Consider the following 48,853-nt stretch of genomic DNA (forward strand, 5'->3'; position numbering starts at 1 on the left):
TAGCCTTTGGCATCCATACTCGACTCGTAAGCGGCCAGCCAACCCGTCTTGAGGGATTGAACTAACCGAGCGCAACCGTCGGCTGCCAGCGGTGAGGCAGCAATGTTGCAATGTCGCTGGCCCTATGGGTCGGCAGTCGGGTGAGAACGTCCTTCAGATAGGCGTGCGGTTCGTGGCCATTGAGTTGCGCTGAACGCAACAGGCTCATGATGGCGGCAGCTCGTTGGCCTGCTCGCAGCGAACCGGCAAACAACCAGTTGGACCTGCCGATAGCCCATGGCCGTATCTGGTTTTCGACCCAGTTGTTGTCTATGGGCACGTGGCCGTCATCGAGATAGCGCGTAAGCGCTTCCCAGCGTTTAAGACTGTATTCCAGCGCTTTCGCAATCGCAGAACCTTCCGAAACCAGCTTGCGCTGCGCCACCATCCATTCGTGAAGTGCGTCGCAGACCGGTTTGGCCCGGTTCTGTCGAAGCTTACGTCGCTCTTCGGCATCCAGCACTGCAGCGTCGCGCTCGATGTCGTAAAGCGCAGCGAAGAACGGCAGCGCCTGTACGGCGATCTGGCTGCTGTGGTTGGCATGCAGATCGAAGAACTTGCGTCTCGCGTGCGCCGCACATCCGATTTCAGTGATGCCCTGCTGGAAACCGGCCTTGTACCCACTGTAGTCGTCGCACACCAGTTTGCCCTGCCAGCCAGCGAGGAACGCGCGGGCATGTTCGCCTGCACGGCTGTCGGCGAAGTCGTAGACCACAGCGCGCAACTCACTGTAGTACGTGGGCGTATACGCCCACAGGTACGCGCGATGTGTTTTGCCTTTGCCGGGGCTGAGCATCTGTACCGGCGTCTCATCCGCATGCAGCACACTCTGCTGCAGGATTTCCTGATGCAGTGCGTCGACCAGCGGCTGTAGTTGCACGCCGCACGTACCGACCCACGCACCCAATGTCGATCGCGGTATCGCCAGACCCGCCCGCCCAAAGATCTGTTCCTGACGATACAGGGGAAGGTGGTCAGCGTATTTGGCAACCAGCACCGACGCCAGCAGTCCCGTGGTCGGGATACCCTTGTCGATGACGTGCGCGGGCACCGCCGCCTGAATCAGTGTTTCGCAGTTTCTGCACACCCACTTGCCACGGATATGCCGCTCTACCGTGAACACGCCTGGTGTGTAGTCCAGCTTCTCGCTGATGTCCTCGCCGATGCGCACGCGCTCGCAGCCACACTGACACACGGTGCAGTCCGGCTCGTGGTGGATCTCTGTGCGCGGCAGTTGCGCCGGCAGCGCTGCGCGCTTCGGTTGCTGGGGTGACAGCTCGGCTGTGGCTTGTGGTTGAAGCTGCTCGAGCTCCACTTCAATGGCGGCCAGATCCGTGTCGATCGCTTCATCCAGCAGGTTCATCTGATCGCTGCTGAGCTGTTCGCTGCGTCGGCCGAACTGCTGGCGCCTGAGGATCGATATCTCGTGGGTCAACTGGTCGATACGGGTCTGCCGGTAACGCAGTTCCCGTTCCTTCTCGCCGACTTCCCGGGTCTTCTCATCAATCTCCCGGTCTCTGTCCTCGACCTGGGCAATCAGCTGCGCGGCGAGCGCGCGCAACTGTTCCGGGCTGAGGGCGTTGAGATCGGCGGGCAGGTCCATGCGGACGAGTCTGCCAGAACCTCGGAGAGCGCGAAAGCGCAACCGTTTACGTCATTGCGGGCGTCATACGACACGGATCACGCCGTCAGGACCGATGCGTTGCCACGGCAAACCCACCACCAGACCGGCGAGTTGCTCCTGCGTCAGCGCGTGATGCTTCGGCTCGCTACCAGGGTAAGGCCAGACAAACTGTCCCTCGTTCAGCCGTCGCGCTGCCAGCCAGATTCCAATCCCGTCGTGAACCAGCACCTTCAGACGGTTGGCCCGCCGGTTGGCGAACAGATAAGCATGATGTGGATGCGCGGCGCCGAATACGGTTATCACCCGGCCCAGTGCCGTATCAAAGCCGGCCCGCATGTCCAGCGGCTCGACCGCCAGCCACACCTGATCAATGCGGATCACGCGAGCCACTCACGCAGCCAGGCGGCGCTCTGATGTCGGCCAGCAAACCGTGATCGACTGGTGCGCGCGACGCACCTCGACGCGGATCTCGGCCGGGCGAACGTTCATCGTGTCGAGCGGTACCGGCACGAATGCCGGCGCCTCTGCGGACTGCACAGCCACTTCGCTGGACGCGACCGCCACCCGGGCGCTCCCTTCGGCCTGTTCCACCCAACGTCGGAGCAGATTTGCGTTCAACTTGTGGTGCAGGGCGATGCCCGCGAGCGACACTCCCGGGCCCTGACAAGCCGCAACAACCTGAGCCTTAAACTCCACGCTGTAGCGGCGACGCCGCCGCCTTCCAATTGGCGCTTCTTCGATAGTGTTCACGTGTCCACCTATTTTAAGTGGATACGATGCTCCCAAGACCCTCAGCCCAACTCAAGACGGGATGACCGGGCGCTTACCTCGACTCCTCCCATCCCTTCACAACAGCCCAACCTGAAGCATAAAAATAGCTGTTTTCAACAGATATAAAGGCTGTCCTAAAAACAGCACTCATCACTTCCTCAAGCCCCTTCCTGCACACACCGGGCTGCATCCCTCCGTCTTAACATCCATCCCAAAATACTGTATAAATATACAGTGAAAAATCGTCACCTCATGCTTGCTCGATGCCGGGCAGGGCGGAGCATTCCCTATTCAAGAGCGTGTCTATGGCAGCAGCGATTCAGCTTGCGACGACCGCGCTGTCGTCTAAATTACGGCGTCAGGTGTGGCAGGGCAATGAGCTTGCCGAGGCGGACTCGCGTGTAATTTCCAGCGGCTATGCCACGCTGGATCAGTTGTTGCCGGGACAAGGCTGGTCGGCTGGCGGTCTGACAGAGTTGTTGGTTGAGCATGGTGGAGTGGGTGAAGTACGGCTGCTAGCTCATGCGCTGCGTCATCTGACGAAGCAAGCCGGGCGGCATGTCATGCTCGTGGCGCCTCCGTATCAGCCATGCGCTGCCGCATTGAGAGCTTGGGGTGTCGATGTCGAGCGAGTCTTATGGGTGCGCTCGAGTGAAGACCAGGCCCTGTGGGCCGCTGCTCAGGCCTTGAAGCAGGATGGCATCGGCGCGGTCCTGATTTGGCTGCCGAATGCGCGTGCCGACAAGGTCCGACGCCTGCAAGTAGCGGCTCAGGAGTCGGCATCGCTGGCATTTTTGATCCGGCCTGTCGAGGCAGCCACGCAATCTTCCCCAGCGCCATTGCGAATGATCTGCGAGCCGCTTTTGCCGGCCAATGCGCAGACGATCAACCGTCGTCAATGGCTGCAGGAGATTGGTTTGTCGATCGACATCTTCAAGCGTCGCGGGCCGCCGCTAGCCGAGCCTCTTCGTCTCGTTTTGCCTTTACAAAGCGTCTTGTTGCCGGAAGACGGAGCCGACCGTCATCAAGGGCCAGAGATCAAACATGCTGTGGATCGCAGTCACATTGCCACTCTTGTCGCTGGAAGCGGTGAAGCCTCTCGCGCCGCTCCAGGATGGTTCGCTCGCGAAGCCGAATCGGCGTGAGTCGCGCGACGAGACAAGCCAACTTCACGATGCCGAAGACATCGGTGGAGGGCGTTGTTACGCCCTAGCCGATCACGCGCACATCCTGATGCCAGATCTCGACGCGCTGCGTGCCGGCGTGCATGCGGGTCATTCGCGTTCGTACGCCTTGGCGTTGGCGCCGGGGCTTGAACTGCTTGCCGCCGATGCCGCCCGCGAAACTCAGGCATTCGAAGCCATAGCGCTTGCCTTGCTGACATACACGCCGAAAGTGTCGCTTGCCGACGCGCATACCCTGTTGCTGGAAGTCGGCTCGGGTTTGAGATTGTTCGGCGGCTTGCGCGCGTTGTTGTCGCGGGTGTCTGCCACGGTGGCGGAATTCGGCTATACGGCGCGCATCGCCTGTGCGCCGACCGCCTGGGGAGCGTGGCTGTTGGCGCAGGCGCGCGCCGTTCGGCAGGGCCATCGCTGGCACGTGGTCAAGGAGACGTCGCTTGCGCGCGTCCTCGATGGCTTATCCGTCTCACTGCTGCCGGTCACGCAGGCGCATCGCGATGCGTTTTCGCACGTCGGCTGTACGACGCTGGCCGATTTGCGTCAATTGCCACGTTCGGGTGTCGTGCGACGTTTTGGCAGCGGCATTCTGGATCTGCTGGCGCAGGCGTATGGCGCGCGCCCGGATCCACGCGAATCGTTTCGCGCGCCGGCGTCGTTTCATGCGCAACTGGAGTTGCCCTCGCGGGTCGATAACGCGGATGCATTGCTGTTCGCCGCGCGTCGGCTGATCGTGCAGTTGGCCGGCTGGCTGAGCGCGCATCATGCAGCGCTCAGCTGTTATACGTTGCTGCTCGAGCATGAATTGGCGTCCCGTCATGCACCGAAGACATCGAGCCTGAAGGTCGCATGGGCCATACCGTCGCGTGATGCCGAGCATCTGATCTGGTTGTTGCGGGAAAAGTTGAATCAGACCGTGCTGGCGGCACCGGTCATCGAATTGAAGCTGGTCGCTGAGCAGATCGGTGAATATGCCGGGCAGTCGGACACCTTGTTTCCCATGCCCGAATCGGATGGCGATTCGATTGCGCGTCTGCTGGAGCGCCTGAGCGCTCGATTAGGGCCGGAGAATGTGCTGCAGATGTCGGTGCAGGACGATCATCGTCCCGAGCGGGCAATGCGCGTCGAAGCCTACCAGGCGCAAGCGTTTTCGCGCAAGAAGCGTTCGCCTGCGAAGTCCCGGTCGAAGATCAAAGCGGACAAAACCTGGCTGACCGATGAGTTGCGGCACGCTGCCGCGGAGGAAGGGCGCGAAGACAGTGAGGCGCTCGCCTACGCGATCGAGGCGGCTGAGGCGACCCAGGCACCCCAACGCCCATCCAAAACAAACGACGCCAAAAACACCAGCACATCCGCACCGCAACCCGGCAACGCACAGGCATCCCTTGACCTACCTGACAGCGCATTACCTTCCCAGCCTCGCCCGGTCTGGATGCTCGACAAACCGCTGCGCCTGATGATGCGCGACCAGCGGCCGATCTATCGCCGGCCGCTGAAAATGCTCACGCGTACCGAACGGATCGAAGCAGGGTGGTGGGACGGCAACCGTGTCGAGCGGGATTACTACGTTGCAGCCGACGACCGCGGGCACATGTTCTGGGTATACCGCGAACGCCTCAGCGGCGAGTGGTATTTGCAGGGTTTGTTCGGCTGACCATCATGCCTCTAATCCAGCCATCATTCCTCGCGCAGCCGCCGCTCGCCACCCAGTTGCCGGCGTATGCGGAATTGCATTGCCTGACTAATTTCTCTTTTCTGCGTGGCGCGTCGCATCCTCATGAACTCGTCGAGCAGGCGATGTCGCGCGGCTACAGCGCGCTCGCCATCACCGATGAATGCTCATTGGCAGGCGTCGTGCGCGCCCACACGGCGTTGAGGGAAATCAAAGCGGAGCGGGACCGTCAGCAGAAAGAGCGCGAGGAAAAGGCCAAGGCTGCGCAACCGGAAGCGCCTTTGGAAGACGCGACAAAAACCGGAACGTTGCAACAGGAAACCGTGGGAGCCTCGGAAACCGAGGCACTAAAACCCCTCCCTCAACTGATCATCGGCAGCGAACTCAATCTGACCGACGAAACCGGCGAGCCTTTCTGCACCCTGGTCGCGCTAGCAACCAACCGCAACGGTTACGGCAACCTTTCCGAGCTGATTACGCTAGCCCGCTCGCGTGCGGACAAAGGCAGTTATCGCCTCGGTCCGTCCGACTTCACCGATTCCTTGCCCCATCTGGCACATCTGAAGACGTTGCCCGATTGCGTCCTGATGCTCGTGCCGCAGCGCGCGGCGACGCTCTCGCATACGCTGCGTTGCGCGCATTGGCTCGCATCGTTCGCTGCACAGCGGGCATGGATCGCGCTCGAACTCTGGCAAACGGGCAGCGATGATCTTCAGATCGACGCCCTGCGCATGATTTCAAAAGCGAGTGGTTTACCGCTGGTCGCGGCCGGCGGCGTTCTCATGCATGCCCGATCGCGCAAGCCTTTGCAGGACACGATGACAGCCATCGGCCTCGTCACGCCGCTATCGCAATGCGGCCACGCGCTCGAGGCGAATGCGGAGCGGCACATGCGTACGCGCGTGCGGCTCGGCAAACTGTATCCGCGCGATACGCTGGAAGAAACGCTGCGTATCGCCGCGCTATGCCGCTTCTCGCTCGACGAACTCAAGTACGAGTATCCCGAAGAACTGGTGCCCGCCGGCGAGTCACCATCGAGTTATTTGCGCAAGCTGGTCATGGCCGGTGCGATGGAGCGCTGGCCCAAAGGCATGGACCTGAAGCGAATCGGTCAGATCGAAAAGGAGTTGGGGCTGATCGCCGATCTGAAATACGAAAAGTATTTTCTGACGGTGCACGATATCGTGAGTTTCGCGCGCTCCAGAAACATTCTCTGCCAGGGGCGAGGTTCAGCGGCGAATTCGATCGTCTGTTATTGCCTGCACGTGACGGAAATCGATCCGGTGCATATGAACATGCTGATCGAGCGTTTCATCTCTCGCGCGCGCAACGAGCCGCCTGATATCGACGTCGACTTCGAGCATCAGCGGCGCGAAGAGGTCATTCAATATATCTACACGAAGTACGGCCGTCATCGGGCGGCCCTGACTGCATCGCTGATTACGTATCACGCGCGTAGTGCGCTGAAAGACGTCGGCAAGGCGCTGGGTCTCGAGGCGTCGTTGATCGAGCGGATCAGCAAGTCGCAACAATGGTGGGACGGCACGGATGCAGTCGCCAAATATCTGGCCGAAGCGGGCTTCGATGCCAACTCGCACATCACGCGGAACCTGATTCGTTTGACCCAGGAGTTGCGCAGCTTTCCGCGTCATCTGTCGCAACACGTCGGCGGTTTTGTGATCGCGAAAGACAAGCTGTCGCGACTCGTGCCGATCGAGAACGCGACGATGAAAGACCGCAGCGTGATCGAATGGGACAAGGACGATATCGACGCGCTCAAGCTGCTGAAAGTCGACGTGCTGGCGCTCGGCATGTTGTCGGCGATCAGACGCGCGCTGGAATTCGTCGCGTTGAGGCGCGGTTTTCCGACGTTCAGGGTGCAGGATATTCCGCGCGAGGATCGCGCCGTCTACGAAATGTGCGGCCATGCCGATACGATCGGCGTATTCCAGATCGAATCGCGTGCGCAGCAAAGCATGCTGCCGCGCCTGAAGCCCAACAAGTACTACGATCTCGTGATCGAAGTGGCGATCGTGCGGCCCGGGCCGATTCAGGGCGGCATGGTGCATCCCTATCTGCGCCGCAAGCAGGGGCTCGAACCGGTTGACTACGCGAAGGATGAGTTGCGTCCTGTACTCGAACGTACGCTCGGTGTGCCGATTTTCCAGGAACAGGTCATGCATCTGGCGATGGTTGCGGCGAAATATACCGGTGAGCAGGCCGATCAGTTGCGGCGCGCGATGGCCGCATGGCGGCGCAGCGGCAACCTGGCGAAGTATCAGAAGGATTTGAGCGACCGCATGTCGGCGCGCGGTTATGAACAGGAGTTCATCGACCGTATCTGCAAACAGATCGAAGGCTTCGGCGAGTATGGTTTTCCGGAGAGCCATGCGGCGAGTTTCGCGTTGCTCGTTTATCTCAGCGCGTGGTTGAAGCGCTATGAACCGGCTGCTTTTCTGGCAGGTTTGCTGAACAGTCAGCCGTTGGGGTTTTATTCGCCGTCGCAACTCGTTCAGGATGCGAAGCGTCACGGCGTCAAGGTATTGCCGCCCGACGTGACCCTGAGCGATTGGGAGTCGACATTCGAAAGACGCGGTCATGAAGGACAGCGGATCTCAGCGGACGAAACCTGTTTGCATCGTCAACAGGCCGTACTATCCGCGCAGCAATTGCGCGATCTTTCGCTGCGGCGCCTGACGGTGAGCAGGACGGTCCGGCGCGCGGCACAGCGGTTGACTGCCCGCGTGTTTCAATCGTCGGATACCTATGGCGCTCGCGGTCCCGCCGTGCGCATCGGCATGCATCTGATCAAGGGGCTGGCACAAGGGGCCGCCGAACGCATCATGGCGGCACGCGACGAGGCGCAGTTTACCGATGTCGACGATCTGGCACGCCGTGCGGCCTTGACGCGGCGCGATCTCGAAGCGCTTGCCGCGGCGAACGCGCTGGTCAGTATCGCGGGACATCGGCGCGAAGCATGGTGGGCCGTGACGGCGCAGCACACGGTGCCCAAACTGCTGCGCGACGCACCGATCGCCGAAGCGCCGCTGCTCTTGCCGCAGGCAGCCGAAAGCCGCGAAATCGTCGACGACTATGCGAGCCTCGGCCTCACGCTCAATCGCCATCCGCTCGCGTTGTTGCGCGCACGCCTTGCTCACCATCGTTTTCGCACGGCCGCCGAACTCGCCGCGTGCCAGCACGGCACGCTGGCGCGAGCGTGCGGCATCGTCACCGTGCGGCAGCGGCCGGGCACGGCAAACGGCACGGTGTTCGTTTCCATCGAAGACGAGACCGGGTCGATCAATGTGATCGTCTGGCCGTCGCTAGTGGAAAAGCAGCGCAAGGTTTTGCTGGGCTCGTCGTTGCTCGCGGTCTACGGCGTGTTGCAGCGCGACGACGGCGTGGCGACCGGCGGCGACAATGCCGGAAATGGCGTGAGCGCAAACCAGGCAGGCAAAGCGAAACGGAAAAACAAAGGCGAGGTGATCCATCTCGTCGCCCATCGCCTTGAGGACCACAGCGAATGGCTCGGTGAACTGGCCACGGCGAGCCGCGATTTTCATTGAGGGCGGCTTGCGGCTGTTAAACCCGCACGTCCGCCATCAGGCCGTCGTGCCGGCGCATCGCACTCATGGCGACACGGGGTGCCGCCGTGGCCAGCCCTATCTGCCAGACGAGGCGTTCTACGCCGACGCGTCACCTCGCCACGGAAACACGGCTAACACTTGCCGGATCGCCGCATCGAACGGTGTGCGGCGGCCGATCCCAAGCGCCTCGAGCCGGCTCGAAGCCAGGTGGCAGTTATGCGGGCGCGGCGTCGCATCGGTCGGCGTGTGTTGCGGCGTCAGATGCGCGCCGACTTGCAACGCTTCGGCAAGGCGCACGGCGATTTCGTACTTGTTCATCGGTTCGTCGCCGGACCATTGCATGATGCCGCGGATCGCGTCGCCCTGCGCATGCCGTTCGAGCATCTGCCGGATCACGAACGCGACGTCCGGCGTGAAGGTGGGATAACGGATCGCCCATGCATCCATGACGGCGGGTTTGCCATCGGGCGCGGCCGACGCGGCGATCGCCGGCACGAGACTCGTCACGGCAGACTCCGCCCAACTGACGATCGGCCCGTACAGCAACGGCAAACGCAGCACGCAGCCGAGGTCGGTCGATTCAGTCAACGCACGCTCGCCTTCGAGCTTGCTGCGCCCATAGGCATTGAGTGGCGCGGGCGCGGAATCGTGCTGGTAGGGCGGGTGCGTGCCGTCGAACACGTAATCGGTGGAGATCGACAGCGTCCATGCGCCGCGCCGGTTCGCCGCCGCGGCAAGGGTGCGCACCGCGTCGACGTTCAGCGCGCGGGCCAGTGCGGGATCATGCTCGCACACGTCCGGCCGACGCTCCGCCGCGGCAATCACGAGCGCGTCCGGCGCTTCGCGCTCGACGAACTGCTCGACTGCCTGCGCGTCGCGAATATCCAGCGCGACCGTGCCCGGCGCCAGCCGGCTGAAAGCTGTGGCGACGACTTGCCAGCCGGTCTGCTGCGCCAGTTCGTCGACGAGCGCGCGGCCAAGCAGCCCTGAGGCACCAATGACGGCAACTTTGAACATGACGTGAACTCGCTCACCGGGCGGCGCCGGACGCGCCGTTTGTCGTGTCGTTTGTCGCGCCATTCGCGATGCCCGTCACCGTGTATCCGGCCTCGTCGATGGCGGCCTTCAGCGTCTCAGCCGGTTGCACCGATTCGACCGCCACTCGCCCGGATGCCAGATCGACGTGGACTTTCGCGGCTTCATCGTGTTCGCGGATTGCGTTCGTAACCGCCGCCACACAGTGCTGGCAGCTCATGCCTTCTACCTGGAATTCGATTGTCATCGGGATTGCCTCGGAAAAATGGATAGTGCGATGGTTGAATTATGCCTGCCGATCCGCAATTGAGTGGTACACCTTCCCATCATGGGAAGGTGTACGATCGACGTACATAGACTGGGGGAAAGAGCCATGAATATCGGTGAAGCAGCCCGCGCGTCGGGCGTCACGGCGAAAATGATTCGCTACTACGAAAGCGTTGACTTGCTGGCGGCGAAATCGCGCACGAGCGCCGGTTACCGCGTATACGGCCCGCAAGAGGTGCATTCGTTGCGCTTCATTCGCCAGGCGCGCCGGCTCGGCTTTCTGGTCGAAGACATTCGACGGCTGCTGGCACTGTGGCACGACCGCTCGCGCGCCAGTGCCGAAGTGAAGACGATTGCGTTGGAACACGTTGCGGAACTGGATCGCCGCATCGCTGAACTGACCGACATGCGCGACACACTGGCGCACCTGGCCGACCATTGTCACGGCGACGACCGCCCCGATTGTCCGATCATCGAGCGACTCGCGGATACCGATCTGGTCTCAGGACAGGGTTGTCATCCAATTTGAGATGGTCTTTTTGGCGTTCGGCGCAACCTAGCAGCTGGGTTAGTTGCGACCTAATTGACATTTGCACCAATATCGTGCGTTAAAATATGGGGCGGTATTGATTGTCGCCAAAAATCCGTCTCAATTTAAGCCAAATCAACTAGTTACGTGCACCGTACTCGTGCACCATTCCAAAACGGAATGCACGTCATGCGGGCATTTCACTAGTCAGACTGCGCTATAAGGCTATAATCCGGGTTAACCCTTTTACGGGAAATCCCTGATGCCCAATCCACCGGGGATTCAATCTGATCCTTGGAGAACATCATGTTTGCATACGTACTTGAAAAGCTGAGCACCTGGTTTGAAACCGCTGAACGCACCCGCCGCGAAGCCTATCTGGCGTCGTCGTCGGATATCGTCCAGCTCGAACAGCGCATCCGCTCGCTCGAAACCAACGGCTACTCGCTGTAAGTTTCAACACCATCAAGTTTGACCCGGCAGCGCTTGTCGCGCAGCCACGGCAGCAAAAGCGTCAAGCCCCGTCCATGCGGGGCTTTGTCACATCTGCACGTCGAAAATTTCAATCCGACGGCGTCTGCGGGCTATTTGTGGCGAATATCGACTAGCCTCGCGGCGACCGTCGCGGTATGGTAAAGCGTTTTCTGCGAAATCCGGCTTTCCCACACTCAACCGGTCCGCCCATGTCACCTGTCCGCCCGCTCAAATCCCTCCTGGCCGTGACCATTGCAGCCTCGCTGACCACGGTTTTTGCCATGTCGAGCGCTTGTGCTGCGTCGACCAGTGCGCGCAAGCCGGTGATTCTCGACTCGCAGAACGGCATCAACGACGGCCAGAGCGGCACCGTGCTGCAGACCGCGCCGCTTTCGCATCAGCCGATCGTCGAAGCGCAGCCGATCGCGACGCCGGCCGAACTGGCGCCGAATTCGACAATCCCGATCGTCGTTGCGCCTTATATCCAGTTGCCTGCGGGCGGAGGCATGCCGCTGCCGCAACCGCAGCCTCGTCCAGTGCCTCGGCCGCAATAAGTGCTCGCGACGCGGCCGTTCCCGCCAGCTCTGTTCCATATCCGTTGATCCTTCGGGTGCGCGGCTAATCCCACCGCCTCGTGGACGCCTGCGCGAGCACGCCCGCGATGAACGCGGCCCGCCTTACACGCCGACGACGGCAGCGCGTGATTGCTGGGCGTGAGCACAGGCACGGGATCGGACATATGTGCCGACTCGCTGCGTGCGCCATTGGGGTTTGGGCGCATGGCGCGTGCGAAACCGTCCGACGACAATCATCGCGCGGTCTCTCGCTAGCGACGCGGGCCACACATCAAGCCCGGCGCCACCGTATCGAACGAAAAACAGAATAAGGAGACATCGAATGCCGACTCACTGGATGCGGCAAGCCGCCGGCGCCTGCGTCACGCTGCTTGCACTGGCCGCGCTGCCTAGCGCCGCGCTCGCCAAAGACACACCGGAAAAGCCCACGCTGACGATGGCAGTCGGTGGTCTGCCGGGCCTCTACTATCTGCCGGTGCTCGCTGCGCAACAGTTGGGCTACTTCAAGGACGAAGGCCTCGACGTCACGCTCGAGGATTTCGCGGGCGGATCGAAGGCGCTGGAAGCGGTGGTAGGCGGCAGCGCCGACGTGGGTGCCGGCGCATTCGAGCACACGCTGTTCATGCAGGAGAAAGGGCAGCACTACCGGGCGTTCGTGTTGATGGGACGCGCGCCGCAGATCGTCGTTGCCGTGTTGAAGTCGAAGGCGGACCAGCTCAAGACTTTGGCGGACTTCAAAGGCGCGAAAGTCGGCGTGAGCGCGCCGGGATCGTCGACGGATCTCGTGCTCACCGTGGCTTTGCGCAAAGCCGGCGTGCAGCGCAACGAGATTTCGGCGATCGGCGTGGGCAGCGGCGCCTCCGTGCTCGCCGCGGTAAGCGGCGGCCAGATCGACGCGCTCTCCAACGTCGATCCGATGATGACCAAACTGACGCGCAGTGGCGCGATCAAGGTGCTGGTCGATACGCGCACGGTAAAGGGCACGCAAGAGGTATTCGGCGGGACGATGCCGGCGGCGACGCTCTATGCCTCGGACAATTTCATCCAGAAGTATCCGAAGACGACGCAGGCGCTGGCCAATGCAATCGTGCGCGCGGATCACTGGCTGCAGACCGCAAGCGATGCCGATCTGCTGAAGATGGTGCCGCCGGCTTATCTGCTCAACGACTCGGCGCTGTATGTGGAGGCCTTCCACAACGTGCGCGACGCCTATTCTCCGGACGGCTTGATGCCCGCGGACGGTCCGGCGACGTCATTGCGCGCGTTGTCTTCGTTCGATAGCCGGCTCGATCCGAAAAAGATCGACCTGAACGCGACCTATACCAACGACTTCGCGCGGAAGGCTGACGCGCAACTCAAGTAGGCGGCGGCCCGGACTGACTGAGGAGCCGGACCGGCTGCGCGCGTCGTGCGCGCGTGGCCGGTGACAACGTTAGGACGGCTCGACGAACCGCGTAAGCTCGGAGGCCACAAAAACTCGTAGCCGACAAAAGCTCAGAGCCGAAAAAGCTCGCTTCCCACCACAAGAAGCTCAGTCGCCGCGATACTCCACCTTGAACTGCGCGGCCTTGTCCTCGCCAAGCGTCTTGACGAGCCAGGGCATCTGGTCCTTCAACGTTTTTGCCAGAGTATACGGCGGGTTCAGAATGAACATGCCGCTGCCGAAAAGTCCAAAACCATCTTCTGGCGGATTGCTGACAGTCAGACTCACGTGCAGCCAGTTCCGGTCCTGCAGCTTCTTCAGTTGATCGGGGAAGCGCTGCGACTCAGGGCGTCTCACCTGCGGATACCAGACCGCATACGTACCGGTCGGAAACCGCTTCAGGCTTTCTTCGACGCAGCGCAGTGTGCGCGTGTAGTCGCGCTTGTCCTCATACGACGGATCGAGCAGCACCAGCGCGCGGCGTGGGGCCGGCGGCAACAAGGCAAGAATGCCGTCGAAGCCGTCCCCCGCATAGAGCATGGCGCGGCGGCCCGCGTCGCGGAAATTGTGGCGCAGCACGTCGATTTCGGTGGTGTGCAGCTCGAACAGACGCATGCGGTCCTGTTCGCGCATCTGCCGCCACGCGATATACGGCGAGCCGGGATAGAAGCGCAGCTGGCCGTCCGGATTGAGCGCGCTCACTTCGTCGACGTAGTCGGCGAACATCGGCGGCAGATCGTTGCGTCCCCACAGTTTGCCGATGCCGGTCTGGAACTCGCCGGTTTTGGTCGCGTAACCTTCCTTCAGCGAGTAGACGCCGGCGCCCGCATGCGTGTCGATATACCAGTAGGACTTGTCCTTCTGACCGAGGTAGCGCAGGAGCTGCAACACGACGGCGTGTTTCAGAACGTCGGCGTGATTGCCTGCATGAAAGGCGTGGCGGTAGCTGAGCATGATGAGGAGACGCTGAAAGAGGGCGTGCCGCTCCAGGGCGGATTCGGCGATGCGGCTGCAATGTGGCTGCACAACGCGGACATATAGCGCCGGTGTGCAGCGCGGTCGCGTATTGTACGCGACGCCGCGTCGCGCCCCGCGCATTGCAGCGAGCTCCACGCGTAACACAGCCGCGCTACCGCCACGGCAATGTTACGCGGTCGCGCGAGTCCGGTCAGTCGTGGGCGTCGCCGATAATTTCCTCGATTCGGGTTTTGATCTCCGGTGTGATCCGCTCGGCCACCTCGGCGGACTTCATGTTCTCGCCGATCTGTTCAACCCGCGACGCACCTGTGATCACCGTACTCACATTGGGATTCTTCAGAATCCAGCCAATGGCGAGCTGACCGACGGTGCAGCCCAACTCATCCGCCACTTCGCCGAGCTTGCCGACCACGTTGTTCTTGCCGGCGTCGGTGACCTGCTTGCGCAGCCAGTCGTAGCCCTGCAATTGCGCGCGGCTGTCGGCCGGCACGCCGTCGCGGTATTTGCCGGTCAGCAGGCCGGATGCAAGCGGGCTCCAGGTGGTCAGCCCGAGGCCGATATCCTCGTAAAGCCGCTTGTATTCCTGCTCGACGCGGTTGCGATGGAACAGGTTGTACTGCGGCTGCTCCATGACCGGCTTGTGCAGATGATGCCGTTCCGCGATGTCGTAAGCAGCGCGGATTTCATCGGCGCTCCATTCGGACGTGCCCCAGTACAGCGCCTTGCCGCGAGTGATCATGTCGCTCATGGCCCAGACGGTTTCCTCCACCGGCGTGTTCGGGTCGGGACGATGACAGAACACCAGATCGACATAGTCGAGCTGCAGCCGTTTGAGCGACGCGTCGATCGCGTTCAGCAGATATTTGCGGTTCAGCGTGTGGTACTGGTTCGGCGCTTCCGCGAGTCCCCAGAAGAATTTCGTCGACACCACGTAGCTCACGCGCGGCCACGCCAGCTCCTTGAGCGCCTGGCCCATGATCTCTTCGGACTTGCCGCCGGCATAGACCTCGGCGTTGTCGAAGAAGTTGACTCCCGCGTCGCGCGCGGCCGCGAGCGATTCGCGCGCCGCGTGGGTGTCCACCTGATTGCCGTAGGTGACCCACGAGCCGATGGACAGCTCGCTGACTTGCAGGCCGGAACGGCCCAGACGTCGATAATTCATGCATTGCTCCTTGTTGGTGATGCCACCGGAATCCCGCCGAAAACGTCCAGTTTAAAGAGATACGCTTCGATGTGCTTTTAACCGATGGAGTTCACACGGTTCATGCACAATAGCAGCGTTGGCCGCAGTGCAGCATTCGGCCGAACGGCCTATGCCGTTTGGCTGACTTCACGCCGCCCGCGGCCCGTGGTCTCATTGCTCATCAACTGCATGGAGGTTCTAGATGTCGTCAACGAACACGAATCTGAATGGCAAGGTTGCGGTGGTTACTGGCGCCGCAAGCGGCATCGGCAAGCAGATTGCGCTGACTCTTTCCGCGGCGGGCGCGGCTGTCGCGATCGCCGACCTGAATCAGGACGGAGCGAACGCCGTTGCTGAAGAAATCAAGAAGGGCGGCGGCAAGGCAATCGGCGTGGCGATGGACGTCACGAACGAAGACGCCGTCAATCAAGGCATCGACAAAGTGGCCGCGGAACTCGGTTCGGTCGATATTCTCATTTCCAACGCCGGCATCCAGATCGTTAACCCGATCGAAAACTATTCGTTTTCAGACTGGAAAAAAATGCAGGCGATCCACGTGGACGGCGCCTTCCTGACCACCAAGGCCGCGCTCAAGCACATGTACAAGGACGATCGCGGCGGCATCGTGATCTACATGGGCTCGGTCCACTCGCACGAAGCGTCGCCGCTCAAATCGGCCTATGTGACGGCCAAGCACGCGCTGCTGGGTCTCGCGCGTGTGCTGGCTAAAGAAGGCGCAAAGCACAACGTGCGCTCGCATGTCGTGTGTCCTGGTTTCGTGCGCACGCCGCTCGTCGACAAGCAGATTCCCGAACAGGCCAAGGAACTGGGCATCAGCGAGGAAGACGTGGTGAAGCGCGTCATGCTGGGCGGCACGGTCGACGGTGTCTTCACCACGGTGGAAGACGTCGCGCAAACGGTGCTGTTCCTGTCCACCTTCCCGACGGCGGCGCTGACCGGCCAGTCCTTTATTGTGAGCCACGGCTGGTATATGCAATAAGGAGGTGCCTATGGCGCAACGCAATCTCAAGCGGGCGCGCGTCGGCGCGCCCGGCGACGGGGAAGGCGAGGGCGCCGGTCCGGCGCCCGCCGCGCATCCCGGCCGGCACCTCCATTTGCCCAACTACGAAACCGTTGCCTTGATGCTGCAAGGCGGCGGCGCATTGGGCGCCTATCAGGCTGGCGTCTTTCAGGGACTTTACGAAGCCGGCATCGAGCCGAACTGGCTGGCCGGCATTTCGATCGGCGCGTTGAATACGGCGATCATTGCCGGCAATCCGCCCGAAAAGCGGGTCGAACGGCTGTTGCAATTCTGGGAGACGATCTGCCAGCCGGCCTTCGGGCCGCCGTTGCCCGCGTTTATCGAACACGCCCTCTTCAATTCCAGCGATGCCGTGCGTAAGGCCTTTACGGCAACGCAGGCAATCGGCGCCATCGTCGAAGGGCAAAAGGGCTTTTTCGTACCGCGCTTTCCACCGCCGTTGCCCACCGTGTCCGGGCCGCCGCAACTGGCCAGCTACTACGACACCACGCCGTTGAAGGCCACGCTCGAAGCGTTCTGCGATTTCGATCGGATCAATTCGAAGGAAATGCGCGTCTCAGTGGGGGCGGTCAATTGCGGCACGGGGAATTTCGCGTACTTCGATAACACGCATACGACGCTCAGGCCCGAGCATTTCATGGCGTCAGGCGCGTTGCCGCCCGGCTTCGCGGCGGTCGAGATCGACGGCCAGTACTACTGGGATGGTGGCTTGATGTCGAACACGCCGCTCTACGAAGTGATCCAGTCCACGCCGCGTCGTGACACGCTCGCCTTCCAGGTCGATCTCTGGAGCGCGATCGGGCCGGTGCCGGACAACATCACCGACGTGCAAGGGCGCGTGAAGGACATCCAGTATTCGAGCCGCACGCGTCTCGTGACCGATATGCTGCAACGGTCGCAGCGGTTCCGGCACGTGTTGCGCGAGGTGCTGGATCGCGTGCCGTCCGATCAGCGTGACGATCCGTGGTGCAAGCTTGCCGAAGATCTGTCGTGTTCGAAGCGCTACAACGTGATCCATCTTATCTACCGGCACAAGGAGTACGAAGGGCACTACAAGGACTTCCAGTTCGGTCTGTCGACAATGCGAGAACATTGGCAAAGCGGTTTGGAAGATATCCGCCATTCGCTTGCGCAACCGGATTGGCTCGACATGCCGGATAACGATGCGGGTTTTGTTACGCACGATATCCATCGGGATTCGCGCTGAAAGAGCCACGGGTCCGAGTGGCGCATGACTGAATGAAGTGGGTCGCGGCAATTGTGGCAGTCCTTGCTTGTGTCGAAAGCGGCCTTGCTCGAGCAACAGGCAACAAGCAAGTTGCAAACGCAATCAGGCCGCAAACAAAAACGGCGCCCTAAAAAGGGCGCCGTTTTCACAAGCATTTCCAGCGGAGCGGGTGCAATGAATGCCCGCGCCCGCCAATACCTTACTTCAACACGTGAGCGACCGCGTTAGCCACTACGTCGAGGTTGCGCGTATTCAGCGCAGCCACGCAGATGCGACCGGTGCTCACGGCGTAGATGCCGAACTCTTCGCGCAGACGGTCCACTTGCGGTGCCGTCAGACCCGAGTACGAGAACATGCCGCGCTGCGCGTTCACGAAGCTGAAGTCGCGATCCACGCCGCTCGCCTTCAGACGCTCGACCAGACCGTTGCGCATGGCGCGGATACGGTCACGCATTTCGGCCAGTTCGGTTTCCCACGTGGCGCGCAGTTCCGGCGACGCGAGCACTGCCGCGACCACCGAGCCGCCATGCGTCGGCGGGTTCGAGTAGTTCGTGCGGATCACGCGCTTGAGTTGCGACAGCACGCGAGCGGCTTCTTCCTTGCTTGCCGTGATGATCGACAGCGCGCCGACGCGCTCGCCGTACAGCGAGAACGACTTCGAGAACGACGACGACACGAACACGTTCAGTTCCGATGCAGCGAAGAGACGCACTGCCGCAGCGTCCGCTTCGATGTTGTCGCCGAACCCTTGATACGCGATGTCGAGGAACGGCACCAGATTGCGCGCCTTGACCACTTCGACAACCTGCTTCCATTGCTCGACGCTCAGGTCCACGCCGGTCGGGTTGTGGCAGCACGCGTGCAGCACGACGACAGTGCCGGCGGCGTAGCTGTTCAGCGCGCTCAACATGGCGTCGAAATTCACGCCGTGCGTGTGCGCATCGTAGTACGGGTACGACACGACTTCGAAGCCTGCGCTTTCGAACAGCGCGCGGTGGTTTTCCCAGCTCGGATCGCTGATCGCGACCTTGGTGTTCGGGTTCAGGCGCTTCAGGAAGTCCGCGCCGATTTTCAGCGCGCCGGTGCCGCCCAATGCTTGCGCCGTCACGACGCGGCCCGCTGCGATCAGCGGCGAGTCGTTGCCGAGCAGCAGTTTCTGCACGGCGGCGTCGTAAGCGGCAATGCCTTCGATCGGCAGATACCCGCGCGGCAGCGCGGCTTCGACGCGAGCCTTTTCGGCGTCGCGCACGGCGCGCAGCAGCGGAATCTTGCCTTCTTCGTTGAAGTACACGCCGACGCCAAGGTTGACCTTGGTGGTGCGCGCATCGGCGTTGAAGGCTTCGTTCAGGCCCAGAATCGGGTCGCGGGGAGCAAGTTCGACGGCGGAGAACAGAGACATGATGGGTGGGCAGCAGTAGTGAGAAGAGGGCGGCTTCGATCGCGGACGGCCGGGCCAGCGGCGTCCGACGCACATCGCGGACGGGCGGCGGACAACGGCGAGCGAGCGCAACTTCGCATTGTAACGAATTCGCGACCGTTTTTCGGACGCCAACGCCGTTCGTAGAGATTTTTTTGCTTGAAAAACAGGCACTCCGACGCCACCTGGCAATAGCGGCGCTGCCTGGCAGACCGCGCGGAGAAGCCCAGCGAGCGGCGCGCAACCAAGCGTGGCCATGGCTTGTAGTGAGCGTCGGCTGCCATGACCAGAAGCCGCGAGAAGCCGCGCGGCTGCTCCAAAGGGCCGTACCATCGCGTCGGACCCTACCCACGCGAGCGGCCCCAAACCCTACGCAGACCCGCTCGGTCTTCGATTCCCGCAACCCGTTAGAATAGTTCTTTGCCCAAGGCCCGGTGCCGCCCCCCATGTCCGAACAACATCTGACTGAAGCCGAAGAAACGCTCGACGAATCCAAATTCGTCAGGTTCGAAGGCTCGCCGTTTCAGCTCTACCAGCCGTATCCGCCCGCCGGCGATCAGCCCACGGCGATCGACACGCTCGTCGAAGGCGTCGAGGACGGCCTCGCGTTCCAGACGCTGCTCGGCGTGACCGGTTCCGGCAAGACCTTCACGATGGCCAACACGATCGCGCGGCTCGGCCGCCCGGCCATCGTGTTCGCGCCGAACAAGACGCTCGCCGCGCAGCTCTATTCGGAGTTCCGCGAGTTTTTCCCGCGCAACGCGGTCGAGTACTTCGTCTCGTACTACGACTACTACCAGCCGGAAGCGTACGTGCCGCAACGCGATCTGTTCATCGAGAAGGACTCGTCGATCAATGAACATATCGAGCAGATGCGGCTGTCGGCCACCAAGAGCCTGATGGAGCGGCGCGACGTGGTGATCGTGGCGACGGTGTCGGCGATTTACGGTATCGGCAATCCATCCGAATACCACCAGATGATTCTGACGCTGCGCACCGGCGACAAGCTCGGTCAGCGCGACATCATCGCGCGGCTGATCGCCATGCAATACAACCGCAACGAAGCCGACTTCCAGCGCGGCTCGTTCCGCGTGCGTGGTGACACGATCGATATTTTCCCGGCGGAGCACGCCGAGATGGCGGTGCGCGTCGAACTGTTCGACGACGAAGTCGAAACGCTGCAACTGTTCGATCCGCTCACCGGCCGCGTGCGTCAGAAGATTCCGCGTTTCACGGTGTATCCGTCGTCGCACTATGTGACGCCGCGCGATACGGTGGTGCGCGCGGTCGAAACGATCAAGAACGAACTGCGCGAGCGGCTCGAATTCTTCTATAGCGGCGGAAAGCTGGTTGAAGCGCAGCGGCTCGAACAGCGCACGCGCTTCGATCTGGAAATGTTGCAGGAGTTGGGCTTCTGCAAAGGCATCGAAAACTATTCGCGGCACTTCTCGGGCGCCGCGCCCGGCGAGCCGCCGCCTACGCTGGTCGACTACCTGCCGTCGGACGCGATCATGATGCTCGACGAATCACACGTGCTGATCGGCCAGTTGAACGGCATGTACAACGGCGACCGTGCGCGTAAGGAGAATCTGGTCGATTACGGTTTCCGTCTGCCGTCGGCGCTCGACAACCGGCCGCTCAAGTTCAACGAGTTCGAACGCAAAATGCGCCAGGTGGTGTTCGTGTCGGCCACGCCGGCCGACTACGAGCAGAAGACGGCAGGGCAGGTGGCGGAGCAACTGGTGCGTCCGACTGGCCTCGTCGATCCGGAAATCGAGGTGCGGCCGGCGCGCAGCCAGGTCGACGACGTGCTCGGCGAGATCAACGAGCGCGTCAAGGTGGGCGACCGCGTGCTGGTCACGGTGCTGACCAAACGCATGGCCGAGCAGTTGACCGAGTTTCTGGCCGACCACGGCGTCAAGGTGCGCTATCTGCACAGCGACATCGACACGGTGGAGCGCGTCGAAATCATCCGCGATCTGCGTCTCGGCACCTTCGACGTTCTGGTGGGGATCAACCTGTTGCGCGAAGGGCTGGATATTCCGGAAGTGTCGCTGGTCGCGATTCTCGATGCGGACAAGGAAGGTTTTCTGCGCGCTGAGCGCTCGCTGATCCAGACCATCGGACGGGCGGCGCGGAATGTGAACGGCAAAGCGATTCTCTACGCGGACAAGGTCACCGACTCGATGCGTCGCGCGATCGACGAAACCGAGCGGCGGCGTAACAAGCAGATCGCCTTCAACCTCGAGAACGGCATTACGCCGCGCGGGGTGGTCAAGCGCATTCGCGACATTATCGACGGCGTGTACAACGTCGACGATGCTCGCGCCGAACTGAAGGAACAGCAGGCGCGCGCGAAATTCGAGGACATGTCCGAGAAGCAGCTTGCCAAGGAACTCAAGCGCCTCGAAAAGCAGATGATGGAGCACGCCAAGAACCTCGAGTTCGAGAAGGCCGCGCAGACCCGCGACCAACTCGCGTTGCTGCGCCAGCGCGTGTTCGGCGCGAACGTCGGCGACCACGTGTCGGGCGTCGACTAGTCGTCCTTCCGCCTCGGGGCGCGGCAACGTGCCGCGCCCTGTCGATCAATGCCGGGCACTCGCCCGGCCTCGCATCATTCCATTCCAGCACTTTCTTAAGACCGCCTTAAGACCCTGCTGCCACAAGGCTTTGCGTGCGTTCTGATTTGTTCTCCCTTGCGATCGATGATAAACTCGACCAATATTGAGAATGGTTCGCATTAACGTTCGTACTGCCGCCTGGCTGGCGATCGATCGCGGTGCTCAACGCCCGCGACCGCTGCATCGAGGTATGCGCGACGCACTGTTCCAATGGGTTCGATTCCAGTCTGATAAAAACAAGGAGTTTCAATGCGGATTTCTTCATTTTTGCGCGGTGGCGCAGCAGCGCTGGCCGCAGTGGCGGCTTTCTCGGCAGCGGCGGCGGAATATCCGATCGGCAAGCAGCAGATTCATGGCGGCATGGAAATCAACGCGGTCTATCTGCAGCCGATCACGATGGAACCCGAAGGCATGATGCGCAAAGCCTCGGATTCGGACATCCACCTCGAAGCGGACATTCACGCGGTCAAGAACAACCCGACCGGTTTCGCCGAAGGCGACTGGATGCCGTATCTGCAAGTGCACTATGAACTGACGAAAGCCGGTTCGACCCAGACGCAGAAGGGCGACCTGATGGCGATGGTCGCCAACGACGGTCCGCACTATGGTGACAACGTCAAGCTGCAAGGCCCGGGCAAGTATCACCTGAAGATGATCGTCGAGGCGCCGATGCAAACGGGCCATATGGCTTTCGGCCGCCACGTCGACAAGGAAACCGGCGTGGGTCCGTGGTTCAAGCCGATCACGCTCGAATACGACTTCACCTTCGCCGGAATCGGCAAGAAGGGCGGCTACTGATCGCCGCGCGTGAGTGAATGACCGAATGAGGCTGAACGAGCCAATGCAGCATGCGGCGCGTTGGCGGTTGAATGCCAACGCGCCGCGTTTTCCGGAAGGGCTAATGAGAATCAACCGAAAGATCGCGATCTTCGCCGCCACGGCTTTGCTGGCGGGCGCGGCCCATGCAGCCGACCTGCCGACCTTCAAGCTGGAAATGAACGACGGCAAGCTGAACCCGGCCCGCATCGAAGTGCCGGCGGGGCAGCGTATCAAGATCGAAGTGCGCAACACCGGCAAAGGCGCGGCCGAATTCGAAAGCGTGCAATTGCGCAAAGAAAAGGTGTTGGCGCCGGGCGCGGATTCGTTCGTCGTGATCGCGCCGCTCGAGCCGGGCGAATACAAGTTTTTCGACGATTTCCACCAGCAGGCGCAGGGCGTCATCGTCGCGAAGTAGTGGCTTGGGACTCGAGCGCCGGCCGTCATCAGGTCCGCGTTCGCTGGAAGCAGAAGCAGGTAGAGGGAGAGCTTGATGGGTCAGATTCTATTCATCGTATGGCGGGAAAGTGTCGAGGCGTTGCTGGTCGTCGGCATCCTGTACGCGTGGCTGAAAAATGGCGACGACGACGCGCGCCGCGGTTTGCCGTACCTGTGGGGCGGCGTGGCGGCTGGCGTGATAGCGGCGGTGGCGCTCGGCGCCGCGCTGGTCGGCTTCACCGAAGTGCTCTCCGGTGACGCGCAGGATTATTTCCAGACCGCGATGGTGCTGGTCGCCTGCGTGCTGATCGTGCAAATGGTGCTGTGGATGAAGCGGCACGGCCGCACGCTCAAGCGCGACATGGAACAGTCGCTGCAAAAGAGCCAGCGCGATTCGAACTGGTGGGGCGTCGCATTGCTGGTGGCGTTGGCCATTGCGCGTGAAGGCAGCGAGACGGTGATCTTTCTGTACGGGCTCGGCTTCGGCCAGTCGGGTCACGTGGACGCCAGCCAGACGCTCGCGGTCGTGATCGGCCTGGCGCTCGCATTCCTGACCTTCTACGTGCTGCAACTGGGCGGCAAGATCTTCTCGTGGCGGCTCTTTTTCCGCATCACGGAAATCATGCTGCTGTTTCTCGGCGCGGGTCTGTTCCAGACCGGTGTCGACAAGCTGATCGACAAGGAAATCCTGCCGACGATCGTCGACCAGATGTGGAATTCATCGGCGATCCTCGATGATTCGAGCACCTTCGGTTCGCTGGTCGCCACGCTCACCGGCTATCGCGCTCACCCGGCGCTGATGAATCTGATCGCCTATGTGGCGTATTGGGCGGTCGTCTATCTGCTGGTGCGCCGCGCGAATCGCAAGCCGGCGCCGCAAGCCGCCGGGCGCACGGCATGAGCACGGTCATGACCCGTCCGGGGCGCCTCGCGGCGGCCGGGCAGTGGATGCAACGTCACGGTGCCGCGATTCGCGGCATTCAGTGGGTCGTGGTGGCGGTGTACGCGTTTCTGATTCTGGTGCCGGCCGTGATGCCGCTGCCGGACGACACGGCGCACCTGTGGAACAACCTGACGCTCGCCGCGCAGTTCGTGTTCTGGGGTATCTGGTGGCCGTTCGTCTTGCTCTCGATGGTCATGCTCGGCCGCGTCTGGTGTGGCGTGCTGTGCCCCGAAGGCGCGCTCGCCGAATTCGCCAGCAAATACGGGCGAGGCTGGGCGATTCCACGCTGGATGCGCTGGGGCGGCTGGCCGTTCGTCGCGTTCGGCATCACCACCATCTACGGACAGATGGTGAGCGTCTACCAGTATCCGAAGGCCGTGCTGCTGGTGTTGGGCGGCTCGACTTTCGCGGCGATGATCATCGGCTTGCTATACGGACGTGAGAAGCGTGTCTGGTGCAAGTATCTGTGCCCCGTCAACGGGGTTTTTTCGCTTCTGGCGCGCCTCGCGCCGTTCCACTACAAAGTCGATGAAGATGCATGGCGCCGCTCCTACAAGAACGGCGAGCATGGGCATCGCGTGATTCCAATCAATTGCGCGCCGCTCGTGCCGTTGCGCAATATGAAGGGCGCGTCGGACTGCCATATGTGCGGACGATGCAGCGGCCACCGCGACGCGATTGCGTTGACGTGGCGCGCGCCGTCGTCGGAAGTGGTCCAGTTGGGCGACAAGCAGGCCAATGCGTGGGATACCGCGTTGATCCTCTATGGCCTGCTCGGCATCGCGATCGGCGCGTTCCACTGGACCGCGTCGCGCTGGTTCATCGATCTGAAGATGTTCTTCGCGAATTGGCTGGTCGATCACGACATCACCTGGCCGCTCGACACCAACGCGCCGTGGTTCCTGTTCACGCATTACCCTGAACAGAACGACGTGTTCTCGTGGCTCGACGGCACGATGGTGATCGGCTACATCCTCGCCACGGCACTGGTGTACGGCACCGCGCTGCTAGTGCTGCTGATGGGCGCGACGCGCATGCTGGGGCGCTTCAATATCGTGCGTCTGCATCATTTGACGCAAGGGCTGATTCCGATTGCCGGCGCGGGCGTGTTCCTCGGCCTGTCCGCTACTACGCTGTCGCTGTTGCGCGCGGAGCATGTGTCGTTGTGGTGGGCGTCGGATATGCGCATCGCGATTCTGGCAATTGCCAATCTGTGGAGCGCATGGCTCGCCTGGCTCGTCACGCGCCGCTATAGCGAGCGTTTCGTTCAACGCGGCCTCGCGATGGTGTGGTTTGCCGCGGCACTGGCCGTGGTCGATAGCGCGTGGTGGTTGATGTTCTGGGGCTGGGCTTCGAAGTAGCGCATTCAACGCTTACGGTCGCAGTAGTTAGCGCCGGCACAAAACAAAAAGCCGTGGAGATGACAACATCCCACGGCTTTTCCATTTTCCGCATGATCGGCACACGGCGTTGCGTGCTGCCGTATCGAGTGAGAACCAAAAAAAGCGGCCTGGCTTGCTGCGACGGCTGGCTTGGTGTCTGCACGAAGGGGTCTAGTTCTCACGTGCAAGCCGTCGTGGCTGGCTACTGCCCAACACCTCTCTGGGAGGTGGTCCCCACAATACCCGGTACTGACTGCTATTCGTTCCTACTTCGTCAGGATCAGCTTGCCTAAGCGCGTTGCCCGCAACTGATAGGTCTCGCCGTTATGCACGATGCTGACGTGGCTATGTCCTTGCAACAGAGCGTCGCTCCGTACGACTCGCTCCGACGTCTCACCCGAACCGTTAGTCCGATCCGCGCCAGGTTTCTGGCCGGTTGCCGATGCCGTTGCCGTCGACGTTTTCGGGCGGCTGGTCAGCGCGGCCGCCGGGCGGCGCAGGCTGAGTGTGGAAGGGCGCGTGGGATCGGTCATTCGTTTTAGCTGTTGGTCGATTCGATGGATTAATTCTAAATGATAACTATTCCCATTTACAAGGAAGAGAAATTGATCGGATTTGATTTTCGATAGTCTGTGGGGAGGAGAGGCGGAACGGCGGAGGAGTTTGCAGCAAGACCGCCAGCTCGTTCGGCGGTCTTGCGCTCAATGGCGAGCAGCGTGCCCGCGCGACATTCAATGCAGCGTGCCGGGCTCCTGTTTCGTTTGCACATACTGGCGAATCAGCCGAACGGTATCGATATCGTTCTCCCGATATGCCGACTTCACGATCTCCTGCGTCTGATGCGCGTCGGGATCGGTCGATTCGGGCAGCGTGGTCGCGTACTCGAAGCGCAGGAACAGTTGCAGTTCGTCCGGTTGCTCGATCGTCATGGTGAGCGAGCCGCCGACGTGATCGGCCGTCGGCAGAATGTCGTAGCGCACGCTCTGGCTCTCCTCCAGCGTGACGCGGTCGCGCACCGTGGCCTGGCCATAGTGCAACTCCCGTTCGAGGACGTTGCCTTCGCGCGAAAGAATCGTGCAACTATCGAGCCCCATCACGAACAGTTGCGGCTGTTCGGCACGCAGCACGAGACCCTCCCACAACTGCTCGCGGGTCATCGATTCGACAAACGGATTCAACGGGTCGTTGATCTGGATAAGGTGTTCGAAATTCAAAACGACGGCTTCCTATGAAAGCGTTTAAGCGACGGCGAGCCCCGAACGGATCGTGATCGAATGCGTGAGGATCTTGTGAACCGGGCACTGATTGGCGATTTGCAAGAGCCGTTCCCGCTGTTCGTCGGACAGATCGCCTTCGAGCACGATCCTGCGATCGATGGTCGTGCCCGCGTCGCCGGTTTCGAGCGAGAGCGTCACGCGCACGTCGGCGAGCGGCCAGTCCTTGCGCTGGGCGTACATCTTCAGCGTGATCGACGTGCAAGCACCGAGGCTCGACAGCAGCAGCGAGACGGGTGTCGGCCCGCGATCACCGCCGCCGAGCGACTCGGGTTCGTCGGCAAGCCATGTGTGCGTGCCGTCGTCGAAAAGAACCTGGAAATTCGTCGAACCGATGTGTGCGGTGACGGTGGACTCTGCCATGCGCGCTCCTGAACAGGGACGGAAATCGCCGCGCGCCACGGCCCGTTATCAGTGAACGGCGTGGCGCGCGGCCTGAATTGCTATTGTGAACGAATTTACCGGCCTTCGCGCCTCGGGTTGCGCCGCGGACGGGCCGTGCCGCGCCCGTCGACGACTCAATGCGTGATCGCGCCCATGCGCCCCGCCTGGTAATCAACGACAGCCTGGCGAATCTCGTCTTCCGTATTCATCACGAACGGGCCGTAGCGCACCACAGGCTCCTTCAGCGGCACGCCGCCTAGCAGCAGCACCTCGAGTGGCTCCGCGCCGGCCGTGAGCGTCACGGAGTCGCCATCGTTCTGAAACACGACCATTTTCTGCGCGTCGATTTCCTGACGCGCTTCGCCTTCACCGTAGAAGCCCTTGCCGGACAGGCTATAGGCAAACACGCGATAGTCGGCCGGTACCGGCTGCCGGATCGTCGCGCCCGGTTGCAGCGAGAAATGCTGGTACAGGATCGGCGTACGCGTTTCGATTGCCGCTTTGACGCCGAGCGCCTCGCCGGCGATCACCTTGACGCGCACTTTGCCGTCCGCGGAGGTCGCCACGGGAATGCTCGACGACGGAATTTCCTGGTAGCGCGGCTCGATCATCTTGTCGCGGCGCGGCAGATTCACCCACAGTTGCAGGCCGTGCACGCGTCCGCCGGTGCGGATGAACGACGGGTCCGGCATCTCGCTGTGCACGACGCCCGCGCCCGCGGTCATCCATTGGACGTCGCCGGCGTGCAGGGTGCCGGAATGGCCGGCCGAATCTTTGTGGCCGAACTGTCCCTCGAGCACATACGTGACCGTTTCGAAGCCGCGATGCGGATGGTCGGGCGCGCCTTTGGCCTCGCCCGGCGCGTAGTCGATCGGGCCCATTTCATCGAGCAGCAGGAACGGATCGAAGTCCATCAGCAGGCGGGTGGGAAACGGGCGGTGGACGATAAAGCCGCCACCCTCGGTCGTGCGAACGGCCGGGAACGTGCGTTCGATCGTGCGGGTCGTGCTCATCAAAGTCACCTCAAAAAATGGGGAATAGCGTTATTTTTGAAACATGGAGCTATTATAGGGACCGTTTTCCGGGGTGCCAGCCGCCCTCACGCAATGGATTGTTCTATTACTGGAACGATGAGATGAAGATCGATTCACATAATCTGAATGACCTGATGTATTTTTCGCAGGTTGTCGAACACGGCGGGTTTTCGGCCGCCGAACGCGTGCTGGGGATTTCCAAGTCGCGCCTGTCGCGCCGTCTGACCGAACTGGAAGCGTCGCTCGGCGTGCGGCTGTTGCAGCGATCCACGCGCAAGCTGGCGCTGACCGAAGCCGGGCAATTGTTCTACCAGCATTGCCAGGCGATGCTGAGCGAGGCGCAGGCGGCCGTGAACGTTGTCCAGCAGCTGCGCTCGTCGCCGCGCGGCACAGTGCGTGTCAGCGTGCCGGTCACGATCTCGCAGACCATTCTGTCGCAGATCCTGCCCGAATTCATGCATCGCTATCCGGAAGTGCGGGTGGTGATGCGCGTGACGAACCGCGTGGTCGATCTGTTCGAGGATTCGATCGACGTCGCGCTGCGGGTGCGCTCGGATCCGCCGGAAAACGCCAATATCGTGGTGCGGCCGCTGTGGCGCACGCAGCAGATGCTGGTCGGCGCGCCGAGCCTGTTGCAACAGAATGCGCCGCCATTGCTGCCAGCCGATCTGAACGGTTTCGAAACGCTCGACGTGCCGACCGGCGACGGACGCCACGTCTACAACCTGATCGCGCCCGACGGCACGCGTCATGCGCACGAACACGAGCCGCGCCTCGTGACCGCCGATCTGATGACGATTCGTGAAGCGGTGCTCGCCGGCGTCGGCATCGCCGCGCTGCCGGAGATGATGTATGGCGCCGCGCTGCGAGCCGGCCAATTGTCGCCGGTTATGCCGGGCTGGACGTTTCCGACGCCGCAGTTGTACGCCGTATTCGTGTCGCGGCAGGGGATGGTGCCGGCCGTGCGCGCCTTTGTCGATTATCTGGTCGAGATGCTCGATCCTGACGACGGTAAACACATCGCGGGCGAGTGTCCCGCGCGCGAGGTAAATGTCGTTGCCGCGCAGCCGATGTTCGCAATTGCGCCATAGCACTTGTTACGGACCGCAACATCGCTTTTAGCATTTAAGCGTGGCCTGTCATGAGTACTTTCAATGGCCGTTTGCTTGAATGCGCGCGCGGACGGGCCTATAGTGAAATCCCTTCGCTAAGGAGTCTCTTATGCGGAAACTCATGGCCGCTATCATAGCGGGCCTGATAGGGCTGACCGCGCTGTCCGTGTCGATCACGGCTGTCGCATGCGGTGATTCGACGAGCTATCAATCTTCGAACGATGGCAAATGATCCCGCCGCCCGAAGGCGCCGAGTGCGCACAAAAAAAGGCCTTCATCTGACGATGAAGGCCTTTTACTTTTTGGCCCTTGTTTCAAGGGCTTTTTACGGCGTCACCTGGCTTTCGGTTGCGTAACGAAGCCGATCTTCGTAAGGCCGCCGGCTTGTGCCGCCGACATCACTTCCGCCACTTTCTCGTACGGAACCTTGCGGTCCGCATCCAGATGCAGCTCGGGTTGCGGGTTCGCTTGCGCGGCCTCTGCAATCTTCGCGCGCAGTGCGGCGTCGTCGAGCTTCTTGTCGTCCCACATGACGTTGCCGTCCGCGTCGACCGTGACCGTCACCTGCGCGGGCTTGGTGTCTTCCTTCTGACTGCTTGCGTGCGGCAGATCGATTTTGACCGCATGACGAATCACCGGAATCGTCACCATGAAGACGATCAGGAGAACCAACATCACGTCGACGAGCGGCGTCATGTTGATTTCGTTCATCAGGCCGTCGTCATCGTCGCCGGCGAAGGGGCTCATTGCCATCGGAGTGCCTCGTCGATCAGTTCGTGCGCGCGGCAAGACGCAGGCCGTCGCCGCGCTTGGACGACGACAGGCGTGCGCCCGTCACGAAGAATGCATGCAGGCCGTGCGCAAAACGGCTCAGTTTGGCGACCACCGCCTTGTTGGCGCGCGTCAGTGCGTTGTAGCCGAGCACCGCCGGAATCGCGACGAAGAGGCCGAACGCGGTCATGATCAACGCTTCGCCGACCGGACCGGCCACCTGATCGATCGACGACTGGCCGCTCGCGCCGATGGCTAGCAGCGCGTGATAGATGCCCCACACCGTGCCGAACAGACCGACGAACGGCGCCGTGCTGCCGATCGACGCGAGAATCGCGAGCCCGCTCTGCATGCGCGCGACGCTTTCGTCCATCGTGTCCTTCAGGCAGCGCGTGACCCAGTCCGACACGTCCATGCGGTCGTGCAGATGCGGCTGCGTCTGATGATGATGGTCGGCCGCTTCCTGGCCCGACAGCGCCAGCGCGAGGAACGGATTGTCCTGCGGCGTCGACGACCCGGCGCCGAGCTTCTTCACGCCGTCGGCGAGGTCGTCCGAATGCCAGAACGCCTGCTCGGCATTCTTCGTGAGGCGGTTCAGGCGCATCACGTTCCAGCCCTTGATGACGATCACGCTCCACGACATCACCGACATGATCAACAGCGCGAGCGCGATCCCGCGCGTCACGAAATCCCCTTGCGCCCAGACGTGCGCCAGTCCGTAGTTTTGCATTGCAATTCCTTTTTTTAAAATCTGCCTCAATCGTTCAGATTGAAGTCGTAAGGCTGGGTGTAGGCGGCCCGAATCGGCTGGCCGTTCTCGAGATAAGGCTTGCAGGCGCTCCCGTGCACGGCGGCGAGCGCGGCGTCGTCGAGGCGGCTGAAGCCGCTGCTCTTCTTCAATTCGATGTTTTCGAGCTTGCCGGTCAGGCCGACCACGAACTTCACGTACGCGGTGCCGGTTTCGCCGCGGCGCTTCGAGAGCGACGGGTACTCGGGCTTGGCGATGTTGCAGTCGAGGTGCGAGACGTTCTTGGGCGCGCTGATCTCCATCGTCTGATGGCCGATCGCCGGCGCGGCAGGCGCGGGCGGCGCAACGGGTGCAGCCGGCGCGGGCGGCGTCGGATCGGGCGCCGCGACGGGCGTCGGCGACGGCGCGGCGGCCACCGGTAGAGGCGTTGGCTTGGGCGTCGGAGTCGGCTTCGGCTGGACCTTCGGCTTGGTATGAACCGGCGGCGTCGGCGTGGGTGGCGGCGGCGCGATCGACTGCATCGCGACCGGCGCGGCAACCGGCGCCGGCGGCAGCAACTGCGCGGTCATGACGTGCGATTCGAGGGCCGGCTGCACGGGGTCGTGACGCAAGGTCATCACGACGGCAAGCAACGCGACGTGAATCGCTGCAACCACGGCGGTTGCGGTCAGGACGCGGGAGTTCGTGCGAGTGGACGAAGCCGGCATGGCGCCGGCTGAAGCGGTATGCGAAGCCTGCATGTTAGCGTGGTGGCGCGCTGTCGATGCAGCGCGTCAGACAAGACATCGTCATGTTCGAAAAATCAGCAGCGAAATGAACAAAGTAGTCACGAAACCAATCAGCAATTCCATCTCGAACTCCTGTGACGGGTGAGCGGGTAGCTGGCTGGTACGAATACTGGCTTGCTGACGGCAGTGGGATAACGCTTGAACAGCGAAAACGGCAGGAGCGGTAAGAGCGCTCGAGGCGCGGCGTGAACCGCGCCCTGGAACCTGGCTCAGGCGGCCTTGCGTTCGTAAAATGTCAGCGGTACGGCTTGCGGGTGATGCTCGAAACCACAACGGCTCGCGCAGACGCCGCTTTTCATCATGACGTCGCGCACGGAGTCGGCGCACTTGCCACAGCAGGATGCAACGCCGAGCTCGAACTGAAGCTCGTCAAACGAATCCATGCCTTCCTCGATCGAAGCACGGATCTTTCGGTCAGAAACAGACTTGCAGACACAGACAATCATGGCGGGCGTCATAGCTAACGTTAATGCGAATTATTATCATTTTGTTTGGTCCGTTTGGCAAGCGTCCTGCTTGATTTTTTGTAACAAAACCAGACTCTTAGAAGGGTTTCGTCTATGAGACGGAATCTGGTGCCAGCGGCGGGCGGCGCGGAAAAGCGCCTAAAAAGCGCGCGGAAGGCCGCGCAACGGGCCAAAAACGGCGCTTGGGTGGCAGTTTATGCGGCTTGGGAGTCCGGCGCTGCCGTGCGGCGCGAGGGGATCGACACCTGTTCGACGGTGGCGTCGATATGCAACAGGGTCGCGGCCAGCTGCTGCTGATGCGAGCCGTCGCCGGTCGAATAAAAGCGGGGCAGAACAGTGGTCGTGTTTTCGGGCGCCGCGCGCAAACCGTGCTGGTCGAGCACTCGTTCCAGTTGGCGCGCGATAGCGACGCTCGTGTCGATCAGCATCAGCCGTTCGCCGACGATGTCGCGAATCGCCGCATCCAGAAACGGGTAGTGCGTGCAGCCGAGCACCAGCGTATCCGCGCCGGCGTCGAGCATGGGTTGCAGGTAGCCGCGCAGCAGCGCCCGCAATTCGGCGGAGCCGACGTCGCAGCGTTCCACGGCCTGCACGAGCCCGTGGCCAGGCTGGCAAAGAAAGCGGCAATCCGCGGCGTAGCGTTCGAGCAGCGCCTGGAAGCGGGCGCTGCGCAGCGTCACTTGGGTGGCGAGCACGCCGGCGACACGCGTTTTCGACTGGAGCGCGGCGGGTTTGACGCCAGGTTCGACGCCGACCAGCGGAATAGGCAGCTTTTCGCGAACCAGCGCGATCGACTGCGCGGTTGCTGTATTGCAGGCGACCACCAGCGCCTTTGCGCCTTGTTTGACCAGCCATTCGCCGATCGCAAGCGTGCGGTCGGCGATGAAGTCGTCGTCGCGCTCGCCGTACGGGGCGTAGAGCGAGTCGGCGACGTACAGAATCGCTTCGTCAGGCAGTTGTGCCCGGACCGCCCGCAACACCGACAAACCGCCGAGCCCCGAATCGAAAATGCCGACCGGTGCGCGCGATCCGGCGCCAGACGTGAACATTCTTGCATTCATGGACGGTGATTCTGCGGGCATAGGCGAAGAGGACGCGTGCGGCACAGCACTCAAGGGAAACTCGGAAAAACAGGAAAGTGCGCAAGTATATCGTCCGCGCGGCCAGGGCCATCGCAAATAAGCTGACCCATGAACGGGCGCGCGGACGGTTGCAACCTGGTTCGATCAGGACTCGACCGAGCCCATTGCGGATTGCTGGTAGTTCTGGATGCCGACCTTGCCGATCAGGTCGATTTGCGTTTCGAGCCAGTCGATATGCTCTTCGGTGTCGTCGAGAATCTTCGTGAAGATTTCACGCGAGATGAAATCGCGAACCGTTTCGCAATATGCGATGGCTTCTTTACAGGTGCTCTGCGAAATCTGTTCGAGCTTCAAATCGCATTCGAGGATTTCTTTCGTTTCCTCACCGATCAGCAGCTTGTGCAGGTCTTGCAGATTCGGCAGACCGTCGAGCATGAAAATACGTTCGATGAGCCAGTCGGCGTGCTTCATTTCGCCGATCGATTCATCGTATTCATGCTTGCCGAGTTTCTCGAGGCCCCAGTGTTTATACATCCGCGCATGCAGGAAGTACTGATTGATGGCGGTCAGTTCGTTTTTCAACTGCGAGTTGAGATATTCGATGACCTTTTTGTCGCCTTGCATGGTGTGTCCTTGTAGGGGCTTTGAATTTCCCAGAACAATAAACGGCGAAACGCAAAAAGCCAAGGCAAAAAATCAGTTTTTCGCCTGATTTTAGAGGGTTTTTCGCGTGATGCGTACCGTTCTCATTTCATCATAAAAAAAGCCGGGGTTTCAGGCCCCGGCTTTGAATTACTCAGCGGATGTCAATACCAATCAAACCGTCGCGACCGGAATCTTGCCGATCTTTGCTTGCCATTCTTTCGGGCCGGTCTGATGAACGGAAGTGCCGTTCGAATCGACAGCCACCGTCACCGGCATGTCCTGCACGTCGAACTCGTAGATCGCTTCCATGCCGAGGTCTTCGAACGCGAGAACCTTCGCGCTGCGAATCGCCTTCGAGACGAGATACGCCGCGCCACCCACGGCCATCAGATACGCGGCCTTGTGCTTCTTGATCGCCTCGATGGCGACGGGGCCGCGCTCCGCTTTGCCGATCATCGAGATCAGGCCGGTCTGCGACAGCATCGTCTCGGTGAACTTGTCCATGCGCGTTGCCGTGGTCGGGCCTGCGGGGCCGACGGCTTCATCGCGCACCGGATCGACCGGGCCGACGTAGTAGATCACGCGGTTCGTGAAGTCGACCGGCAGCTTCTCGCCCTTGGCGAGCATGTCAGCGATGCGCTTGTGGGCCGCGTCCCGGCCCGTCAACATCTTGCCCGACAGCAGCAGCGTCTGGCCCGGCGTCCACGCAGCGACTTCTTCCGGCGTGAGCGTGTTCAGATCGACGCGCTTGCTCTTCTCGGTGTCCGGCTCCCACTGCACCTTCGGCCATGCGTCGAGCGACGGCGCTTCGAGCTTGGCGACGCCGGAACCGTCCAGCGTGAAGTGCGCGTGACGCGTAGCCGCGCAGTTCGGGATGATCGCGATCGGCTTGGACGCGGCGTGCGTCGGCGCGGCCATGATCTTCACGTCGAGCACGGTGGCGAGACCGCCGAGACCTTGCGCGCCGATCCCGAGCGCATTGACCTTCTCGTGCAATTCAACGCGCAGTTCTTCGATCCAGTCTTTCGGGCCGCGTGCGATCACGTCCTGAATGTCGATCGGATCCATCAGCGATTCCTTCGCCATCACCATCGCTTTCTCAGCGGTGCCGCCGATGCCGATGCCGAGCATGCCCGGCGGGCACCAGCCCGCACCCATGGTCGGCACGGTCTTCAGAATCCAGTCGACGATCGAATCCGACGGATTCAGCATCGCGAACTTCGACTTGTTTTCCGAGCCGCCGCCCTTGGCGGCGACCTGCACGTCGACCGTATTGCCCGGCACGATCTCGTAGTGGATCACGGCCGGCGTGTTGTCTTTGGTGTTCTTGCGGCCGCCTTCCGGCGGGCTCACGATCGACGCGCGCAGCACGTTGTCCGGGTTCAGGTAACCACGGCGCACGCCTTCGTTGATCATGTCGGTGACGCCCATCGTCGCACCGTCCCAACGCACGTCCATACCGACCTTCACGAACACCGTGACGATGCCGGTGTCCTGGCAGATCGGGCGCTTGCCTTCGGCGCACATGCGGCTGTTGGTGAGAATCTGCGCGATGGCATCCTTCGCGGCCGGGCTCTGTTCGAGCTCGTAGGCGCGGCCCAAGGCCTGGATGTAATCGAGCGGGTGGTAGTAGCTGATGTACTGAAGCGAATCAGCAATGCTCTGAATCAGATCTTCCTGTTTGATGACGGTCATGGCTAGCTCAGTGGGGACAGTGGCGCTTGTTTTCAGACACGCGGGGCAGTGCGGGTCAGTCGTGCGCCTTCAGGGGAGTGGAACCTTTAACGGCACCCACGGCGTGCAGCACCGTGGGCTCTTCGAAATGCTTGGGATGCGTATGCGTAGTGAGGCGGTCGACCAGTGCCATCACGAGCGCCGAGACGAGGAACGCGACGTGGATGATCACTTGCCACATGATCGTATGCGTCGTGTTCTGATCGGGGCTTATGAAGGTCTTCAGCAGATGGATCGACGAGATGCTGATCAGCGCCATCGACAATTTGACTTTGAGCACGCCCGCGTTCACGTGGTCGAGCCATTCCGGTTCGTCCGGGTGACCCTCGACGCCCAGGCGCGACACGAACGTTTCATACCCGCCGATGATCACCATGATCAGCAGGTTCGAGATCATGACCACGTCGATCAGGCCGAGCACGACCAGCATGATGTTGGTTTCGTCGAGCGTCATGGAGGCCGTGACGAGATGCCAGACTTCCTTGAGGAACAGCACGACGTAGACGCCCTGGGCGACGATCAGGCCCAGATAGAGCGGCAACTGCAGCCAGCGGCTCATGAAAATGATGGCAGGGACCGGGCGCATCGGGCGGCGCTGATGGGCGGAGTCGGATCGCGGAGCGGACATGGGCAAGAGTCAGATGAAACGCAGGTGACGGAACATGGACCAAATGCGCCGACCCGGCACGCGCAATACTCCTCAGCACGCACGCGAATCAGGCACGCAAACCAGGCGCAGACGGCGCGGTGCACGGCCAAGGGAGGCCGGAAAAGCTCGCGTCAGGCGCGCTATTGTACAGCGTCGGGTGAATTTGCTGCGTTGCGGCGGGCAGGTTGGCGGCGCCCGACACGCGGCGCGCGTGGCGAATTGCGGCTCGCGCGTTCAGGCTTCAGGGCTCACGACGCCACCGGCGGCATTGCCCGTGAACGATGTCTCGCCGGCCGCGCTCTGATCCACGTGAGCGAGATGGATGACAACCACGCCGACGATTGCCAGCGCGATCGACGCGAGTGCCCGACCGTTCGGACGCTCTTTGAGGATGAGCCACGAGAGCAGCGCGACGACCGCGGGGATCGTGCTCGTGATGCCACCGCCCGCGACCGCGCTCGTGCGTTGCACGCCGCCCAGCATCAGCAGCGTAAACCCGAAGGTGCCGAACAGTGCCTGTAGGAACAGATTGAACCATTCATCGCGCTTCACGTGGCGCAGTCTTGACACGCGCACAAGCGGCCACAGTACTGCCATCGCGATCACGAAGTGCAGCAGCGCGAGCAGAGGGACGGGGACAAAGTCGACGATCGATTTACCAATTCCGACATTGCTGCCGACCAGCAGCATCGAGGTAATGAGAAGCAGGGAGTAACGATTCAGGCTGGAATCCAGGCGGCTAGTTCAGTTAGCATTGTAAGAGGCCGTGCGAGCCAGCGTAACGGCGCGCCTGGTGTCGCGGCATGCAGGATGCTCGACGATATAGGTGGCGGGTCAAGCACATGTTCGTCACGGAGCGCGTAGCATGCGTTGCCTCGCGCTGCATCTTCATGCGCCGCTGGCGTCACATGAGCCGCGTTAGGGTTTTCGCTGGCAGTCTGGCGCCATGCGCGTAAGTGGCCGGTAAGTTGCAGCGCTTATGTTTGAGCGTGAGAGCGGAACGTCGTCCGGCGCACACTCATGTTGCAGTGCCGCATGAGTGGTCGTTGCAGAGTGACGGGCCGTGGCGCGATGATCGGTGAAACGACGCGCGAGGGTTGGAGACAGCGCGCCGCTCGTTGCGGCGTCAACAAGACATGGCGCGCCAGACGCGCGCTGGCACAGGTTTTACGTTTCATCTTCACCAAGGGGTTGTCGATGTCTGCGATTGAATCGGTTCTTCACGAACGCCGTGTTTTCCCGCCCTCCGCTGAAGCAGCGGCAGGCGCCGCGATCTCCGGCATGGACGCGTACCGGGCGCTGGCCGCCGAGGCGGAGCGCGATTACGAAGGCTTCTGGGGGCGCCTCGCTCGCGAGACGCTAAGCTGGAACACACCCTTCACCAAGGTGCTCGACGAGTCGAATGCGCCGTTCTACACGTGGTTCGAAGACGGCCAGATCAACGCCTCGTATAACAGCATCGACCGTCATGTCGAAGCTGGCAACGGCGAGCGCGTCGCGATCATCTTCGAAGCCGACGACGGCACCGTCACCAACGTCACCTATCAGGATCTGCTGCAACGTGTCTCGCGCTTTGCGAACGCGTTGAAGAAGCGCGGCGTGAAGAAGGGCGACCGCGTGGTGATCTATATGCCCATGTCGATCGAAGGCATCGTCGCGATGCAGGCTTGTGCGCGGATCGGCGCGACGCATTCGGTGGTGTTCGGCGGCTTCTCGTCGAAGTCGCTCAATGAGCGGCTGGTGGACGTGGGCGCGGTCGCGCTCGTCACGTCCGACGAACAGATGCGCGGCGGCAAAGCATTGCCGCTGAAAAACATCGCCGACGAAGCGCTTGCGATGGGCGGCTGCGAAGCAGTCACGAGCGTGATCGTGTACCAGCGCACCGGCGGCAAGGTCGCCTGGAACGAAGGCCGCGATCTGTGGATGCACGAGGTCACGCAAGGCGAATCGGATCAATGCGCGCCCGAGTGGGTCGGCGCCGAGCATCCTTTGTTCATCCTGTACACGTCGGGTTCGACGGGTAAGCCGAAGGGCGTGCAGCACAGCACCGGCGGCTATCTGCTGTGGGCGGCGCAGACCCTGAAGTGGACCTTCGACTGGAAGCCCTCCGACGTGTTCTGGTGTACCGCCGACATCGGCTGGATCACCGGCCATAGCTACATCACGTATGGTCCGTTGACGCTTGGCGGCACGCAGGTCGTGTTCGAAGGCGTGCCGACCTATCCGAACGCCGGCCGCTTCTGGGACATGATCGCCAAGCACAAGGTCTCGCTGTTCTATACGGCGCCGACCGCGATCCGCTCGCTGATCAAGGCTGCCGACGCCGACGAGAAGGTGCACCCGAAGAGTTACGATCTGTCGACGCTGCGCATCATCGGCACGGTCGGCGAGCCGATCAATCCGGAAGCGTGGATCTGGTATTACGAGAACGTCGGCGGTAGCCGTTGCCCGATCGTCGATACGTGGTGGCAAACCGAAACCGGCGGCCACATGATCACGCCGCTGCCGGGCGCGACACCTTTGGTGCCGGGCTCGTGCACGCTGCCGCTGCCGGGCATCATGGCCGCGGTCGTCGACGAAACCGGCCAGGATGTGCCGAACGGGCAGGGCGGCATTCTGGTGATGAAGCGTCCGTGGCCGTCGATGCTGCGCAACGTGTGGGGCGATCCGGACCGCTACAAGAAGAGCTACTTCCCCGAAGAACTCGGCGGCAGGTTGTACCTCGCCGGCGACGGCGCCGTGCGCGACAAGGACACCGGCTACTTCACGATCATGGGACGTATCGACGACGTGCTGAACGTGTCGGGTCACCGGCTCGGCACGATGGAGATCGAGTCGGCGCTGGTGTCGAACCCGCTCGTCGCGGAAGCCGCTGTGGTGGGACGCCCCGATGCGACCACCGGCGAAGCCGTGTGCGCGTTCGTCGTGCTGAAACGGGCGCGTCCGGAAGGCGAGGAAGCGGTGAAGCTCGCCAACGAACTGCGCAACTGGGTCGGCAAGGAGATTGGTCCGATCGCCAAGCCGAAGGACATCCGCTTCGGCGAGAACCTGCCGAAGACGCGCTCGGGCAAGATCATGCGCCGCCTGTTGCGCTCGCTCGCGAAGGGCGAGGAAATCACGCAGGACGTGTCGACGCTGGAGAACCCGGCGATTCTCGATCAGCTCGGCGAGTCGCTCTGAGCCTGGGTTTGTCCGTGTGAACGGCAAGAGCGTGTCGAACGACACACTCTTGCTTCGACGCAGATATTCACTACAGAAGCCACGTTGTTGAAGCCACCGCGCGGTCAATCCCGATTGCCTGCCCGGTGGCTTTTTGATACATAGGCGCATGGCCGCGCCGCACCACTCCTCTCACGCTACGCTCAATCCGCCGCCCGAACCGCCCGCGGTCTCGGCAGCGATGGCGCGCGCGCATCAAAAGTACTGGCGTTTCAACCTCGCGTTGATTGCGACGTTGATGACCTTGGGCTTCATCGTGTCGTTCGTCCTGCCATTGATGGCGCCGGCTTTGGCGCAGGTGCGCGTCGGCGGCTTCAGGTTACCGTTCTATTTCGGCGCGCAGGGCGCGATCCTGATCTATCTGGCGCTCATCGTCGTCTATATCGTGCTGATGCAGCGCGCCGACCGCCGGCTGCAACGCGCTTTGGAAGCGGACGCCAGCGCCGTTGCCGACGCGCTCACCGCGCTCGGAAACTAAGCCGATGAAGCTCACGAACCGGCTGATCCGCTACTACGCCCTTTACACACTCGGCTTTCTGCTTTTCATCTACGTGATGTGGCGCATCGAGCGCACCACCGGTCCCGGTGTGTGGATCGGCTATGTGTTTCTGTTCGTGCCAATCGCGGTGTATGCGGTGATCGGTCTACTATCGCGGACTTCCGACCTGGTCGAATACTACGTGGCGGGGCGGCGCGTGCCGTCCGCCTTCAACGGCATGGCGACGGCGGCCGACTGGCTTTCGGCGGCCTCGTTCATCGGCCTTGCCGGGTCGATCTATGCGACCGGATATGACGGTCTCGCGTATCTGATGGGCTGGACCGGCGGCTATTGCCTCGTCGCGTTCCTGCTCGCGCCGTATGTGCGCAAGCTCGCGCGCTACACGATTCCCGATTTTCTCGGCACGCGTTTTTCGAGCAACGCCGTGCGCGGCCTTGCGGCGCTGGCGGCGATCCTGTGCTCGTTCGTTTATCTGGTCGCGCAGATCCAGGGCGTCGGCCTGATCGCGACGCGCTTTATCGGCGTGGATTTCGCCGTCGGCATCTTCTGCGGACTCGCTGGCATTCTCGTGTGTTCGTTTCTCGGCGGCATGCGCGCCGTGACGTGGACGCAGGTCGCGCAGTACATCATCCTGATCGCGGCGATTCTGATTCCCGTGTCGATGATCGCGCACAAGGACGGCCTGGGCTGGGTGCCGCAATTCAACTACGGCCGTTTGATGGAGCGTGTCGAAGGCCTCGAGAAGCAGGTGCGCGACGCGCCGCTCGAGCAGACCGTGCGCGACGATTATCGACGCCGTGCCGCGTTGATGCAGATGCGGCTCGACACGTTGCCGCAATCGTTCGTCGACGAGAAGCTGCGTCTCACGCAAGAGGTCGCCGATCTACGCCGCCATAACGGCCCGCTGCGCGAGATCAACGAGCGCGAGCGGGCGCTCGAACAGTTTCCACGCGATGCCGCCGCCGCGCAGATTGTCTGGACCCAGCGACGCGATGAAATGCTGATGCGCGCCGCCGCACCCGTGCCGATGCATGAGCCGTTCCCCGCCGTGAACGATGAAGACCGGCGCACCCATGAACGCAATTTTCTTTCGCTGCTGCTGTGCCTGTCGCTCGGCACGGCGAGCCTGCCACATATCCTGACGCGCTATAACACGACCACCTCGGTGGCTTCGGCGAGACGTTCTGTCGGATGGACGCTCTTTTTCGTCGCGCTGTTCTATCTGACAGTGCCGGTGCTGGCGGTGCTGATCAAGTACGAGATATTGACCAATCTCGTTGGCCATCATTTCTCGGATTTGCCGCAGTGGCTCATGCAATGGCGCAAGGTGGAGCCGAGCCTGATCAGCCTCGCCGATACGAACGGCGACGGAATCGTGCGTTGGAGCGAGATTCAGATGCAGCCCGACATGGTCGTGCTTGCCGCGCCGGAGATCGCGGGGCTGCCGTATGTGATGTCGGGGCTGATCGCGGCGGGCGCGCTGGCCGCGGCGCTTTCCACCGCGGATGGTCTGCTGCTCACCATCGCCAATGCGTTGTCGCACGATGTGTACTACCACATGGTCGATCCGAACGCGTCGAGCCAGCGGCGCGTGACGATCTCGAAGATTCTGTTGCTGGGGGTCGCGCTGTTTGCCTCGTATGTGGCGTCGCTGAATACGGGGAACATTCTGTTTCTGGTGGGCGCGGCGTTTTCGCTGGCGGCTTCGAGCCTGTTTCCGGTGCTGGTGCTGGGCGTGTTCTGGAAGCGCACCACGCGGCTCGGCGCGGTGGCGGGTATGGTGGCGGGGCTGGTGGTGTGCATCTACTACATCGTCTCCACGTATCCATTCTTCACGCAGATGACGGGCTTCGCCGGCGCGCGGTGGTTCGGGATCGAGCCGATCAGCTCCGGCGTATTCGGCGTGCCGGCGGGCTTTCTGGTGGCGATCGGCGTGAGTCTGGTTGACCGCAAACCGGACGCTTACACGCGGGCGTTGGTGGACTATATCCGGCATCCTTAGGCCGGTTTGCGCGTGGGTCTGGCGCAGGGCGCGAAGTTTGCTATAATTCGGCTCCCCGCCGGAGAGATGGATGAGCGGTTTAAGTCGCACGCCTGGAAAGCGTGTATAGGTTAATAGCCTATCGGGGGTTCGAATCCCCCTCTCTCCGCCAGGAACGAATGATAAGCCGTTGAATCCGTAAGGATTCAGCGGCTTTTTGTTTTGGCTTGCCGCCCGAGCGTCAAACTGGGCTCTGCACGCCGTATCCGCACGTCGGACCCAATAGCGCAACGCACAATCCAACGGACCTTCGATGCGGTAGACTTCCGCGGAACCACCCCGGAGATCGCGCAATGGATCGCAAGGTCAATCTGCTATCTGGACTGAATCTGTCTACTGCAATTGGTGCGGAAATCGGCGCACTCTGCCGGCCGGTGGTGACACGATCGGACGGTACGGTCTATTACATCGACCACGCCAGCACCGACGCTCTGCGCGAAAAATATAAACATGATCCGAACGTCGACATCGGCGCGCTCGTCGATGTCGACGCCGTCTGGGGCAAGCAATCGCTCTCCGAAGCGCTAGGTGGCAAATCCGTCGACTACGTGATCGCATCCCATGTGGTCGAACATGTGCCCGATCTGGTCGGCTGGTTTGCCGAGATCGGCGCGATCCTCAAACCGGATGGCCAACTGCGTCTCGCGGTGCCCGACAAGCGCTTTACTTTCGATCTGATGCGGGAGGAGTCGCGCATCAGCGACGTGTTGAGCGCTCATATCGTGCGGGCGCGCATTCCTCAGCCGCAGGCCATCCTCGACCATGTCGTGAATGTGCGTTACGACGTGAATGCAGGGGCGATCTGGGCCGGCCTCCCGTCCGGTGGACGGCCGGCGCATACGTTCGCGGAGGGCATGGCCGCTGCCCAGGATGCTTTTGCCAACGGCAATTATCATGACGTGCATGTCTGGGTGTTCACGCCAGCCACGTTTGCGCGGATTTGCCGCCTGCTCGTCGAAAACGGCCTGCTGAGCATGTCGTGCGCGAACTTCTTCGACACCGCAAGAAACGAACTCGAGTTTCTGGTTCACATGCAGCAGTGCGCCGATGTCGAATTCGCATGCGCCAGTTGGGCGCGCATGGAAGCGGCCGCCGCACCGTTGCCGCCGGACCAGCCTGCGGCGTCGCTTCAGGTTCGCGCCGTGCCTTCGCGGCTGCATCGTGTGGTGCGGCGCGTGGGACGTCTGCTGTCGTAGTGCGAAGCAGAGGACCAGCGCTTCAGTTTCGTCCGCTTGCGGCGCTCGCCTGTCTGGCTCGATTTCGACTCGACTACGCTCGTTTCTGAATCTTGCAGCCGCGGGTATTCTGTAATCTGTAAAATGCGCGGATGGAAACACACAGCATCCGCGACGCAAGTTCTTTGCGCTACGTAACCGGCCTCGATGGACTCCGTGCCATTTCGATGATGCTGGTCGTCCTGTTTCACTACACGAGCTATTTTTCCAGTCGCCTTTCCGGACTGGGCGGCGTTTGGTCCGTCATCGTGCGCATTGCGTCGACCGGCTGGATAGGCGTGGACGTGTTTTTCGTGATCTCGGGCTTTCTCATCACCACAACGCTATTGAAGCGGCCCGTCAATTCAATCGCGTCATATTCCAAGTTCATTCGGCGCCGGGCAATTCGGTTGCTGCCGGCCTACGTCGCGAGCCTGCTGATATTCACGCTTGTCGCGCTGCTCATCGATCCGCATACCAAAGTGCTAGGAAACGAGTATCTGCTATGGACATTTACGGCCAGTCTGCAATCGCTGTTCGGCGACCGGGTTGCGCTGGCCGATCAACACTTCACCATGGCGCATTTCTGGACGCTCGCCGTGGAATGGCATTTTTATCTCGTCTTCCCGATTCTCGTTGCCCGTTTCCATTCGTACTTTCGCCCGGCTGTGGCGCTGTTGCTGGTGGCGATAGCGTTCAGGGTGGTGTGCCATTTTGCCGGGGTTTCCGACAACGGTATCTATACTTTCACGCTTTGCCGGATCGACTCGATTGCAGTAGGTTGTTTGTTGGCACTGGTGCCTGCCCATCTTCGTTCCAGGCAGTCCACAGCGGCGGGCGTGCTCGGCGCGGTGATTTTCATGGCGGTCTGGATTGCGTTGGCCTGTTCGGATGTCCCATTCAAGACCTTGGCGTGGCTTCAGACGTTCGGATACACGCTGTTAGCGGTGTCCGTCGCGTTGATGATTTACCGGGTCATTCATTCCCCGCCGCGCTCGGTGATCGTGCGTGCGCTGGAATTCAAGCCGCTTACTGCAATAGGGCGCGCAAGCTATAGCCTATACATCTGGCACGTGCCTTTTTATCCCACCATCGTGCTGGTGGCGCAACACAACTTCACGGACATCAGGCTTGCCTATCTTGTCGCGGTATTGACCGGCGTCGTGATGACGGCGGTGCTCGGCAGCCTTTCTTATCTGCTCGTCGAATCGCGATTTACCCGGGCGCGTCCGGCGGTGCTGGCGTGAATGCGGTGCGCTGCTTGATGTATGGCAGCGAGACCGGCTGCACGAGGCGGTAAACCAAAACAAATCATCTTGCTCTAAACTAGCGGCCGCCCAAGCCCCCCAGTCAAGAGCAAGAACTCCATGCCCCCAGCGCCCGCCGAGCCACCCGGTTCCTCATCCGTTAGTTTGCCGAAACACCCCGCATTTCAGCGTTTCTGGTGCACCCGCATCCTCTCGTCGCTGTCGTTCCAGATGCTCGCCGTGGCAATGGGCTGGCACATCTACGCGCTCACGCATAGCGCCTTCGCACTCGGCCTCGTCGGCCTCGCGCAATTTCTACCGATGTTCGTGCTGACGCTCGTCGTTGGACATGTCGCCGACCGCTACGACCGCCGCCGCATCGCGGCCATCTGCCAAAGCCTCGAAAGCGTCGCTGCATTGTTATTCGCTTTCGGCACCTTCGGCGGATGGATCAGCGCGCCCGTCATCTACGTGCTGGCCGCATGCGTCGGCGCGGCGCGCGCCTTCGAATCGCCCGCGGTGGCTTCGCTGTTGCCGGGCGTCGTGCCGCGCGGGCAGTTGCCCAAAGCGACCGCATGGGCCACTTCCGCGAATCAGACCGCGCAGATCGCAGGCCCGGCGTTGGGCGGTCTGCTCTATGGCATCGGCCCCGGCGCGGCCTATCTCGCCTGCACCCTGTCGTTCGCGGCCGCGGCCACAGCCGTGTGGGGCATCTCGCTACAGACGAAGCCGGCGAATCGCGCGCCCGTCACGCTTGAATCGGTGTTCTCGGGCATTGCCTTCATTCGCAAGGAACCGGTGATTCTCGGCGCGTTGTCGCTCGATCTGTTCGCCGTGCTGTTCGGCGGCACGACCGCGCTATTGCCGGTCTTCGCACGCGATATGCTGCACACGGGCCCGCTCGGTCTCGGACTGTTGCGCTCCGGCACCGCCATCGGCGCGCTCGCGGGCACCATCTGGCTCGCGCATTTCCCGCTGCGCAACCGGCCCGGTGCGGCGATGTTCGGCGGCGTGATCGCGTTCGGCGCGGCCACGGTCGTGTTCGGTCTGTCGCATCAATTTCTCGTGTCGCTTCTCGCGCTGATGGTGCTCGGTGCTTCCGACACCATCAGCGTGGTCGTGCGTCTGTCGCTCGTGCAACTGCGCACGCCGGATGAAATGCTGGGGCGCGTCAGTGCAGTCAATTCGCTTTTCATCGGGACGTCGAATCAATTGGGCGAATTCGAATCCGGCGTGTCGGCGGGGTGGTGGGGCGCGCGACCCGCCGTGCTGGTGGGCGGCGTAGCGACCATCGCGGTCGCCTTGCTATGGATGCGCTTCTTCCCCGAACTCCGGCGCACGCGCTCGCTGGAGCGCGAAGAGGAACTGGCGCCGAGCCATTGATCGACGCAAGACGTTGCGTCAGGCCTGCGCGGCACTCACACGCAGCGCGGTCCATCGCACCGTCGCCAGAATCGATGCCGCGACGATCAATGCGCCGCCGACCCACGCGGTCACCGAAATCCGTTCACCCAGCCAGATGCAGGCAAACAACGCCCCGAACGCCGGTTCGCTGCCCATCAGCAGCGAGACGCGTGTCGGGCTGCTGCGTTTGATCGCGAAGTTCTGCGCGAAGAACGCGAACAGCGTGCAAGCGATCACCAGATAGCCGACATAGCCCCAGAACGCCGCATGTCCCGCAATCGAGGGCAAGGGCTGCCACTGCTGTGGCGCAAACAGCCAGGCGGCCGCCGCGCTGCCGAATGCCACCACGCCTGACTGAACCGCTGTCACCGAGAGCGGCGGCAGGGCCGAATCACGCATCACGCGTTTGGTCACGCACACCGTCAACGCGCGCAGCAGGGCGGCGAGCAGAATCAGCGCGTCGCCGGGATTGAGGCTCAGCGCGCCGTCGCCGGCGAGCAGCCATGCGCCCAGCAGTGAAAGCGCCACCGCCAGCCATTCGACACGGCTCGGCTTGCGCTTGAGCAACAACCATTCGACGATGGGCGTCAGCACCACGCACAAGCTGATTAGAAACGCGGCGTTGGCGGCGCGCGTCATCAGGATGCCGAAGGTTTCGCACAGGAAGATGCCGAGAAGCAGCGCGCCGGCGATCAGCACGCCGCGCAGCGTGCGACCATCGGCGGCGCGCAGGTGGCGCAGGGCGGGCGACAGGATCACGAAAGTGATACCGAAGCGCAGCGCGAGCAAACCGAGCACCGGATAAAACACCAAGGCGCTTTTGACCACGCCGTAGCTGGTGCCCCACACGACGGCGACGGCGAGCAGCATCAGATCGGACAACATGAGCAGGCGTTCTTGTTTCGACATGGCCGGACCTCGAGCTAACGAGACCGTATTGTCGAACTTTGCGCCAGGCGTGATAATCGGGTCTTGGCGCACAGCGCTTATGTCGCAAATGCATTAATAGCCTGCCCGCACTCACGGACCCGGAACGATGACCCCAACCGAGCTTTTCGCGTTGCTACCGGACATGGCGGTTTTCGCGCGCGTCGTCGACGCCGGCAATTTCTCGGTGGCGGCGCGGCAACTCGGCAGCACGCCGTCCACGGTCAGCCGTCAGATCAAGCGTCTCGAAGACGCCCTGGCGACCCGTCTGCTGGAGCGTTCCACGCGCACGGTACGGGTGACGGAATCGGGTGCCCAGGTGGCGCGATTCTGTCGCGACATGGTGAGCGCAGCGTCGGGCGCGGTGGACGCCGCCGGGCAATTGGCCGGCAGACCGCAAGGCAAGGTGAGCGTGAGCGCGCCGACCCAGTTCGCGAAGTCCGTGATACACCCGCTCATTCCCGGCTTCCTGCACGCTTACGACGAAGTCGACCTGCAACTCCTCTTCACCGACCACGACGTCGACCCACTCGCGGACGATGTCGATCTGGTGATCCGCCTGACCGAGCATCCGCCGCAGGGACTCGCGGGGCGCCGGTTGGGCGCGGTGCGCTGGCTGCTGGTGGCGTCGCCAGCATATTTGCGCGAACGCGGCACACCGGCGCAGCCACGCGAATTGCAGAAGCACGCCTGCATCTACCTCGGCGAGACTACCGACGACAACCGCTGGCGCTTTCGCCGCGGCACGGAGACACAGAGCGTCGACGTGAAGGGCCGCTACATCGCCAATCATGCCGGCGCGCGGCTCGAAGCCGCGCTGCAGGACTTCGGCATTGCGTGTGTACCGGAATTCGCAGCCTCGGAATCACTGCAGAGCGGCGAACTCGTGCAGGTCCTGCCGGACTGGAATCTCGAAGCACGCGCCTACGTCGGCTCGGTGTGGCTGCTGTATCCGCCGAATCGTTTCTTGCCGCCGAAGGTGAGGGCATTGATCGACTACCTCGTCGAGCATCTTCACGACACGCTCGCTACCGCCTGAGAACCACCGCACGCGAGACGAAAGTAGAATCGCCCGCGCAATCCATGATTCAATGCAGTCCCAGCGATTCGATCGATCACGAGGAGAACAGCATGAGCTTGCGCGAAACCGGACCGATTGCGGCGACTGTCTATCGCGGCGCTTCGATTGAGAACACGCATCTGGCGCACGTCGCGGTGGTCGACGCGAGCGGCCGCCTGTTGGCGTCATTCGGCGATCCATCGCGTATGACGCTCGCACGTTCCGCAGCGAAGCCCGCACAAGCGTTGGCGGTGTTGGAAACCGGCGCGCTGGAGCGTTTCGGCTTCGACGAAGCCGACCTTGCGCTGATGTGCGGCTCGCACAGCAGTGAGGCGCGCCACATCGAGCGCACGCGACAGATGCTGGCCAAGGCGCAGGCGAGCGAAGCCGACTTACGCTGCGGCGGCCATCCGCCGCTATCCGACGCCGTCTACATCGACTGGCTCAAACGCGACTTCAAGCCGGGCGCCGTATGCAGCAACTGCTCCGGCAAACACGCGGGCATGCTGGCCGGCGCGCAATCGATTGGGGCAGCGATAGCGGGCTACGAGCGACCCGACCATCCGTTGCAGGTACGAGTAAAACACACGGTCGCGGACGTCTGCGATTTACCTGACGACGCGGTGCAATGGGCGACAGACGGCTGCAATCTACCGACCCCTGCGTTTCCGCTAGACCGCCTCGCACGCCTGTTCGCGAAGCTAGCCGCCGCGGAGGACGAGGTATCGTCGCACGCGCAGTCCATCACATCGCGCACGACGGCGCTCGCCCGAATCTACCGCGCGATGACAACCTATCCGGAATGGGTAGCGGGCGAGGGGCGCTTCTGCACGCAGCTGATGCAAGCCTTCGACGGCGCGCTGGTCGGCAAGGTGGGCGCGGACGGCAGCTACGCGATAGGCGTACGAACATCGGAGCAGACGAAGAGGGCGGGCGCGCAAGGCGCACTGGGCATCGCCGTAAAAATCGAGGACGGCAACGTCGGCATACTGTACGCGGTGGTCGCGGAACTGCTTGCGTTGCTAGACATCGGAACACTGGAACAACGAGCGAAACTCGCGTCGTTTCACGCACCGAAGATGTTGAACACAATGGGCATCCCAACGAGCCGAATAACCTATTCGGTCGCGCTCCAACGCGCACCGAAAGCCTCCGCTCGATGAACGACCGCAACGGCGCGCGCAGCGCCGCCGGAAGAATGACTGCTGTGTCACGAACGCGGACTGGGCGAGAGCACAGATTCCAGATGCGCCACTACCGTAGCTGCGCGGGGGATCCGCTTAAAGGCTAGCGGTGTGAAGCCGCTTTCTTTGCCTACTTTCTTTGCGGCAA

The 48,853-nt window shown here is 62.0% G+C and carries 45 protein-coding genes, 1 tRNA gene and 1 pseudogene; 25 read left to right on the forward strand and 22 right to left on the reverse strand.

Annotated elements, in window-relative coordinates:
* Positions 1 to 61: 61 nt before the first annotated feature.
* The 3 genes from tnpC to tnpA form a co-directional block, all read right to left on the reverse strand.
* Positions 62 to 1,642, reverse strand: coding sequence for an IS66 family transposase (gene tnpC / locus P0D73_RS40190; protein WP_408435541.1), 1,581 nt, complete (start codon positions 1,640 to 1,642; stop codon positions 62 to 64).
* 63 nt (positions 1,643 to 1,705) lie between these two features.
* On the reverse strand, positions 1,706 to 2,044 hold the full coding sequence (gene tnpB, locus P0D73_RS40195) for an IS66 family insertion sequence element accessory protein TnpB (protein ID WP_408280011.1): 339 nt from the start codon (positions 2,042 to 2,044) through the stop codon (positions 1,706 to 1,708).
* A 9-nt stretch (positions 2,045 to 2,053) separates the two neighbouring features.
* Complete coding sequence (gene tnpA, locus P0D73_RS40200) at positions 2,054 to 2,413, reverse strand: IS66-like element accessory protein TnpA (protein ID WP_408435543.1); 360 nt, start codon at positions 2,411 to 2,413, stop codon at positions 2,054 to 2,056.
* Between the two features lie 326 nt (positions 2,414 to 2,739).
* Between tnpA and imuA the strand changes: the two genes are divergently transcribed.
* From imuA to P0D73_RS40215, 3 genes are read left to right on the forward strand one after another with little or no spacing between them, the layout of a single operon-like run.
* Positions 2,740 to 3,579: a translesion DNA synthesis-associated protein ImuA gene (gene imuA / locus P0D73_RS40205; RefSeq protein WP_408435545.1), complete on the forward strand. Its 840-nt coding sequence runs from the start codon at positions 2,740 to 2,742 to the stop codon at positions 3,577 to 3,579.
* Positions 3,479 to 5,266, forward strand: a complete 1,788-nt coding sequence (locus P0D73_RS40210; RefSeq protein ID WP_408435547.1) for a Y-family DNA polymerase — start codon at positions 3,479 to 3,481, stop codon at positions 5,264 to 5,266. Before imuA ends, P0D73_RS40210 begins: the two co-directional genes overlap by 101 nt.
* Before the next feature lie 5 nt (positions 5,267 to 5,271).
* Positions 5,272 to 8,850 carry an error-prone DNA polymerase gene (locus P0D73_RS40215; protein WP_408182096.1) on the forward strand — a complete coding sequence of 1,193 codons (3,579 nt, stop codon included), beginning with the start codon at positions 5,272 to 5,274 and terminating at the stop codon, positions 8,848 to 8,850.
* A gap of 117 nt (positions 8,851 to 8,967) precedes the next feature.
* Here the strand turns inward: P0D73_RS40215 and P0D73_RS40220 are convergent, their stop codons facing one another.
* Together P0D73_RS40220 and P0D73_RS40225 are read right to left on the reverse strand one after the other, a co-directional pair.
* On the reverse strand, positions 8,968 to 9,888 hold the full coding sequence (locus tag P0D73_RS40220) for a dTDP-4-dehydrorhamnose reductase family protein (RefSeq protein WP_408315910.1): 921 nt from the start codon (positions 9,886 to 9,888) through the stop codon (positions 8,968 to 8,970).
* A gap of 13 nt (positions 9,889 to 9,901) precedes the next feature.
* On the reverse strand, positions 9,902 to 10,153 hold the full coding sequence (locus P0D73_RS40225; protein WP_408182094.1) for a heavy-metal-associated domain-containing protein: 252 nt from the start codon (positions 10,151 to 10,153) through the stop codon (positions 9,902 to 9,904).
* A 126-nt stretch (positions 10,154 to 10,279) separates the two neighbouring features.
* Here P0D73_RS40225 and cueR point away from each other — a divergent pair, with 126 nt between their 5' ends.
* The 4 genes from cueR (at position 10,280) to P0D73_RS40245 (ending at position 13,114) form a co-directional block, all read left to right on the forward strand.
* Positions 10,280 to 10,702, forward strand: a complete 423-nt coding sequence (cueR, locus tag P0D73_RS40230) for a Cu(I)-responsive transcriptional regulator (RefSeq protein WP_132375218.1) — start codon at positions 10,280 to 10,282, stop codon at positions 10,700 to 10,702.
* 306 nt (positions 10,703 to 11,008) lie between these two features.
* A complete protein-coding gene (locus P0D73_RS40235) occupies positions 11,009 to 11,155 on the forward strand; it encodes a DUF3563 family protein (RefSeq protein WP_012432419.1) in 147 nt (48 codons plus the stop codon).
* Positions 11,156 to 11,385: 230 nt separating this feature from the next.
* On the forward strand, positions 11,386 to 11,730 hold the full coding sequence (locus P0D73_RS40240) for a hypothetical protein (protein ID WP_132375217.1): 345 nt from the start codon (positions 11,386 to 11,388) through the stop codon (positions 11,728 to 11,730).
* Positions 11,731 to 12,073: 343 nt separating this feature from the next.
* Positions 12,074 to 13,114 carry an ABC transporter substrate-binding protein gene (locus tag P0D73_RS40245; RefSeq protein WP_408280030.1) on the forward strand — a complete coding sequence of 347 codons (1,041 nt, stop codon included), beginning with the start codon at positions 12,074 to 12,076 and terminating at the stop codon, positions 13,112 to 13,114.
* 168 nt (positions 13,115 to 13,282) lie between these two features.
* On the opposite strand, the gene P0D73_RS40250 is transcribed toward P0D73_RS40245, so the two are convergent.
* On the reverse strand, positions 13,283 to 14,128 hold the full coding sequence (locus tag P0D73_RS40250) for a 23S rRNA (adenine(2030)-N(6))-methyltransferase RlmJ (RefSeq protein ID WP_408280032.1): 846 nt from the start codon (positions 14,126 to 14,128) through the stop codon (positions 13,283 to 13,285).
* Between P0D73_RS40250 and P0D73_RS40255 the strand changes: the two genes are divergently transcribed.
* The gene (locus tag P0D73_RS40255; RefSeq protein WP_408280672.1) at positions 14,072 to 14,215 is read left to right on the forward strand and encodes a hypothetical protein; all 144 of its coding nucleotides are present in this window, start codon (positions 14,072 to 14,074) and stop codon (positions 14,213 to 14,215) included. The genes P0D73_RS40250 and P0D73_RS40255 overlap by 57 nt on opposite strands.
* Positions 14,216 to 14,342: 127 nt before the next feature.
* Here P0D73_RS40255 and P0D73_RS40260 read toward each other — a convergent pair whose 3' ends face one another.
* A complete protein-coding gene (locus P0D73_RS40260) occupies positions 14,343 to 15,314 on the reverse strand; it encodes a potassium channel beta subunit family protein (protein ID WP_408182089.1) in 972 nt (323 codons plus the stop codon).
* A 223-nt stretch (positions 15,315 to 15,537) separates the two neighbouring features.
* Here P0D73_RS40260 and P0D73_RS40265 point away from each other — a divergent pair, with 223 nt between their 5' ends.
* Positions 15,538 to 16,335, forward strand: coding sequence for a 3-hydroxybutyrate dehydrogenase (locus tag P0D73_RS40265; protein WP_132375213.1), 798 nt, complete (start codon positions 15,538 to 15,540; stop codon positions 16,333 to 16,335).
* A gap of 10 nt (positions 16,336 to 16,345) precedes the next feature.
* The gene (locus tag P0D73_RS40270; protein ID WP_408182088.1) at positions 16,346 to 17,584 is read left to right on the forward strand and encodes a DUF3734 domain-containing protein; all 1,239 of its coding nucleotides are present in this window, start codon (positions 16,346 to 16,348) and stop codon (positions 17,582 to 17,584) included.
* A gap of 220 nt (positions 17,585 to 17,804) precedes the next feature.
* Here P0D73_RS40270 and P0D73_RS40275 read toward each other — a convergent pair whose 3' ends face one another.
* Positions 17,805 to 19,004 carry an amino acid aminotransferase gene (locus tag P0D73_RS40275; protein WP_408182087.1) on the reverse strand — a complete coding sequence of 400 codons (1,200 nt, stop codon included), beginning with the start codon at positions 19,002 to 19,004 and terminating at the stop codon, positions 17,805 to 17,807.
* 464 nt (positions 19,005 to 19,468) lie between these two features.
* On the opposite strand from P0D73_RS40275, the gene uvrB reads away from it, so the two are divergent.
* The 5 genes from uvrB to P0D73_RS40300 all read left to right on the forward strand — a co-directional run bounded on the left by uvrB (position 19,469) and on the right by P0D73_RS40300 (position 25,201).
* Positions 19,469 to 21,562 carry an excinuclease ABC subunit UvrB gene (gene uvrB / locus P0D73_RS40280; RefSeq protein ID WP_408182086.1) on the forward strand — a complete coding sequence of 698 codons (2,094 nt, stop codon included), beginning with the start codon at positions 19,469 to 19,471 and terminating at the stop codon, positions 21,560 to 21,562.
* 330 nt (positions 21,563 to 21,892) lie between these two features.
* The gene (locus tag P0D73_RS40285) at positions 21,893 to 22,441 is read left to right on the forward strand and encodes an iron transporter (RefSeq protein WP_408182085.1); all 549 of its coding nucleotides are present in this window, start codon (positions 21,893 to 21,895) and stop codon (positions 22,439 to 22,441) included.
* 103 nt (positions 22,442 to 22,544) lie between these two features.
* Positions 22,545 to 22,877: a cupredoxin domain-containing protein gene (locus P0D73_RS40290; RefSeq protein WP_132375208.1), complete on the forward strand. Its 333-nt coding sequence runs from the start codon at positions 22,545 to 22,547 to the stop codon at positions 22,875 to 22,877.
* A 75-nt stretch (positions 22,878 to 22,952) separates the two neighbouring features.
* A complete protein-coding gene (locus P0D73_RS40295; RefSeq protein WP_132375207.1) occupies positions 22,953 to 23,798 on the forward strand; it encodes an FTR1 family iron permease in 846 nt (281 codons plus the stop codon).
* Complete coding sequence (locus tag P0D73_RS40300) at positions 23,795 to 25,201, forward strand: 4Fe-4S binding protein (RefSeq protein WP_408182084.1); 1,407 nt, start codon at positions 23,795 to 23,797, stop codon at positions 25,199 to 25,201. The genes P0D73_RS40295 and P0D73_RS40300 overlap by 4 nt, the downstream gene beginning before the upstream one ends.
* A gap of 287 nt (positions 25,202 to 25,488) precedes the next feature.
* Here P0D73_RS40300 and P0D73_RS40305 read toward each other — a convergent pair whose 3' ends face one another.
* The 4 genes from P0D73_RS40305 to P0D73_RS40320 form a co-directional block, all read right to left on the reverse strand.
* Positions 25,489 to 25,755: a hemin uptake protein HemP gene (locus tag P0D73_RS40305; protein ID WP_408182082.1), complete on the reverse strand. Its 267-nt coding sequence runs from the start codon at positions 25,753 to 25,755 to the stop codon at positions 25,489 to 25,491.
* A 198-nt stretch (positions 25,756 to 25,953) separates the two neighbouring features.
* Positions 25,954 to 26,436, reverse strand: a complete 483-nt coding sequence (locus tag P0D73_RS40310; RefSeq protein ID WP_408182081.1) for an SRPBCC family protein — start codon at positions 26,434 to 26,436, stop codon at positions 25,954 to 25,956.
* Between the two features lie 24 nt (positions 26,437 to 26,460).
* Positions 26,461 to 26,859 (reverse strand): OsmC family protein, encoded by a 399-nt coding sequence (locus P0D73_RS40315; protein ID WP_408182080.1) that lies wholly within the window; start codon positions 26,857 to 26,859, stop codon positions 26,461 to 26,463.
* 155 nt (positions 26,860 to 27,014) lie between these two features.
* A complete protein-coding gene (locus P0D73_RS40320; protein ID WP_132375202.1) occupies positions 27,015 to 27,893 on the reverse strand; it encodes a pirin family protein in 879 nt (292 codons plus the stop codon).
* 122 nt (positions 27,894 to 28,015) lie between these two features.
* On the opposite strand from P0D73_RS40320, the gene P0D73_RS40325 reads away from it, so the two are divergent.
* On the forward strand, positions 28,016 to 29,005 hold the full coding sequence (locus P0D73_RS40325; RefSeq protein ID WP_132375201.1) for a LysR family transcriptional regulator: 990 nt from the start codon (positions 28,016 to 28,018) through the stop codon (positions 29,003 to 29,005).
* A 354-nt stretch (positions 29,006 to 29,359) separates the two neighbouring features.
* Here P0D73_RS40325 and P0D73_RS40330 read toward each other — a convergent pair whose 3' ends face one another.
* The 9 genes and pseudogenes from P0D73_RS40330 to P0D73_RS40370 all read right to left on the reverse strand — a co-directional run.
* Entirely contained in the window at positions 29,360 to 29,779 is a 420-nt protein-coding gene (locus tag P0D73_RS40330) for an ExbD/TolR family protein (RefSeq protein WP_132375200.1), read from the reverse strand.
* Positions 29,780 to 29,795: 16 nt separating this feature from the next.
* Complete coding sequence (locus P0D73_RS40335) at positions 29,796 to 30,527, reverse strand: MotA/TolQ/ExbB proton channel family protein (protein WP_106285023.1); 732 nt, start codon at positions 30,525 to 30,527, stop codon at positions 29,796 to 29,798.
* A 26-nt stretch (positions 30,528 to 30,553) separates the two neighbouring features.
* Positions 30,554 to 31,285 (reverse strand): energy transducer TonB, encoded by a 732-nt coding sequence (locus P0D73_RS40340; RefSeq protein ID WP_408435551.1) that lies wholly within the window; start codon positions 31,283 to 31,285, stop codon positions 30,554 to 30,556.
* 257 nt (positions 31,286 to 31,542) lie between these two features.
* Positions 31,543 to 31,779, reverse strand: coding sequence for a (2Fe-2S)-binding protein (locus P0D73_RS40345; protein ID WP_012432441.1), 237 nt, complete (start codon positions 31,777 to 31,779; stop codon positions 31,543 to 31,545).
* 215 nt (positions 31,780 to 31,994) lie between these two features.
* The gene (murI, locus tag P0D73_RS40350) at positions 31,995 to 32,882 is read right to left on the reverse strand and encodes a glutamate racemase (RefSeq protein ID WP_408280044.1); all 888 of its coding nucleotides are present in this window, start codon (positions 32,880 to 32,882) and stop codon (positions 31,995 to 31,997) included.
* A 144-nt stretch (positions 32,883 to 33,026) separates the two neighbouring features.
* A complete protein-coding gene (bfr, locus tag P0D73_RS40355; protein WP_132375196.1) occupies positions 33,027 to 33,506 on the reverse strand; it encodes a bacterioferritin in 480 nt (159 codons plus the stop codon).
* 192 nt (positions 33,507 to 33,698) lie between these two features.
* Positions 33,699 to 35,222 (reverse strand): fumarate hydratase, encoded by a 1,524-nt coding sequence (locus P0D73_RS40360; RefSeq protein WP_012432444.1) that lies wholly within the window; start codon positions 35,220 to 35,222, stop codon positions 33,699 to 33,701.
* Between the two features lie 55 nt (positions 35,223 to 35,277).
* On the reverse strand, positions 35,278 to 35,889 hold the full coding sequence (locus P0D73_RS40365; protein WP_132375194.1) for a TIGR00645 family protein: 612 nt from the start codon (positions 35,887 to 35,889) through the stop codon (positions 35,278 to 35,280).
* Positions 35,890 to 36,177: 288 nt separating this feature from the next.
* Positions 36,178 to 36,633 (reverse strand): annotated as a pseudogene (locus P0D73_RS40370) (DMT family transporter); the annotation flags it as partial.
* Positions 36,634 to 37,107: 474 nt separating this feature from the next.
* Between P0D73_RS40370 and acs the strand changes: the two are divergent.
* The 7 genes from acs to P0D73_RS40405 all read left to right on the forward strand — a co-directional run bounded on the left by acs (position 37,108) and on the right by P0D73_RS40405 (position 45,513).
* Complete coding sequence (gene acs / locus P0D73_RS40375) at positions 37,108 to 39,090, forward strand: acetate--CoA ligase (protein WP_408280049.1); 1,983 nt, start codon at positions 37,108 to 37,110, stop codon at positions 39,088 to 39,090.
* 148 nt (positions 39,091 to 39,238) lie between these two features.
* Positions 39,239 to 39,607 (forward strand): DUF4212 domain-containing protein, encoded by a 369-nt coding sequence (locus tag P0D73_RS40380; protein ID WP_408315889.1) that lies wholly within the window; start codon positions 39,239 to 39,241, stop codon positions 39,605 to 39,607.
* Positions 39,608 to 39,611: 4 nt separating this feature from the next.
* Positions 39,612 to 41,630 carry a sodium:solute symporter family protein gene (locus P0D73_RS40385; protein WP_132375191.1) on the forward strand — a complete coding sequence of 673 codons (2,019 nt, stop codon included), beginning with the start codon at positions 39,612 to 39,614 and terminating at the stop codon, positions 41,628 to 41,630.
* A 60-nt stretch (positions 41,631 to 41,690) separates the two neighbouring features.
* A tRNA-Ser gene (locus P0D73_RS40390) sits at positions 41,691 to 41,781 on the forward strand.
* A 181-nt stretch (positions 41,782 to 41,962) separates the two neighbouring features.
* Entirely contained in the window at positions 41,963 to 42,865 is a 903-nt protein-coding gene (locus tag P0D73_RS40395) for a methyltransferase (protein ID WP_408435553.1), read from the forward strand.
* 131 nt (positions 42,866 to 42,996) lie between these two features.
* Positions 42,997 to 44,130, forward strand: coding sequence for an acyltransferase family protein (locus tag P0D73_RS40400; protein WP_408435555.1), 1,134 nt, complete (start codon positions 42,997 to 42,999; stop codon positions 44,128 to 44,130).
* A 120-nt stretch (positions 44,131 to 44,250) separates the two neighbouring features.
* Positions 44,251 to 45,513: an MFS transporter gene (locus P0D73_RS40405; protein WP_408435557.1), complete on the forward strand. Its 1,263-nt coding sequence runs from the start codon at positions 44,251 to 44,253 to the stop codon at positions 45,511 to 45,513.
* An 18-nt stretch (positions 45,514 to 45,531) separates the two neighbouring features.
* Here P0D73_RS40405 and P0D73_RS40410 read toward each other — a convergent pair whose 3' ends face one another.
* Positions 45,532 to 46,443 (reverse strand): DMT family transporter, encoded by a 912-nt coding sequence (locus P0D73_RS40410; protein ID WP_408182066.1) that lies wholly within the window; start codon positions 46,441 to 46,443, stop codon positions 45,532 to 45,534.
* Between the two features lie 127 nt (positions 46,444 to 46,570).
* On the opposite strand from P0D73_RS40410, the gene P0D73_RS40415 reads away from it, so the two are divergent.
* Together P0D73_RS40415 and P0D73_RS40420 are read left to right on the forward strand one after the other, a co-directional pair.
* Positions 46,571 to 47,500, forward strand: coding sequence for a LysR family transcriptional regulator (locus P0D73_RS40415; protein WP_408435559.1), 930 nt, complete (start codon positions 46,571 to 46,573; stop codon positions 47,498 to 47,500).
* Between the two features lie 92 nt (positions 47,501 to 47,592).
* Positions 47,593 to 48,684, forward strand: a complete 1,092-nt coding sequence (locus P0D73_RS40420; protein ID WP_408315733.1) for an asparaginase — start codon at positions 47,593 to 47,595, stop codon at positions 48,682 to 48,684.
* The last annotated feature ends 169 nt before the right edge of the window (positions 48,685 to 48,853 follow it).

It is taken from the genome of Paraburkholderia sp. RL18-101-BIB-B (assembly GCF_046026985.1).
In the GTDB taxonomy this organism is placed as follows: domain Bacteria; phylum Pseudomonadota; class Gammaproteobacteria; order Burkholderiales; family Burkholderiaceae; genus Paraburkholderia.

Coding starts and splice junctions, on each gene's coding strand:
- tnpC (WP_408435541.1), bottom strand. CDS start 1,642: ATGGACCTGCCCGCCGATCTCAACGCCCTCAGCCCGGAACAGTTGCGC.
- imuA (WP_408435545.1), top strand. CDS start 2,740: ATGGCAGCAGCGATTCAGCTTGCGACGACCGCGCTGTCGTCTAAATTA.
- P0D73_RS40210 (WP_408435547.1), top strand. CDS start 3,479: ATGCTGTGGATCGCAGTCACATTGCCACTCTTGTCGCTGGAAGCGGTG.
- P0D73_RS40215 (WP_408182096.1), top strand. CDS start 5,272: ATGCCTCTAATCCAGCCATCATTCCTCGCGCAGCCGCCGCTCGCCACC.
- P0D73_RS40220 (WP_408315910.1), bottom strand. CDS start 9,888: ATGTTCAAAGTTGCCGTCATTGGTGCCTCAGGGCTGCTTGGCCGCGCG.
- P0D73_RS40225 (WP_408182094.1), bottom strand. CDS start 10,153: ATGACAATCGAATTCCAGGTAGAAGGCATGAGCTGCCAGCACTGTGTG.
- cueR (WP_132375218.1), top strand. CDS start 10,280: ATGAATATCGGTGAAGCAGCCCGCGCGTCGGGCGTCACGGCGAAAATG.
- P0D73_RS40235 (WP_012432419.1), top strand. CDS start 11,009: ATGTTTGCATACGTACTTGAAAAGCTGAGCACCTGGTTTGAAACCGCT.
- P0D73_RS40240 (WP_132375217.1), top strand. CDS start 11,386: ATGTCACCTGTCCGCCCGCTCAAATCCCTCCTGGCCGTGACCATTGCA.
- P0D73_RS40245 (WP_408280030.1), top strand. CDS start 12,074: ATGCCGACTCACTGGATGCGGCAAGCCGCCGGCGCCTGCGTCACGCTG.
- P0D73_RS40250 (WP_408280032.1), bottom strand. CDS start 14,128: ATGCTCAGCTACCGCCACGCCTTTCATGCAGGCAATCACGCCGACGTT.
- P0D73_RS40260 (WP_408182089.1), bottom strand. CDS start 15,314: ATGAATTATCGACGTCTGGGCCGTTCCGGCCTGCAAGTCAGCGAGCTG.
- P0D73_RS40265 (WP_132375213.1), top strand. CDS start 15,538: ATGTCGTCAACGAACACGAATCTGAATGGCAAGGTTGCGGTGGTTACT.
- P0D73_RS40270 (WP_408182088.1), top strand. CDS start 16,346: ATGGCGCAACGCAATCTCAAGCGGGCGCGCGTCGGCGCGCCCGGCGAC.
- P0D73_RS40275 (WP_408182087.1), bottom strand. CDS start 19,004: ATGTCTCTGTTCTCCGCCGTCGAACTTGCTCCCCGCGACCCGATTCTG.
- uvrB (WP_408182086.1), top strand. CDS start 19,469: ATGTCCGAACAACATCTGACTGAAGCCGAAGAAACGCTCGACGAATCC.
- P0D73_RS40285 (WP_408182085.1), top strand. CDS start 21,893: ATGCGGATTTCTTCATTTTTGCGCGGTGGCGCAGCAGCGCTGGCCGCA.
- P0D73_RS40290 (WP_132375208.1), top strand. CDS start 22,545: ATGAGAATCAACCGAAAGATCGCGATCTTCGCCGCCACGGCTTTGCTG.
- P0D73_RS40295 (WP_132375207.1), top strand. CDS start 22,953: ATGGGTCAGATTCTATTCATCGTATGGCGGGAAAGTGTCGAGGCGTTG.
- P0D73_RS40300 (WP_408182084.1), top strand. CDS start 23,795: ATGAGCACGGTCATGACCCGTCCGGGGCGCCTCGCGGCGGCCGGGCAG.
- P0D73_RS40305 (WP_408182082.1), bottom strand. CDS start 25,755: ATGACCGATCCCACGCGCCCTTCCACACTCAGCCTGCGCCGCCCGGCG.
- P0D73_RS40315 (WP_408182080.1), bottom strand. CDS start 26,859: ATGGCAGAGTCCACCGTCACCGCACACATCGGTTCGACGAATTTCCAG.
- P0D73_RS40320 (WP_132375202.1), bottom strand. CDS start 27,893: ATGAGCACGACCCGCACGATCGAACGCACGTTCCCGGCCGTTCGCACG.
- P0D73_RS40325 (WP_132375201.1), top strand. CDS start 28,016: ATGAAGATCGATTCACATAATCTGAATGACCTGATGTATTTTTCGCAG.
- P0D73_RS40330 (WP_132375200.1), bottom strand. CDS start 29,779: ATGGCAATGAGCCCCTTCGCCGGCGACGATGACGACGGCCTGATGAAC.
- P0D73_RS40335 (WP_106285023.1), bottom strand. CDS start 30,527: ATGCAAAACTACGGACTGGCGCACGTCTGGGCGCAAGGGGATTTCGTG.
- P0D73_RS40340 (WP_408435551.1), bottom strand. CDS start 31,285: ATGCAGGCTTCGCATACCGCTTCAGCCGGCGCCATGCCGGCTTCGTCC.
- P0D73_RS40345 (WP_012432441.1), bottom strand. CDS start 31,779: ATGATTGTCTGTGTCTGCAAGTCTGTTTCTGACCGAAAGATCCGTGCT.
- murI (WP_408280044.1), bottom strand. CDS start 32,882: ATGCCCGCAGAATCACCGTCCATGAATGCAAGAATGTTCACGTCTGGC.
- bfr (WP_132375196.1), bottom strand. CDS start 33,506: ATGCAAGGCGACAAAAAGGTCATCGAATATCTCAACTCGCAGTTGAAA.
- P0D73_RS40360 (WP_012432444.1), bottom strand. CDS start 35,222: ATGACCGTCATCAAACAGGAAGATCTGATTCAGAGCATTGCTGATTCG.
- P0D73_RS40365 (WP_132375194.1), bottom strand. CDS start 35,889: ATGTCCGCTCCGCGATCCGACTCCGCCCATCAGCGCCGCCCGATGCGC.
- acs (WP_408280049.1), top strand. CDS start 37,108: ATGTCTGCGATTGAATCGGTTCTTCACGAACGCCGTGTTTTCCCGCCC.
- P0D73_RS40380 (WP_408315889.1), top strand. CDS start 39,239: ATGGCCGCGCCGCACCACTCCTCTCACGCTACGCTCAATCCGCCGCCC.
- P0D73_RS40385 (WP_132375191.1), top strand. CDS start 39,612: ATGAAGCTCACGAACCGGCTGATCCGCTACTACGCCCTTTACACACTC.
- P0D73_RS40395 (WP_408435553.1), top strand. CDS start 41,963: ATGGATCGCAAGGTCAATCTGCTATCTGGACTGAATCTGTCTACTGCA.
- P0D73_RS40400 (WP_408435555.1), top strand. CDS start 42,997: ATGGAAACACACAGCATCCGCGACGCAAGTTCTTTGCGCTACGTAACC.
- P0D73_RS40405 (WP_408435557.1), top strand. CDS start 44,251: ATGCCCCCAGCGCCCGCCGAGCCACCCGGTTCCTCATCCGTTAGTTTG.
- P0D73_RS40410 (WP_408182066.1), bottom strand. CDS start 46,443: ATGTCGAAACAAGAACGCCTGCTCATGTTGTCCGATCTGATGCTGCTC.
- P0D73_RS40415 (WP_408435559.1), top strand. CDS start 46,571: ATGACCCCAACCGAGCTTTTCGCGTTGCTACCGGACATGGCGGTTTTC.
- P0D73_RS40420 (WP_408315733.1), top strand. CDS start 47,593: ATGAGCTTGCGCGAAACCGGACCGATTGCGGCGACTGTCTATCGCGGC.